This window comes from Streptomyces sp. DSM 116793 (assembly GCF_057320905.1).
Genome location: NZ_CM170494.1, coordinates 5356809 through 5412883, shown reverse-complemented (window position 1 = coordinate 5412883; position 56075 = coordinate 5356809). Strand labels below are relative to the sequence as shown.

The 56075-nt window shown below is 73.1% G+C and carries 52 protein-coding genes and 2 pseudogenes (2 of these 54 cut by a window edge); 23 read left to right on the top strand and 31 right to left on the bottom strand.

The window, feature by feature from the left end; all coding sequences use genetic code 11:
- The 4 genes from ACSMXW_RS21155 to ACSMXW_RS21140 form a co-directional block, all read right to left on the bottom strand.
- Window positions 1-1822 carry the 5' portion of a SpoIIE family protein phosphatase gene (locus tag ACSMXW_RS21155; protein ID WP_485798351.1) on the bottom strand. 329 nt of this gene lie to the left of the window's left edge, so 1822 of the gene's 2151 nt are visible here — the first part of the coding sequence; its start codon is at window positions 1820-1822; the stop codon falls past the left edge of the window.
- A gap of 825 nt (window positions 1823-2647) precedes the next feature.
- Entirely contained in the window at window positions 2648-2884 is a 237-nt protein-coding gene (locus ACSMXW_RS21150) for a hypothetical protein (RefSeq protein WP_485798350.1), read from the bottom strand.
- Window positions 2885-3023: 139 nt separating this feature from the next.
- A complete protein-coding gene (locus ACSMXW_RS21145; protein ID WP_485798349.1) occupies window positions 3024-3464 on the bottom strand; it encodes a hypothetical protein in 441 nt (146 codons plus the stop codon).
- Between the two features lie 13 nt (window positions 3465-3477).
- Complete coding sequence (locus tag ACSMXW_RS21140; protein ID WP_485798348.1) at window positions 3478-4266, bottom strand: hypothetical protein; 789 nt, start codon at window positions 4264-4266, stop codon at window positions 3478-3480.
- A 72-nt stretch (window positions 4267-4338) separates the two neighbouring features.
- Here ACSMXW_RS21140 and ACSMXW_RS21135 point away from each other — a divergent pair, with 72 nt between their 5' ends.
- Complete coding sequence (locus ACSMXW_RS21135) at window positions 4339-4956, top strand: hypothetical protein (RefSeq protein ID WP_485798347.1); 618 nt, start codon at window positions 4339-4341, stop codon at window positions 4954-4956.
- Between the two features lie 424 nt (window positions 4957-5380).
- Here ACSMXW_RS21135 and ACSMXW_RS21130 read toward each other — a convergent pair whose 3' ends face one another.
- The 8 genes and pseudogenes from ACSMXW_RS21130 to ACSMXW_RS21095 form a co-directional block, all read right to left on the bottom strand.
- Window positions 5381-5689, bottom strand: coding sequence for a DUF4229 domain-containing protein (locus tag ACSMXW_RS21130; RefSeq protein ID WP_485798345.1), 309 nt, complete (start codon window positions 5687-5689; stop codon window positions 5381-5383).
- Window positions 5690-5959: 270 nt separating this feature from the next.
- Window positions 5960-6619, bottom strand: a complete 660-nt coding sequence (locus tag ACSMXW_RS21125; RefSeq protein ID WP_485798343.1) for a UdgX family uracil-DNA binding protein — start codon at window positions 6617-6619, stop codon at window positions 5960-5962.
- 48 nt (window positions 6620-6667) lie between these two features.
- Window positions 6668-8758 (bottom strand): hypothetical protein, encoded by a 2091-nt coding sequence (locus tag ACSMXW_RS21120; protein WP_485798342.1) that lies wholly within the window; start codon window positions 8756-8758, stop codon window positions 6668-6670.
- A 167-nt stretch (window positions 8759-8925) separates the two neighbouring features.
- Window positions 8926-9492 carry a hypothetical protein gene (locus ACSMXW_RS21115; RefSeq protein WP_485798340.1) on the bottom strand — a complete coding sequence of 189 codons (567 nt, stop codon included), beginning with the start codon at window positions 9490-9492 and terminating at the stop codon, window positions 8926-8928.
- Window positions 9493-9723: 231 nt separating this feature from the next.
- Window positions 9724-9915: a hypothetical protein gene (locus ACSMXW_RS21110; RefSeq protein ID WP_485798339.1), complete on the bottom strand. Its 192-nt coding sequence runs from the start codon at window positions 9913-9915 to the stop codon at window positions 9724-9726.
- A 10-nt stretch (window positions 9916-9925) separates the two neighbouring features.
- Window positions 9926-10276: pseudogene (locus tag ACSMXW_RS21105) on the bottom strand (DUF5753 domain-containing protein); the annotation flags it as partial.
- A gap of 30 nt (window positions 10277-10306) precedes the next feature.
- Window positions 10307-11329 carry an aminofutalosine synthase MqnE gene (locus tag ACSMXW_RS21100; RefSeq protein ID WP_485798337.1) on the bottom strand — a complete coding sequence of 341 codons (1023 nt, stop codon included), beginning with the start codon at window positions 11327-11329 and terminating at the stop codon, window positions 10307-10309.
- Between the two features lie 291 nt (window positions 11330-11620).
- Window positions 11621-12334, bottom strand: a complete 714-nt coding sequence (locus ACSMXW_RS21095) for an LAETG motif-containing sortase-dependent surface protein (protein ID WP_485798335.1) — start codon at window positions 12332-12334, stop codon at window positions 11621-11623.
- Between the two features lie 13 nt (window positions 12335-12347).
- Here ACSMXW_RS21095 and ACSMXW_RS21090 point away from each other — a divergent pair, with 13 nt between their 5' ends.
- Window positions 12348-12656, top strand: coding sequence for a hypothetical protein (locus ACSMXW_RS21090; protein ID WP_485798333.1), 309 nt, complete (start codon window positions 12348-12350; stop codon window positions 12654-12656).
- A gap of 291 nt (window positions 12657-12947) precedes the next feature.
- Entirely contained in the window at window positions 12948-13409 is a 462-nt protein-coding gene (locus ACSMXW_RS21085; RefSeq protein WP_485798331.1) for a nuclear transport factor 2 family protein, read from the top strand.
- Window positions 13410-13513: 104 nt separating this feature from the next.
- On the opposite strand, the gene ACSMXW_RS21080 is transcribed toward ACSMXW_RS21085, so the two are convergent.
- The 11 genes from ACSMXW_RS21080 to hemL all read right to left on the bottom strand — a co-directional run bounded on the left by ACSMXW_RS21080 (window position 13514) and on the right by hemL (window position 25498).
- Entirely contained in the window at window positions 13514-13969 is a 456-nt protein-coding gene (locus tag ACSMXW_RS21080; RefSeq protein ID WP_485798329.1) for an Lrp/AsnC family transcriptional regulator, read from the bottom strand.
- Window positions 13970-14260: 291 nt separating this feature from the next.
- The gene (locus ACSMXW_RS21075) at window positions 14261-14914 is read right to left on the bottom strand and encodes a UbiX family flavin prenyltransferase (RefSeq protein ID WP_485808186.1); all 654 of its coding nucleotides are present in this window, start codon (window positions 14912-14914) and stop codon (window positions 14261-14263) included.
- A 216-nt stretch (window positions 14915-15130) separates the two neighbouring features.
- Window positions 15131-15970 carry a menaquinone biosynthesis prenyltransferase MqnP gene (gene mqnP / locus ACSMXW_RS21070; protein WP_485808185.1) on the bottom strand — a complete coding sequence of 280 codons (840 nt, stop codon included), beginning with the start codon at window positions 15968-15970 and terminating at the stop codon, window positions 15131-15133.
- 77 nt (window positions 15971-16047) lie between these two features.
- Window positions 16048-17505 (bottom strand): menaquinone biosynthesis decarboxylase, encoded by a 1458-nt coding sequence (locus ACSMXW_RS21065; RefSeq protein ID WP_485798327.1) that lies wholly within the window; start codon window positions 17503-17505, stop codon window positions 16048-16050.
- A 627-nt stretch (window positions 17506-18132) separates the two neighbouring features.
- The gene (locus tag ACSMXW_RS21060) at window positions 18133-18390 is read right to left on the bottom strand and encodes a PLD nuclease N-terminal domain-containing protein (protein WP_485798326.1); all 258 of its coding nucleotides are present in this window, start codon (window positions 18388-18390) and stop codon (window positions 18133-18135) included.
- Between the two features lie 118 nt (window positions 18391-18508).
- Window positions 18509-19624, bottom strand: coding sequence for a c-type cytochrome biogenesis protein CcsB (ccsB, locus tag ACSMXW_RS21055; RefSeq protein WP_485798324.1), 1116 nt, complete (start codon window positions 19622-19624; stop codon window positions 18509-18511).
- Window positions 19621-21573 carry a cytochrome c biogenesis protein ResB gene (gene resB / locus ACSMXW_RS21050; protein WP_485798323.1) on the bottom strand — a complete coding sequence of 651 codons (1953 nt, stop codon included), beginning with the start codon at window positions 21571-21573 and terminating at the stop codon, window positions 19621-19623. Before resB ends, ccsB begins: the two co-directional genes overlap by 4 nt.
- 3 nt (window positions 21574-21576) lie before the next feature.
- Window positions 21577-22314: a cytochrome c biogenesis CcdA family protein gene (locus ACSMXW_RS21045; protein ID WP_485798321.1), complete on the bottom strand. Its 738-nt coding sequence runs from the start codon at window positions 22312-22314 to the stop codon at window positions 21577-21579.
- 37 nt (window positions 22315-22351) lie between these two features.
- Window positions 22352-23002: a TlpA family protein disulfide reductase gene (locus ACSMXW_RS21040; protein ID WP_485798319.1), complete on the bottom strand. Its 651-nt coding sequence runs from the start codon at window positions 23000-23002 to the stop codon at window positions 22352-22354.
- Window positions 23003-23339: 337 nt separating this feature from the next.
- Window positions 23340-23993: a histidine phosphatase family protein gene (locus ACSMXW_RS21035; protein ID WP_485808183.1), complete on the bottom strand. Its 654-nt coding sequence runs from the start codon at window positions 23991-23993 to the stop codon at window positions 23340-23342.
- Window positions 23994-24181: 188 nt separating this feature from the next.
- Entirely contained in the window at window positions 24182-25498 is a 1317-nt protein-coding gene (gene hemL / locus ACSMXW_RS21030; protein WP_485798317.1) for a glutamate-1-semialdehyde 2,1-aminomutase, read from the bottom strand.
- A 169-nt stretch (window positions 25499-25667) separates the two neighbouring features.
- On the opposite strand from hemL, the gene ACSMXW_RS21025 reads away from it, so the two are divergent.
- Together ACSMXW_RS21025 and ACSMXW_RS21020 are read left to right on the top strand one after the other, a co-directional pair.
- Complete coding sequence (locus tag ACSMXW_RS21025; protein ID WP_485798316.1) at window positions 25668-26324, top strand: hypothetical protein; 657 nt, start codon at window positions 25668-25670, stop codon at window positions 26322-26324.
- A gap of 439 nt (window positions 26325-26763) precedes the next feature.
- Window positions 26764-27987 (top strand): glycosyltransferase family 4 protein, encoded by a 1224-nt coding sequence (locus tag ACSMXW_RS21020; RefSeq protein ID WP_485798314.1) that lies wholly within the window; start codon window positions 26764-26766, stop codon window positions 27985-27987.
- A 625-nt stretch (window positions 27988-28612) separates the two neighbouring features.
- Here the strand turns inward: ACSMXW_RS21020 and ACSMXW_RS21015 are convergent.
- Window positions 28613-29293, bottom strand: coding sequence for a TIGR03086 family metal-binding protein (locus ACSMXW_RS21015; RefSeq protein WP_485798312.1), 681 nt, complete (start codon window positions 29291-29293; stop codon window positions 28613-28615).
- Between the two features lie 391 nt (window positions 29294-29684).
- Between ACSMXW_RS21015 and ACSMXW_RS21010 the strand changes: the two genes are divergently transcribed.
- The 5 genes and pseudogenes from ACSMXW_RS21010 (at window position 29685) to ACSMXW_RS20990 (ending at window position 31887) form a co-directional block, all read left to right on the top strand.
- Window positions 29685-29810, top strand: a complete 126-nt coding sequence (locus ACSMXW_RS21010) for a hypothetical protein (RefSeq protein ID WP_485798310.1) — start codon at window positions 29685-29687, stop codon at window positions 29808-29810.
- Window positions 29807-30163, top strand: a pseudogene (locus ACSMXW_RS21005) (response regulator); the annotation flags it as partial. The gene ACSMXW_RS21010 and the pseudogene ACSMXW_RS21005, both read left to right, overlap by 4 nt.
- A 181-nt stretch (window positions 30164-30344) precedes the next feature.
- Window positions 30345-30680, top strand: a complete 336-nt coding sequence (locus tag ACSMXW_RS21000; RefSeq protein WP_485808182.1) for a YnfA family protein — start codon at window positions 30345-30347, stop codon at window positions 30678-30680.
- Between the two features lie 230 nt (window positions 30681-30910).
- Window positions 30911-31693 (top strand): SDR family NAD(P)-dependent oxidoreductase, encoded by a 783-nt coding sequence (locus ACSMXW_RS20995; protein ID WP_485808180.1) that lies wholly within the window; start codon window positions 30911-30913, stop codon window positions 31691-31693.
- Window positions 31690-31887, top strand: a complete 198-nt coding sequence (locus ACSMXW_RS20990; protein ID WP_485798309.1) for a hypothetical protein — start codon at window positions 31690-31692, stop codon at window positions 31885-31887. Before ACSMXW_RS20995 ends, ACSMXW_RS20990 begins: the two co-directional genes overlap by 4 nt.
- A gap of 183 nt (window positions 31888-32070) precedes the next feature.
- Here the strand turns inward: ACSMXW_RS20990 and ACSMXW_RS20985 are convergent, their stop codons facing one another.
- On the bottom strand, window positions 32071-33264 hold the full coding sequence (locus tag ACSMXW_RS20985) for an RtcB family protein (RefSeq protein WP_485798308.1): 1194 nt from the start codon (window positions 33262-33264) through the stop codon (window positions 32071-32073).
- 499 nt (window positions 33265-33763) lie between these two features.
- Between ACSMXW_RS20985 and ACSMXW_RS20980 the strand changes: the two genes are divergently transcribed.
- The 3 genes from ACSMXW_RS20980 (at window position 33764) to ACSMXW_RS20970 (ending at window position 37393) form a co-directional block, all read left to right on the top strand.
- A complete protein-coding gene (locus ACSMXW_RS20980) occupies window positions 33764-34666 on the top strand; it encodes a DUF3558 domain-containing protein (RefSeq protein WP_485798306.1) in 903 nt (300 codons plus the stop codon).
- Between the two features lie 154 nt (window positions 34667-34820).
- Window positions 34821-35672, top strand: coding sequence for a DUF3558 domain-containing protein (locus ACSMXW_RS20975; protein WP_485798305.1), 852 nt, complete (start codon window positions 34821-34823; stop codon window positions 35670-35672).
- Between the two features lie 152 nt (window positions 35673-35824).
- Complete coding sequence (locus ACSMXW_RS20970) at window positions 35825-37393, top strand: DUF2637 domain-containing protein (RefSeq protein ID WP_485798304.1); 1569 nt, start codon at window positions 35825-35827, stop codon at window positions 37391-37393.
- A 258-nt stretch (window positions 37394-37651) separates the two neighbouring features.
- Here ACSMXW_RS20970 and lysS read toward each other — a convergent pair whose 3' ends face one another.
- The gene (gene lysS, locus ACSMXW_RS20965; RefSeq protein WP_485798303.1) at window positions 37652-39466 is read right to left on the bottom strand and encodes a lysine--tRNA ligase; all 1815 of its coding nucleotides are present in this window, start codon (window positions 39464-39466) and stop codon (window positions 37652-37654) included.
- A 232-nt stretch (window positions 39467-39698) separates the two neighbouring features.
- Between lysS and argS the strand changes: the two genes are divergently transcribed.
- Window positions 39699-41519: an arginine--tRNA ligase gene (gene argS, locus ACSMXW_RS20960; RefSeq protein ID WP_485798302.1), complete on the top strand. Its 1821-nt coding sequence runs from the start codon at window positions 39699-39701 to the stop codon at window positions 41517-41519.
- A gap of 189 nt (window positions 41520-41708) precedes the next feature.
- Here the strand turns inward: argS and ACSMXW_RS20955 are convergent, their stop codons facing one another.
- Window positions 41709-42722 (bottom strand): cytochrome c oxidase assembly protein, encoded by a 1014-nt coding sequence (locus ACSMXW_RS20955; protein ID WP_485798301.1) that lies wholly within the window; start codon window positions 42720-42722, stop codon window positions 41709-41711.
- A gap of 219 nt (window positions 42723-42941) precedes the next feature.
- Between ACSMXW_RS20955 and ACSMXW_RS20950 the strand changes: the two genes are divergently transcribed.
- The 6 genes from ACSMXW_RS20950 (at window position 42942) to ACSMXW_RS20925 (ending at window position 50469) form a co-directional block, all read left to right on the top strand.
- The gene (locus ACSMXW_RS20950) at window positions 42942-43886 is read left to right on the top strand and encodes a LysR substrate-binding domain-containing protein (protein WP_485798299.1); all 945 of its coding nucleotides are present in this window, start codon (window positions 42942-42944) and stop codon (window positions 43884-43886) included.
- A 153-nt stretch (window positions 43887-44039) separates the two neighbouring features.
- Window positions 44040-45371 (top strand): FAD-dependent oxidoreductase, encoded by a 1332-nt coding sequence (locus tag ACSMXW_RS20945; protein WP_485798297.1) that lies wholly within the window; start codon window positions 44040-44042, stop codon window positions 45369-45371.
- 33 nt (window positions 45372-45404) lie between these two features.
- Window positions 45405-47063 carry a dihydroxy-acid dehydratase gene (ilvD, locus tag ACSMXW_RS20940; protein ID WP_485798296.1) on the top strand — a complete coding sequence of 553 codons (1659 nt, stop codon included), beginning with the start codon at window positions 45405-45407 and terminating at the stop codon, window positions 47061-47063.
- Between the two features lie 261 nt (window positions 47064-47324).
- On the top strand, window positions 47325-48725 hold the full coding sequence (locus ACSMXW_RS20935; protein ID WP_485798294.1) for an MFS transporter: 1401 nt from the start codon (window positions 47325-47327) through the stop codon (window positions 48723-48725).
- Complete coding sequence (locus ACSMXW_RS20930; RefSeq protein ID WP_485798293.1) at window positions 48722-50002, top strand: aconitase X; 1281 nt, start codon at window positions 48722-48724, stop codon at window positions 50000-50002. Before ACSMXW_RS20935 ends, ACSMXW_RS20930 begins: the two co-directional genes overlap by 4 nt.
- On the top strand, window positions 49999-50469 hold the full coding sequence (locus ACSMXW_RS20925) for an aconitase X swivel domain-containing protein (RefSeq protein ID WP_485798291.1): 471 nt from the start codon (window positions 49999-50001) through the stop codon (window positions 50467-50469). Before ACSMXW_RS20930 ends, ACSMXW_RS20925 begins: the two co-directional genes overlap by 4 nt.
- Here the strand turns inward: ACSMXW_RS20925 and ACSMXW_RS20920 are convergent.
- Entirely contained in the window at window positions 50450-51904 is a 1455-nt protein-coding gene (locus tag ACSMXW_RS20920; protein ID WP_485798290.1) for an aldehyde dehydrogenase, read from the bottom strand. The genes ACSMXW_RS20925 and ACSMXW_RS20920 overlap by 20 nt on opposite strands.
- A 109-nt stretch (window positions 51905-52013) precedes the next feature.
- Entirely contained in the window at window positions 52014-52895 is an 882-nt protein-coding gene (locus ACSMXW_RS20915) for an SDR family NAD(P)-dependent oxidoreductase (protein ID WP_485798288.1), read from the bottom strand.
- Between the two features lie 180 nt (window positions 52896-53075).
- On the opposite strand from ACSMXW_RS20915, the gene ACSMXW_RS20910 reads away from it, so the two are divergent.
- Both ACSMXW_RS20910 and ACSMXW_RS20905 read left to right on the top strand, forming a co-directional pair.
- Window positions 53076-53621: a TetR/AcrR family transcriptional regulator gene (locus tag ACSMXW_RS20910; protein ID WP_485798287.1), complete on the top strand. Its 546-nt coding sequence runs from the start codon at window positions 53076-53078 to the stop codon at window positions 53619-53621.
- Between the two features lie 170 nt (window positions 53622-53791).
- On the top strand, window positions 53792-54187 hold the full coding sequence (locus ACSMXW_RS20905) for a carboxymuconolactone decarboxylase family protein (RefSeq protein WP_485798285.1): 396 nt from the start codon (window positions 53792-53794) through the stop codon (window positions 54185-54187).
- A 172-nt stretch (window positions 54188-54359) separates the two neighbouring features.
- On the opposite strand, the gene ACSMXW_RS20900 is transcribed toward ACSMXW_RS20905, so the two are convergent.
- Both ACSMXW_RS20900 and ACSMXW_RS20895 read right to left on the bottom strand, forming a co-directional pair.
- On the bottom strand, window positions 54360-54902 hold the full coding sequence (locus tag ACSMXW_RS20900; protein ID WP_485798283.1) for a hypothetical protein: 543 nt from the start codon (window positions 54900-54902) through the stop codon (window positions 54360-54362).
- Window positions 54903-55207: 305 nt separating this feature from the next.
- Window positions 55208-55894, bottom strand: coding sequence for a GntR family transcriptional regulator (locus tag ACSMXW_RS20895; protein ID WP_485798281.1), 687 nt, complete (start codon window positions 55892-55894; stop codon window positions 55208-55210).
- 171 nt (window positions 55895-56065) lie between these two features.
- Here ACSMXW_RS20895 and ACSMXW_RS20890 point away from each other — a divergent pair, with 171 nt between their 5' ends.
- A protein-coding gene (locus ACSMXW_RS20890) for a mandelate racemase/muconate lactonizing enzyme family protein (RefSeq protein WP_485798280.1) crosses the window boundary here: on the top strand, window positions 56066-56075 show its 5' end (the start). The gene runs 1157 nt beyond the window's last position; 10 of the gene's 1167 nt are visible here — the first part of the coding sequence; its start codon is at window positions 56066-56068; its stop codon lies off the right edge, out of view.

Sequence of the window (56075 nt, the reverse complement as noted above, 5' to 3'; positions counted from 1 at the left end):
CCTCGGTCCGGTGGTCGGCGTGCCGGAGGATCGGCGGTGGATGGCCGGCGGACGCCAGCAGGACCCGCTGCCGGGGCACGTCGATGTGGGCGTACAGGCAGCTGCAGAACATGCTGCCGCTCAGCTCCATGAGCAGCCGGTTGGTACGGGCGAGAATCTCCTCGGGCGGCGCGCCCACCCGCGCGTGGGTGTGCACGGCGGTGCGGATCTGCCCCATCAGGGCGGCCGCCTGGACACTGTGCCCCTGGACGTCGCCGATCACCGCACCGGCCCGGCACCCGCCGAAGTCGATGAGGTCGTAGAAGTCGCCCCCCACCTCCAGGGCGTGCGTGGCGGGACGGTACCGCGCGGTGACCCGCAGGCCCGTCACTTGGGGCAGGCGGCCCGGCAGCAGCCCGTCCTGCAGGCCCCGCGCCACCCGGGCATTGGCGTCGTAGAGCCGGGCGCGCTCCAGCGCCTGAGCGATCATCCCGGCCAGCGAGGTGAGTTCCGCGCGCTCGTCCGGGGTGAATGTCCGCGGTCTGTCGTATGCCAGCACCCAGCAGCCGAAGGTGCCGCTGGAGACCGTCAGCGGCAGGAACGCGGAGGCCGCCACGTCCCGGTAGTGCTGGTGCTGGGGGTAGGCGCGTACCAGCTCGGCGTTGGTGGGGTGGAAGCCGGCGACGCCGGTCTCCATGACCCGTACGGCCTCGCTCCTGTCGGCCATCGGCATGCCCTGGAAGTAGTCCACCATCCCCGGGGGGAAGCCGCGGGAGCCCACCACCCGCTGCCGGCCCTCTTCGGCGACCATCAGGGCCAGCCCCTGGGCGTCGAGGACCGGCATCATCTGCTCGATCAGCGACTCGGTCACCTCGCGCATGCCCGCCGCCTCGGTGAGCGCGGAGGCCAGGTGCAGCAGGTGGAAGAGGGTGCCCGCGCGGGCGGGCGCGGCGGGCAGGCTGTCGTCGGCCGGCTGCTGCTCCCTTTCGGGCGACTCGGCGGGCCTGATGCGCACGCTGACACCGGAGGCGTCGGGGTAGAGCAGGAACGACAGCCAGGCGCCGTCCGGACGCCGCGAGGCGAAGCCGCTGGGCAGGCGGCTGAAGAGCGCGGCGAGGTAGGCGTTCTCGTGGGCCGGGTCGCCCAGCCAGGGCAGCACCTCCCAGGGCTGGGAGCCCAGCAGCTCGGCCCGGTCACGGTCGAGCAGCCGGGCGGCCGCGGTGTTGACGAAGGTCATCCGGCCGCGCAGGTCGAGTGCGACGAAGCCCTCGTCGAAACGCTCCGTGAGGGCCACCGCTGGATCCTCGTCGCGGGCTAGCGCGGGCTCCACGGCGAACGGCACGTCCCTCGCGGACACCGGGTGGCCCTGGGCGGCGGCGTCTCTCAGCATGCCGGCCATCCGGCCGGCGGCCTCGCCGGTCCGCGTCACCTCGGCTGCCGACAGCTGCGCGGAACGGGTGCCGGGCCACAGCAGCAGCATGGCGCCCCAGCAGACGCCGTCCGTCATCAGCGGGACGACGTACATGGCCACCGAGTACGGGAAGGCGAGCGCCGTGCGGGGAAAGCGGCGGGCCAGCTCCTGCTGGTCGGGGATCCACACGGGGGCGCCCGAGCGGGCCGCCTCGGCCACCGGCACGGGCGCCGCCATCGCCACCCGGGACCACGGCCGGGCCAGCCTGGTGGGCACCCCGGTGACCGTCGTCATCTGCAGCACAGACCGTTCCGGAACCTTCAGGTACAGGGCGCCCAGGTGGGCCCCGACGCCGTGCGTGACGCAGTCCAGCGCCCGGTCGAGGCGCGCGGCCGCATCCTGTGCCGCGGCGCTGTCCTCGTTCCCGTGCACGTCCTACCGCCTCACACACGTCCTGCCGTTCCCGCGCAGGGGGTTCCCTGCCCGGCCCACCACGGACCGCACCGTCCGCTTCACCCTCCGGAAGCACGGGCACCGGCCCGCTCCTCCCCGATCCGGAGACTCATCCCGGCAGCACCGCTCCGGCGAACCTCCCAGAACGGAGCGTTCCGGTACGGCGACGCCGCGTGGAGACGGCCAGGACGAGAAACGAACGCTTTGTCCTAGATCTCCCCCAGTCTAGGGGCACCACCATCGGTACCGGCTTCGCCTCCGCCCCACCCTCCGCCCCACCTCCGCCGCCCAACCGACGAGGCATGCCGCCGACCCGCGCGCCACCGACGCCCGAACCGGAGATGCGAACGAGTGGGGCTGTACCCACCCGGCCACGGGGCGTCGCGGGATACCGGGCGATGGCCGGCGTCCACGGCTTCTCCGCTCTCGGCCCGGCGCATCGAGTACCGCCCGGATCGGGAGAGGGAACGAGGATTCTCCTTCTGCCGCGCCGTCTCTCCCCCTCAACGCAGCTGATCACCGGCGCGGTTCTCACGGCCACCGGGCGGCGTGCGCGGGACGCACGGCGAATAGCACTCACGCCACGGTACGGAATGCGTACACACACGCTCCCACCGCGATCTCTCCGCCTTCCGAAATCCGTCCTTCATTGGCCGCCCATCAATGGCGCGAATACTTGGAAAGGGAGTGCTCGTCAATGGTTCACATAAACACGGCCGCAGGGCGGCGGAACAGCGGGAGCCTTCTTTGTCATGCACGAATTGGTGGCGGGCCGAGGCCCGCCACCATTGTGCCCCACCCGGATCAGAGGTAGAGCCACACGGAGATCGTGCCCCCGCCAGCGGAGAAGACGACTTCTCCGGGACCCTGGGCCGGGTTGCGGTTCGCCACCTCGGCGGCGGCGACGCCATTGGCGTACGTGCCGAACCAGCGCCACTGCCGCACCGCCAGGAGACCTGCTTGTCGTTGTTTGAACGCGATTCCCTCCTCGGCAGTCAGGACTCTGTCGACGGGGATCTGCTCACCTTCGTTGACGGACATGGTGGTACTCCTATCGTCGTTGACGTGAGGACGGAACGGCGCCTTCCGCCGGCCGAGCACCGCGCCGGTCGCGGCGGGTCGGCCTTCGGAACGGAGTCGGCGCCTCCCTCTGACCGAGCGAGACGCCGTTCGCCGTGGCTCACCCTCCGGGCTGCGGCTGCACCTTTCCGGCGCGCCACCAGCCCCAGACGGTTATGCGGTTGAGCCCCGTACGCCGCCGGGCACAGCCTCCGCACTCGGGGATGCGTGCCCGGCGCGTGAGCGCCGATATCACGTCGCCAAGACCGACCGCACCTTTCCGCCGGTGGCCCTTGCCGAGCGAAGGGATCTGGCTTTCGAGCCTCTCCCAGGTGACCGGCAATCCCGGAAGGGGCTCCATGAGCCTTCTTTCCTCCGCGCTCAGGATCTCGACGTCCGGGTGCGCGAGGAGCCGTTGGGCGACCTCGTCGTCGGCGAGCCCCACGTACGCGGTGTCAAGGCCCTGGACGACGACCGCGTTGGGTGCGTCGTATTTCAGCGACGGCTGTGTTCCCGCTTGCTGTTCGACCGGCATGGCCAGCCAGTGGATGACGGCATTCACGTCACGTCTCCCGTCACTGGTGGCAGCATCCGACGGCCCAGCGGCAGAAGATGCCGCAGTCGCACAGGGCGCAGGCAGCGCACTTGGCCGCGCAGGCACCACACGCAACCGCGAGGCAGGCCACGGCCCCGACCAGCGTCGGGGCTGCGGCGAGGCAGCCCGGCAGCGCCGCCAGGCAGGGGCCGCTGCAGCCACGGATACACCCCCTGAAAGCGTCCCAGACGCCGTCTACTTCTTCGAGCCCTCTCGTCTCGATTTCGAGCTGGTATTCGGTGGCGTTTTCCCAGGTTCCCCGGCTCTGCATGAGGACCCTCACCGCCCTCGTCGGGGGCCGGGCGGGGGCTCCTATCGCAGCGTAGGTGGTGGTGCTGAGGCCCAGGAGGGCCACACGATCTCCATCGTCACCCCCCACGTCGGTCGCGAGCATGGTCATGTCGAAAGCCGCCACCCTCTCATCGGTGACCGTATCCGTCACCGGGTTTTCGAAGGCGGCGTGGAACTCCATCCCTGTGGCGTCCATCCTGGAGATGTCTTGAGCGGTGATCCCTGCGTGCCCAGCGGCTGCCTCGATCACCTCCGGCAAGCGCACGTCCGAGTCGGCCGCGAACAATCCCCACTGTGCCCCCGCGGCGGCCGAGGTCAGATGCGCCAGCCGCTCTTCCCTGATCAAAGGACGTGCTGTCATCCTCTTCTCCTCTCTTCCCGGTGGATCGGGTGCCGGCCCATGAAGGCCGAGCACCTTCACATCGTGGAACCCACCGCAGAGGACCCGCACGCCGAAACAATTCTGCTTCTCGTACACTTTTTAACCAAGCATTAGTTGCAAGCTAAATTCGCCATAATGAGCGTCGTGCAGACACAGGGAACCGTGCCTGTGACCGTGCGCTTGCCGTACGGCACTCGGGTGAAGCTGCATCAGTTGCTGCGACATGAGAAATTCCGGTGCAAGGAACTGGCAGATGACGAACGGTGGAATCCGGCCGGGCTCGGTCACCGCGAGGCCGCAGCCGTACGCGCCGCACGGCGTCTTGAACTGTCCAGGGTCCGTGAGCGCGGGGAACTCCTGGACTCGATCGACCGGTTGGCGGCTCTCGGTGTCCGGTGCGAACTGCGGGCGCGCGGCTGGGACCGTTCCTGGCCGGATTATCCGGAAGAGGCCAGGGGCCCGGGACGGTGGCCGGGTTCGCAGGAGGGAGGCTTTCCCGAAAAGCTGTCCGTACGGCTTCCGTCCGACCTGGCGCACCAGGTCCGGGCCGCCTGCTGGCACACGTCCGTCGACGCCATCGCGGCCCTCCACGACTGGCGGGACCGGCACCCACAGGTCATGCCACGTCGCGACTGGGCGCCCGCGGGGCAGGAGAGCGCCCTGGAGACGTACCGCCAGCTCACCTCTCGCGTCACCACCACCGGTGAGATCTGGCGGGCGGGCATCCAGCGCGGGATCGACGCCTGTCGTGCCCTGGCGCACGCGTGCCCGCCGGCGGTCCGCTGAGGACCGCTGAAGACCGCTGAAGACCGCTGAAGACCGCTGAAGACCGCTGAAGACCGCTGAAGACCGCTGAGAACCGCTGACGCGGGCGGAGTCGCCTGAAGGCGTTAACGGCCAACGCCGGCCACAGTTGCAAGGAAGACGATCCGGAGGACGTTCACGGGGCACCTCCGACGCCTTCGAGGCAGTGGAGGAAGCTCCGCCGTGTGGGCGCGGGCAACCACCCACCGGCCGGTGGTCCGGCCACGACGGAAACGACGGAAAGAGGCCCCTTGGCCCGATGACGACGGAAAGAGACCTCTTGGCCCGGTGACGACGCGCGGGTCCCGTCGGGGCCGGTCACGCAGTTCCCCACGCCCCCGCGGGTGCCGGGTGCCGAGTGCCAGGTGCCGGGTGCCGGGGCCCGCAACGGGCCCCGAGCCGGGGTTCAGCCCGCCTGGCCCTGCGCGCCCTGCGCGCGGGCCGCGTCGTCGGCGGCGTCCTCCTGGCTGGCGCTGCGTTCGAAATTGGCCTTGGCGCGGTCCACCCGGGCCACGATGTACTCGGAGGCCCGGTCCCGCTCCTTGCGCAGCACCACGAAGCTGACGGGGGCGGAGATCACCAGGGCGAGCAGGGCGACCCACAGGTAGTTGGAACCACCCAGGCCGCGCGGGAGGACACGGGCCGCGACGAGGCCCCAGATGACCAGGAAGCAGCCCGCGAAGATCCCCAGGCGCATCAGCGTGTAGCGGAGCATGTCAATCCGACTTCCGTTCCGGAGTATCCCGTTCCGATCCGTTCCGATCCGGTCCGTCCCGTTCCGAATGGTCCGGATCGGGCCATACCTTTGCATCGGTCCTGCCCGTCCAGTGAAGCACGCGAGTACGACAGGCCCGGCGGCGGGTGCGCGCCGCGTGCCCACGGCACCCGGACACACCCGGCCGCCCACGGCGCCGGTCACGGAATCGTCAGCGCACCGCCCACCGCCCCGCCCCGGGCGTCAGCGCACCGCCCACCGCCCCGGGCGTCACCCCAGCGCCCGCGCCGCCACCTCCAGGTCGGAGACCAGGCCGCCGAAGGCCGCCTCCCGGTCCTCCTTGTCCGCGCGGAGCACGGCGGAGGGGTGGATGGTGGCGACCAGCCGCTCCGTGCGACCGTGGATCTCCTCCTCCAGGAGGGCGCCGCGCTGCTTGGTCACCCGGAACGACGACCCCAGCAGCGCCTTGCCCGCGGTCGCGCCGAGCACGACCAGGACCTCCGGCTCGACGAGGGCCAGCTCGGCGGCGAGCCAGGGCCCGCACGCCCCCATCTCCCGCAGGGTCGGCGGCTTGTGGATGCGGCGCTTGCCGTGCGCGGGGTCGCGGCTGAACTTGAAGTGCTTGACGGCGTTCGTGACGTAGGTGCGGCCCGGGTCGATGCCCGCGGCGTCCAGGGCGCGGTCGAGCACGTGGCCGGCCGGGCCCACGAAGGGCTTGCCCTGCCGGTCCTCCTGGTCCCCGGGCTGCTCGCCGACGAGCATCACGCGGGCGTTCGTGTCGCCCTCGCCGAAGACGGTCTGGATGGCGTCGCGGTGCAGCGGGCAGCCGCGGCAGTCCGCGGCTGCCCTGCGCAGTGCGGCGATCCCGCCGCGCCCGGGTACGAAGGGTTCGGCGTCGTACGCCTCCTCCGGCACGTCCCCATCAGCCATGCACCGGCGGGTACCCCCGGAACGCCCCGTCTCACCTCTCGGGACGCCTCATGGGCGCGCCGCGCCCTCCCGCCCCCTGGCGAGCTCGTCCTGCAGCAGGGCGTGCCGGAACTGGTACCGGGCGCCCTCCGCCCGGAAGATGCGGTGGTCGTAGGCGTCCTTGAGGAAGCGCATGCCCCGCAGCGGGAAGTCGCCGCGCAGCCACAGCTGGATGAAGACCAGGCTGGTCCGCCACTGGTCGGAGACCGTGATCGCCCCGGCGAAGCTCAGCGGCAGGCCGGCACCGAGCACGACGAACGGGACGGTGCCCCAGCCGACGCCCGGTGCGCCGCGCCGCATGTTGTCCAGGGCGACGGCCAGCGCGACGCAGAGACCGAAGACCACGCCCGACACCGCCGTGAACGTGCGGTCCTGCCGCCAGGAGGTGAACGGATCGGTCACCGGGTCCGCGAGGGAGGCGGGCCGCGCGGCCACCACGATCACGATGACGTAGCCCGCCATGCAGGCCGCGACGACCGACCCCCAGTCGTCCTGCTGGGTCAGCCCCGTGCCCAGAGCGCCGAGGCCCGCGGCGGCCAGTACCGGCCAGGAGAGCAGGCCCTTCCACCGTGCCCAGCCGGTCCAGCCCGGCGCCGCCGAGAGGCGGGCCGCGGCGACGGAGGCCATGGTGCCGGTCGCCAGGCCGATGACGATCGCCCTCGCCCAGCTGACGGGATCGTGCGGGGCGCAGTTGAACACGGTCGGCAGCCCGACCAGGGCACCGGCCCCCGGGTGGAGGCGGCCCCGGCGGGAGCCGTTCCCGACGTTCAGCCGCCTGCGCCAGCGCGGCACCGGATCGCGCAGTTCCGCGATGGCCCCGGCCGCCGCCCCGAACACGACGCCGAGGATCGCCCCGGCCAGCGCCCCGCCCCCCACGCCTTCCAGCATGAGCAGCGTGTCCTTGCCGAGCCCGAAGTCCAGCGCGCACCCCGGCACGGACACGAGCAGGCCCAGCAGGACGGTCATCGCGATACGGGGCCAGGGGGACGCCCAGTGGTGCAGTCGCCGCCAGTCGAGACTGTACGTCCGCACGTCGGACGGCCGGCCGTCCTCCTCGTAGGTCTCCTGCCTGGTCATCCGGGCGGCCACGTACCCGAGCCAGCGCTCGGCCTGCCATGGCTCGTACGCCGGCCGGGACCCCGGCGACCGCTGCCGGTAGCGGATCGTCACCAGCCGGCCGAGCAGGTACCTCTCGACGTCGTGCCGGGACGCGAACCGGCGGGCGAGCATGTCGTCCAGGTCGGCGATGTGGCGCGGCGGGAAGGCGTCGCGTATCAGCGTGAGCGTCAGCGGCGTGGTGAGGGCCTGGGAGACCGTGCTGTCCGGCTTCTCCTTCAGGTGCTTGATCAGCCGTTGCCGGGGGGCGAGCGCGGGCAGGGTCCGCAGGAAGGCGACGGCCACGTCCGTCGGCACCGGCGACAGCTCCAGGGCGACGGCGCCGACGAGATGGCCGTCGGCGACGGCCGCCTCGAACTCGCCGGGGCGGGAGAAGATCACCACACGGTAGGCGGCGCGGTCGATCTCGCGGAGCGCGGCCATGCGCAGATCGCCCGCCATCTCGTCGAAGCTGTCGAGGAACAGCGAGATCCAGCCGGCTTCGACCAGGGTCTCGGCCTGCTCACGGCCGAGGCGGTAGTCGTCGTCGAGCCGGGCGGCGAGCCAGTCGGTGAGCCGGTGGCCGTCCCAGCCGACGATGCTCAGCAGGACGGGGACGGGCCAGCGGGCGCGGACGGTGTCGTCGCGCAGCGCGTCGCGGTGGTCCAGGGCGCGCAGCACGGTGAGGAGCGCCGCGTCGGACTTGCCGCTGCCCGGTGCGCCGAGCACGACGAGGCGTCCGGAGGGCACGCCGCTGTAGACGGCGAGGAGTTCGGGGATGCCGCCCCCGCGCACGGCGGCGTCGCCGAGTGCGGCCGCGCCCGGCACCTGCCGGACCAGGCGCGGCCGGCCGGGGTCCCCCGGTGCCACCGTCTCACCGGCGACCGGGCGCCGGGTGCGGGTCCACCGGATGGGGATCTCCTGGAGCAGCTTGCGTTGCCGTGCGGCCTCCTCCCACTGCTCGCGGACCCTGCCCGCCAGTCGGTCGCCCACGTCCAGGGGCATGGCGTCCCCGCCCCGGGCCCCCGGCCTGGGGACGGTGGGGGCGGCGGCCGGTGGCGCCGCGTAGTGATGGTGGTGGGTCTCCTGGTGGAAGTCACGGCCGACGGCCGTCGACGCGGCGCCGCCGGCCGTGATCCGGGGTGAGCTGGACGTGCCGTCCGGGTGACCGCTCAGCTCGCGCGCGGGCCCGGTCCGGGAGGGGATTCGGTGCCCCCGCCCTCGGACTCCGCGGGGGCGGGGGCTTCCGCGGGCGCCGCAGGTGCCGTGGGTTCCGTGGGGGTGTGGCTGGTGATGGGTCCCGTGACGCTGCCGCCCACCGCGATGGCGCCGGCGCCGCTCGCCGTGACCGCGACGTCCGCGCCTGCGGCCACCCCGCCTCCGGAGGCGGTGACCGTGCCGGGGCCGGAGCGCATGGCTGCGGCCCAGCGCGCGTGCGCGGCGGTGAGGGCGGCGGCGAGTTCGGGATCGGCCTCGACGGCTTCCTCGACGGCCAGCGCGACCCGTCGCCGGGTCCGCTCCGACGGCTCCGCACGCTCCGGGTCGGCCGCCTCCCGCTGCAGCCGCTCCCACGCGCTGTCCCCGGCGAGGCGCTGGAGCACCGCGTCGACGACCGCGTCCACGGTCCCTTCGGCGTCCGCCGGCACGGAGAGCGACCCGGTCAGCGTCCGGCCGGCCAGTAGGACGGCGTGGCGGCAGAGCCAGCCCACCACCGCCGTCACGACTCCCGTCTCTAACACGAGACCACGTTCCCTCCCGTCCCCGTCCTGCATGGGCGATCCGCAAGGCTCGCAGGAGGCCGAACGCTACCGGGCCTCCATGCGGAATCCGCGCGTCGCTCCATCCATCCCACACCAACGAGTGAGGGGCCGCCACGGCTTCGTCGGCCATCGTGCCGGGGTCCCCGGCGTACCCGGCGTACCCGGGGCGAGGGGGTTGCGGCCTCGCCCCGGGCCGGCGGCCGGCCGTTCTCACAGCAGATGGTCGGCCTTGCCGGCTTTGATGTCGGCGATCAGGGTGCGCAGGGCTTCGAGGGAGTCGGTGAGGTAGTGGTCTTCTTGGCCGTTCACGGCTATGTAGGCATTGCCTTCGGTATCGGTACCTATGCGGAAGCAGGAGCTTCCCTCGGCACAGAAGGGGGCTTCCCAAGTGATCTCGGGCATCGGGCACTCCTCAGAGTTCGTGTGCGATCTCACGAATGAAGTCGCGGGACCGCTCCGGCGGCAGGGCCATTTCCTCCAACAGGTCGAGTTGTGCCCGGTATTTCGCCAACTGCCCCTCGGAATGGAGGAACTCGGGCCCGTGCGAGCTGTCCACCTGCACCGTATCCAGCTGTGGCACGGCTCCCTCCGCATAGCAGATGGTCTGCCCAGCTCCGGGGAAGCCCCCATGGTCAAAGGGGACCACCAGAATGGTTACGTTGTCCCGCTCTGAAGTCTCGGCCAGATAGGTCAGTTGTCCCCTTACGACGTCGGGGCTGCCGAAGCGCATACGGAGCGCTGCTTCGTGCACGATGGCCGTGTATCGGCACGAAAGGATGATCCCCGGAGGTTGTCAGACCCGCATCGGCTGCGGTGCGTCCCGGCGCCCGGGGTCCGCCCCCTCGTACGTCCGTACGACCCCGTACCGGCCGTCCCGCTCGACCGGGCGGAAGCCGGCGTCCCGGACGAGGTCCAGCAGGTCCTCACGGGTGGGCGCCGCGGCAGCTTCGCCGCCGTCGGGGGCGAACGACACGTCCACCTCGTCCGCCCCGTGCTGGAGCGCGAGCAGCGCCGCGCGCTCGCCGTGCGTCGCCCAGCAGACGGCCACGTGCGGGACGTCGTCGAGCAGCAGGCGGCAGACCGCGAACGTCTTCAGGATCTCGGCGCCGGTGGCCGTGCCGCCCAGCGGGGCGAGGACCCGGAAACCACCGGTCTCGTCCTGGAGCGCGCGCAGCCGCAGAAGGTGCTCGACGAGCTGCCGGGGCTCCTCGCCGTGGCCGTAGGGCAGGGCGCAGGGCGTCGTCAGGCCCTTGGCGTGGGCGAGGCGGTGGATGCGCGACCAGTCCTCCCAGGGGAGGCCGGCGGCGGCCTGCCGCTCCGGGGCCGCCTCGTCGGAGGCCACCGCGCCGGAGGACACCGCGTCGCCCGCGAACGAGTCCACGCCCGCGGCGACCAGCTCGTCCAGCAGCTCCGACGCGGGCCGCCCCGACGTCCGCTCGGCGCCCCGCACGTCCGCGGCCGTGCCCGCCCTCAGGGCCACGCCGGGCAGGCCCGCGCGCAGCGCCCGCAGCGCGGTCACGTACTCGTCCCAGGGGAGGCCGCCCGCGACGCGCAGCTCGGTGACGCCGTCGGCCGCCAGGGCCTGCGCGCGCCGGACCGCGTCCGCGGCGACGTCCGGGGCGCCGCCCGTGAGGGCGAGGCCGCGGCTGACGACGAAGTGGCCCGCGTCGCCGTGCCGTCGCGTGCGGGCCTCGTGGGCGAGGCCGCCGAGCCAGGCCAGGTCGTCCGACGCGTGGAGCGCGAGGCCGTCCTCGCGGGTCAGCCGCTCGCCGCCGCGGACCTTCTTCTCCAGCTCGCGCCTCAGCCCCGCGTCCATGCGCCGACCGCCTTCCATGTGCCTGCCGCCCGTTCCTTGCCGCCTTGGCGCCCTCGCCCCCCTGCTGCGGGGCCCGGGCCCCGTTCACCGTACGCCAGCGAGTGCCGCCGCCCGTCACCGAGGCCCGCGCGCCGCCGCCCCGGCGTGCCGTTCGGCCTCACGCGGACCTCACGCGGGCCTCTGGCGGAGTCTCACTCAGGCCTCGCGCGGGCCTCTGGCGGGGTCTCACGCAGGTCTCGCGCGGGCCTCAGGCGGGGCCTCACGCAGGCGTCCCACAGGCCGCACGCGGCCTCACGCCGCGGGGGCACCGCACCTGCGCCGCCGCACCGCGATCACCGTGCCCGTGCCGGCCAGCACGGCCAGGCCGCCCGCCGCGGCGATCGCGGGCAGTGCGGAGGACGAACCGGTCTCGGCGAGGCTTCCGCCAGCCGAGGAGCCCGATGTGGCGGCACCCGGGCCGCCGGTGGTCGCGCCGCCCGTCGCGCCGGCGGTCGGCGTGGGAGTCGGCGTCCCGTTCCCCGTGCCGGAACCGCCGCTGGTGCCACCGGTGCCGCCGCCCTGCGCGCCGGGGGCCAGCACCTCGAAGTGGGCGGTCACGGTCGTGCCGTCGGTGCACTGCTTCTCCGGGTCCACATAGGTGCCGCCGCCGACGGCTTCGCTGTCGCCGGGCGTTGCCTCCTCGTCGACCCTGATGCGGAACTTCAGGACGGCGGACTCGTGGGCCGCCAGATGGGTCCAGCCGTAGATGATGCCCGTCTCGCGGTACTCGTCCCTGCCCTCGTCCTTCAGGCTCAGCCACGTGCCCTTGCCCGCGTCCCAGTACTCCAGCCAGGCGTGCTCGAACAGGTCCCCGTTCTCGCTCGGGCTGCCGTTGTCGGCGGTGACCGACGCCTCGACGTCGCCGACCGCGGTGCCGGTGGTGTTGGTGACGGTCAGGGTGAAGGCGTGCCAGCCGCCGCCGGCCTCGATCGTGCGGGGCAGCCCCTTGAGGCCGAAGTGGACCATGGAGGAGGGGCCGTTGTTGCAGGGGGGCGGCGTCGCGGTGGGCGAGGCGGTCGGCGAGGCGGACCCCGGCGTGGAGGGGGAGGCGGAGCCCGACGGAGTCGTACCGGGTGCCGAGGCGGACGGCGCGGTGCCGGTCGGCGGCGCGGAAGGCGCGGACGGGGACGCCGGCGCGGAAGGGGCGGACGGGCTCGCCGGTGATCCGCCGTGGGCGTGGGCGGCGGTCGCGGTCAGCAGCGCGGCCGGGACGATCGCGGCGGCCACGGCGGCGGCCGGCAGTGTGCGGCGAATCTGCATGGTGGGGTCCTCTGGCGGGGTCAGGTGAATGGATCGGTGCACCTGTGTGACCCCGGCGGCCCGGTCGGCGTTGTGGGCGGCCGGGAAGTGTTCCCGGTGGGTTCAACCCCTGTTCGCCGGAACCCGCACGACGCACCCTTCGCGGCCCCAGTCCTCCGGCGCCCGGAGGTACAGTGCCGTCAAGAGCGTCGAGAGGGAGTCTCCAAATCCCGCGTCACCACCGGGTCTTGGCCGCCCTCGTCGCGTTCGCACGCCCGAGTCCCCGGCCCGTCGCTCGCAGGAGCGCAGCGGCCCGCCGACCGAACGGAGCCCAGCCGCCATGCCGGACACAGCCTCGGCCACTCCCGGTCCTCACGACGTCCTGGCACGCTACCGGCAGGCGATGCTCGACAGGTCCGCGGACGACCTGGCTGATCTCTACGCGGCCGAGGCCGTTCACGAGTTCCCGTTTCTCTTCCCCGGCATGCCCGGGCGTTACGAGGGACGCGAAGAGGTCCGGGCGGGCTACCGGGCGGCCTGGGGGGCGAGCCCGGCGCGGCCGCAGGAGATCAGGGAAGTCGCCGTGCACGAGAGCACCGACCCGGAGGTGATCATCGTCGAGCAGGTCGTCACCGGGACCGTGACCACCACGGGCCGGTCGTTCAGCTTTCCCGGCCTGCTCGTCATCCGCGTCCGCAACGGCCGGATCGTCCATGTCCGCGACTACATGGACGGGCTCGGCGTGGCCCACGCCATGGGCCGACTGCCGGCCGTGGTCGCTGGCCTCAGCAGCCGGCACTGAGGGCCTGGCACGGACCCGTTCCGGGACGTCCTCCAGGGCTCTCTCCAGACCACTCCAGACCACTCCAGGCCTCTCCAAACCTCTCCAGACCTCTCCAGGCCTCCCTACACCTCCTCGGGCAGCTCCCCCACCCGGTTCTCCCACTTCGTGGAGAGCACGATCGTCGTCCGCGTCCGGGAGACGCCCTTCGTCCCGGAGAGCCGCCTGATCGTCTTCTCCAGGCCGTCGACGTCGTTCGCGCGGACCTTGAGCATGTACGAGTCGTCGCCCGCGATGAACCAGCAGTCCTCGATCTCGCCGAGGTCCCGAAGCCGCCGGGCGACGTCCTCGTGGTCGGTCGCGTCGGAGAGCGAGATGCCGATCAGGGCGGTGACGCCGAGGCCCAGGGACGCGGAGTCGACCGTGGCGCGGTAGCCGGTGATGACGCCGGCCGCCTCCAGGCGGTTGATGCGGTCCGTGACGCTGGGGCCGGAGAGACCGACGAGACGGCCGAGTTCGGCGTAGGAGGCCCTGCCGTTCTCGCGCAGGGCCTGGATGAGCTGCCTGTCCACGGCGTCCATAGCTCCAATGCCTTTCATCGTTGCAGTGCCGCTCACGTTCCGCAGTCCCGCTCGTCGTTCCGCAGTCCCGGTTCCGCAGTTCCGCCGGAATCTCTACGTCTAGAATCTAAGGCACACAGGGGCGGCAGCCTGCGAACCAAGGAGTTCCCCGCGGTGGTGCGGAGGTTCCAGCAGGGTACGGGCGCCCGCCCGGCGCATTCCGCGGGGGGTGCTCGCAAGCCTCCGTGCCGGGCGCGCGCCGGGCGCGGTCCGTCCTCCGGTGCGGGCCCCGGGGCGGCTGCGCACGCCCCGTCAACCGCCGCCCGCGCCGCCGCCCAGCGCCCCCTCCCAGCGGCGGTACAACCCGTGCTCCACCCCTACGGCGTCCAGCACCCGGCCGGCGACGAAGTCCACCAGGTGCTGGATGTGGGTGGCGCCCGCGTAGAACGCCGGTGAGGCGGGCAGTACGGTCGCGCCCGCGTCGTCCAGGGCCACCAGGTGCCGCAGCGTCCGCCCGTCAAGGGGCGCCTCGCGGACGGCGACCACCAGCCGCCGCCGCTCCTTGAGCGTCACGCTCGCCGCGCGTTGCAGCAGGTCCTTCGACAGGCCGAGCGCGACCCCTGCCACGCACGCCGTGGACGCGGGCACGACCAGCATGCCCTTGGTGCGGTACGAGCCTGAGGACGGCCCCGCCGCCAGGTCGCCGGCGGCCCAGTACCGCACCCGCGCGGTGTCCACCCCGGTGAAGGCGTCCGGACTGCCGTCGGCGCCGCGGGCCAGCCACTGCGCCAGGTCGGCCCGCCAGTGCGCGTCACGGAACGCGATGCCGGTCTCGTCCAGCACGGTCAGCCGGGAGGCGCGGGAGACGATCAGGTCGACGCTCTCGCCCGCGGCGAGCAGGGCGCGCAGCACGGCGGCGGCGTACGGCGTACCGGAGGCGCCGGAGACGCCCACGACCCAGGGCACCCGCGACACCCCCGGGGCCTCCTCCGGCCCCGTCCGCCCGCTCGCGCTCTCGTGCTCCACGGCGTCGAGCCTAGCGGCGCCACCGCGAAGACCGTGGCTCAGGTCGCCCTGCCCACCTTGCCATGCCCGAACCGTACGCATCCGCAGGTCCGCACACCGTCGCTCGAACGGGTTGCCGTCCGGGCCGGAACGGGTCGCCCGGCCGGCCGGGCGACCTCAGACGGTCAGCCCCCGAACCAGCAGGTCCAGTAGGGCGCAGACGAAGAGGGCGATGCCGATGAAGCCGTTGACGGTGAAGAACGCCCTGTTCAGGCGGGACAGGTCGTGGGGGCGGACGATCGTGTGCTCGTAGAGGAACGCGACGGCGACCACCAGGAGGCCGAACCAGAAGAACAGGCCCACGTCCGTCGCGATGCCGTACCAGACGAAGAGGGCCATCGTCACGACGTGGCAGGCCCGGGCGCCGTACAGCGCGGCCGGGATGCCGAAGCGCGCCGGCACCGACATCACGCCGTGCGCACGGTCCGCCTGGACGTCCTGGCAGCCGAAGATCAGGTCGAAGCCGCCGATCCACACGCCGACCGCGAGCCCCAGCAGCACCGCCGGCCAGGACCACGCGCCGGTGACCGCGAGCCAGGCGCCGATCGGCCCCATGGCCTGCGCGAGGCCGAGGATGGCGTGTGGGAAGTTCGTGAACCGCTTGCCGTACGGATACACCACCATCGGGACCACGGCGATCGGCGCGAGGGCCAGGCAGAGCGGGTTGAGCAGGGCCGCGGCGCCCAGGAAGACGGCCACCGCGATCAGCGCGCCGGTCCACGCGGAGCGCACGCTCACCGCGCCGGTGACCAGCTCGCGCCCCGCGGTGCGCGGGTTGCGGGCGTCGATCTCCCGGTCGATGATCCGGTTGCAGGCCATCGCGAAGGTGCGCAGCCCCACCATGGCGATCGTCACCAGCAGCAGCCGCCCCCAGTGGATGTTCCCGTCCAGGCGGAACATCGCGGTCAGCGAGGCGATGTACGCGAACGGCAGCGCGAAGACCGAGTGCTCGATCATCACCAGGCGCAGAAAGGCCCGGACCCTGCCGTGCGGCTGGGCGGGACCCTGCCCGCCGATGACTCCTTCGACGGCACTCACAAGCCGTACTCCCTCCACCGGCGGTCGACGGTCGCCGCCGTCCCGGGGTCGGACAGCACCATGTCCGGCCAGCCCCCGTCGCGCGTGTAGCCCTCCTCGGGCAGCTTCCTGGTCGCGTCGATGCCCGCCTTGCCGCCCCAGAACTGCTGGTACGAGGCGTGGTCCAGGTGGTCGACGGGGCCCTCGACGACGGTCAGGTCGCGGGCGTAGTCGGTGTTGCCGAGCGCGCGCCAGGCGACCTCGTGCAGATCGTGCACGTCGCAGTCGGCGTCCACGACCACGATCAGCTTCGTCAACGACATCATGTGCGCGCCCCACACCGCGTGCATGACCTTCTGGGCGTGTTTCGGATACTTCTTGTCGATCGAGACGATGGCGCAGTTGTGGAAGCCGCCCGCCTCCGGGAGGTGGTAGTCCACGATGTCCGGCACGATGATCTTCAGCAGCGGCAGGAAGAACCGTTCCGTGGCGCGGCCCAGCGGGCCGTCCTCCATGGGCGGGCGGCCCACCACGGTGGACTGGAGCAGCGGCCTCTCCCTCATGGTGACGCAGTCGATGGTGAGCGCGGGGAACGGCTCCTGCGGTGTGTAGAAGCCGGTGTGGTCCCCGAACGGGCCCTCCGGGAGCATCGTGCCGGGCTCCAGCCAGCCCTCCAGGACGACCTCGGCCTGCGCGGGCACCTGGAGCGGCACCGTGCGGCAGTCCACCATCTCGACCCGTCTGCCCTGCACGAAGCCGGCGAACAGGTACTCGTCGATGTCGCCGGGCAGCGGTGCCGTCGCCGCGTAGGTCACGGCGGGCGGGCAGCCGAAGGCGATCGCCACGGGCAGCTTCTCGCCGCGCCGGGCGGCCGTCTGGTAGTGGTTGCGGCTGTCCTTGTGGATCTGCCAGTGCATCCCGATGGTGCGCCGGTCGTGCCGCTGGAGCCGGTACAGGCCGAGGTTGCGGATGCCGGTCTCGGGGTCCTTGGTGTGCGTCAGGCCCAGGTTGAAGAAGGAGCCGCCGTCCTTCGGCCAGGTGAACAGCGCGGGAAGCCGGTTCAGGTCGACGTCGTCGCCGTGCAGCTCCACCTCCTGGACGGGGGCGGCGCCCTGCTTCACCTTCTTCGGCGGGACGTGCGCCATCGCGCCGAGCTTGCCGAAGGCCTCGCGCACGCCCGTGAAGCCGTGCGGCAGTTCGGGCTTGAGCAGGCCGCCGATCCGGTCGCTGATCTCGTCGTACGACGTCAGGCCGAGGGCCTTCAGGAGGCGGCGGTCGGTGCCGTAGACGTTCATGGCCAGGGGCATGGCCGAGCCCTTGACGTTCTCGAAGAGGAGGGCCGGGCCCTTGGCCTTCTGGACGCGGTCGACGATCTCCCCGACCTCCAGGTGGGGGTCGACCTCGGCCTTGATGCGTTTGAGGTCGCCTTCGCGCTCCAGGGCTCTCAGGAGCGAGCGGAGATCGTCGTAAGCCATGGGGTCCAGTATCGCTGAGGGGGCGGCGCCCCCTGAGGTCGCCCCGCGGTCCCCCGCGAACGGCTCCGTCCGGACCGGGGCTCCGCCCCTGTGCCCCCCGGGGGCGCGGGGAACTGCGCGAGCAACCACCCACCCGCCGGTGGCCCGACCGCGACTGAGACTGCCCCCTTGGGACGGTGACGAACCGACCGTCTCGTCGGGGCTGAGCGCGCAGTTCCCCGCGCCCCTTGTCGGGCGCTACGCGCCCCTGCCCGGGCCGGGGCGAAGCCCCGAGGGGAAGGGGCGCCGGGAACTGCGCGAGCAACCACCCACCGGCCGGTGGCCCGACCGCGACAGGAACCGCCCCCTGGGACGGTGACGAACCGACCGTCTCGTCGGAGCTGAGCGCGCAGTTCCCCGCGCCCCTTGTCGGGCGCTACGCGCCCCTGCCCGGGCCGGGGCGAAGCCCCGAGGGGAAGGGGCGCCGGGAACTGCGCGAGCAACCACCCACCCGCCGGTGGCCCGACCGCGACTGAAGCTGCCCCCTTGGGACGGTGACGAACCGACCGTCTCGTTGCGGCTGGGCGCGCCGTTCCCCGCGCCCCTGCCTGGGCCGGGGCGGAGCCCCGGGGGGGAAGGGGCGTGCGTTCAGGGGCGGTCGGGGTCGTTGAGGGACGCCAGGAACTCGGGGTTGTCGTCCGGCGCCAGCCACCGCGCCGGACGGCGCCGCTTGCCGGCGATCAGCCAGGCGACCGGCCCCACCAGCACCTCGCCGAAGAACAGCACGATGAGCACCCAGAGCACCTTCGGAAGGTGCCTGACCTGGTCCTCGGGGGTGGTCAGGCAGTCGATGAAGGCGTAGATCCACAGTGCGAGCACCAGCAGGTAAGGCACATACCTGAGCATCTCGGTCCGGTCCCCCAGAAGACGTCGGGCCCCCCGGGCCCGGGTGAACGGCCCACAGGGTAGCGGTCCCCCGGGCCCCGACGGGCCCGACACAGCGGCCGGCGGCCGCCGCGTGCCGTCAGACGCCGGCGTACGAGTGCTTGCCGGAGACGAAGATGTTGACGCCGTAGTAGTTGAAGAGCCAGCAGCCGAAGGCGATCAGGGCGAGGATGGCGGCCTTGCGGCCCTTCCAGCCCGCGGTGGCCCGGGCGTGCAGGTAACAGGCGTAGGCGACCCAGGTGATGAACGACCAGGTCTCCTTGGGGTCCCACTCCCAGTAGTGGCCCCACGCGTCGCCGGCCCAGATGGCGCCCGCGATGATCGTGAACGTCCACAGCGGGAAGACCGCCGCGTTCACCCGGTAGGCGAGCTTGTCGAGCGAGGCGGCCGCGGGCAGCCGCTCCAGCACGGACGTGGCGAACGTGCCGGGCCGCCCGCCCGCCGCGAGCTTGGCCTCGTAGCCGTCCCGGAACAGGTACAGCAGCGTGGCGACCGCGCCGACGTAGAAGCAGGCGCCGCAGAAGATGGCGGTGGACACGTGGATCCACAGCCAGTACGAGTGCAGGGCGGGCACCAGCTGGTCGCTGGCGGTGTAGAGGACGGTGACGGCGAGGCCGAGGTCGAGCAGGACCGTGAGGACCAGCGGCAGGCCGATCCAGCGGACGTTCTTCTTCAGCGCCAGCAGCCCGAGGTAGACGGCGACGGCGACCGTGGAGAACGTGATGTTGAACTCGTACATGTTGCCCCACGGCGCCCGCTGCACGGACAGCGCGCGGGTGAGCACGCCGCCCGCCTCCACCAGGAACGCGAGCACCGTGAAGGAGATGGCCATCCGGCCGTACATGTCGCCCTGCGCGTCGCCGCCGTGCGCTCCGGGGCCGTCCGGCACGTCCCGGCGGCCGGCCGAGGAGCGGGTCACCACCTCGGGGCGGTCCAGCACGGCGGTGCCGCCGCCCTGCTGCCTGACCTGCACCTGTGGGCCCCCGGCGGCCCGGCCCGCGCCGCCGCCCGCCGCGCCCGCCGCGCCGGACGCGGTGAGCGCGGCGGCCGTGCGGCCGACCTTGCTGCGGCTGCCGAGCAGCCACTCGCCCATATGGGCGAAGAAGGCCAGCAGGTAGACGGCGATCGCGGAGTAGATCAGCACATTGCTGGTGTGCGCCAGGTTCTCGTTGGTGGTGGCGGCGAGCTGGTTCACTTCGTGGCCCCTTCGGCGGATGCGACGTGGGGATTCGGTTCGGAGGTGGCTGTCCCCGCGGCGTCGGCGGCGCTCGGGGTGGGGTCGGAGTCGGCGGCGTTCCGCGCACGCTCCGGATCCGGGCCCGGGTCCGGGTCGGAGGCGGAGCCGGAGTCGGAGGCGGAGGTGCCGGTCGCGGGGGCGTCGTCACGAGCGGTGGGGACGCGGTCGTGGACGAGGGCGGCCAGATCGCCGAGTTCCTGCGGGAGCCGGGCGGACTCACTGCGTCCGAGGCCCGCCATCTCCACGACCGTCCGGCCGTCGGGACCGGCGGTGGCCCGCACCCAGACGCGGCGCCGCTGGATGAAGAGCGACCCGGCGAGGCCCGCGATGGCGGCGATGGCACCGCCGAGCGCCCAGCCGCTGCCGGGCTCGTGGGTGATCTGGAAGCTGGCCCACTGCCTCAGGTTCCTGTCGAAGGTGATCGACCCGGCGCCGTTCGGCAGCTTCATGGTCTGCCCCGGCTTGAGCCGCCGCTTCAGCAGCGCGCCCTTGGCGTCCTTGAACTTCGTCAGGTGGGTGGTGTCGAGCTGGTAGACGTTCTGCGGCACCCCGGAGTCCACGCCGAGGTCGCCGTGGTACGCGGAGAGCGCCAGCACCGGGTTGTCCGCGGCGGGGAACGTCGAGAACATCTGGCCCTTGCCGGCGCCCGCGAAGGACGGCACGAAGAACGCGTTGAAGCCGAGCTGCTCCCGCTTGCCCTGGGCGTTGCGGTAGCCGTCGAACACCTTGATCGCGCCGGACGAGGTCTCGTTGGAGTCGATCGGCAGCAGCGGCACGGCCTGGTGGAAGACCACCTTGCCGCGCCCGTCGCGGATGGTGACCACGGGGGCGAAGCCGTGGTTGACGAGGTAGACGTTGGAGCCTTCGATCTTCAGCGGTTCGTTGACCTGGATCGTGGTCTTCTTCGGCTTGCCGTCCACGCCCTCGTCGTAGGTGACGAACGCCTTGTAGGTGCGGGGCGTGCCGCGGTTGGGCCCCGAGCGCTCGTAGGTGCCGACGAACCTGTCCAGGGTGAAGCTGAACGGGGGCAGGTCGCCGGGGTCGAAGAGGTTGCCGGAGCTGAAGTCGTCGTACTGGGTGAGCGTGTTGGCGAAGCCGTCGCCCTCCACGACCAGCTTGCTGCCCTCGGACTTGAAGAGCTGCCCGGACGCGAAGGCGACCAGCAGCACGATCAGGGCGATGTGGAAGATCAGGTTGCCGGTCTCGCGGAGGTAGCCCTTCTCCGCGGCGACCGCGCCCCGCACGGTGTGCACCCGGAAGCGGCGCCGCCGCAGCACGTCGAGCGCCGCCCGCCGCACCTCGTCGGGGCCGGCCGCGGTGCGCCACGTGCTGTACGCGGGCAGCCGGTCGAGCCGTTTGGGCGCGCCCGGCGGACGGCCGCGGAGCTGGCCCACGAACTGCCAGGTGCGCGGCACGATGCAGCCGATCAGCGAGATGAACAGCAGGATGTAGATCGCCGAGAACCACACCGAGCTGTAGACGTGGAAGAGCCCGAGCTTGTCGTAGACCGGCGCGAGCGTGGTGTGCGCGGTCTTGAACTCCGAGACCTTCAGGTCGTTGCTGTCCTGCGGGATCAGCGAGCCGGGGATGGCGGCGAGGGAGAGCAGCAGGAGGAGCAGGAGCGCGACGCGCATCGAGGTGAGCTGCCGCCAGAACCACCGGGCCCACCCGATCACACCCAGCGCGGGCAGGTTCACCAGCAGCTCCTCGCGGGGGGCGGTGGAGAGCTGGGAGCCCGCGGCGCCGAGATCCTTGTCGTCGGCGCCGGTGCCGGTGCCGGTGCCGCTGCCGTCGGGCCGGGGCGTGTCCTGACCGCTGCCGTCCGGCCGGGGCGCGTCCTGACCGCTGCCCTCCGGCCGGGGCGTGCCCTTCGCCGTCCCGGTCGCGTCCGTCGTGGACTTGCTCATGGTTCAGATCCCCACCGTGAAGCCGTCGGACCAGACCTGCATCTGCTGCACGATGCCGTCCCACGCACCGGTCAGCAGCAGCAGGCCGGTTGCGATCATCATTCCGCCGCCGATGCGCATCACCCACGCATAGTGGCGCTTGACCCAGCCGAAGGCGCCGAGCGCCTTGCGGAAGGCGACCGCCGCCACGACGAACGGCACGCCGAGGCCCAGGCAGTACGCGATCGTCAGTATGGCCCCCCGTCCCGCGCTCGCCTGCTGCACGGCGAGCATGTTGACGGAGGTGAGGGTCGGGCCGAGGCAGGGCGTCCAGCCGATGGCGAAGAGCGCGCCGAGCACCGGCGCGCCCGCGAGCCCGGTCACCGGACGGGTGTGGAAGCGGTACTCGCGCTGGGTGAGCCAGGGCATCAGCCCCATGAAGAAGGTCCCCATGACGATCATCAGCACCCCGAGCACCTTGGACGAGACGCCCTGGTAGCCGCGGAGCGTACTGCCGAAGTACCCGAAGAGGGCACCGCCCGAGACGAAGACGGCGGTGAAGCCGACCACGAAGAGCGCCGCGCCCGCGGCCATCCGCCCGCGCCTGGCCTGCGCCAGGTCGGTGCCGCTGACGCCGGTGACGTACGAGAGGTAGCCGGGCACCAGCGGCAGCACGCAGGGGGAGAAGAACGACACCAGGCCGCCGAGCACGGCGACGGGCACGGCGAGCAGCAGGGCCCCGCTGTAGACGGTCTGGTTCATGGGCGCGCCCCGGGAGTCGTCTGCGTGCGCACGGGGATCAGTGCTCCGCGATCAACGGGTCGAGCATCTTGCGCAGATCGGTCACGGTCATCGGCTTCAGCGAGCGGGCGGCGACCCGGCCCTGCCGGTCGAGGACGATCGTGGACGGGATGGACTGCGGGTTGAGCGTGCCCTTGGGGAAGCGCAGCACCAGCTTGCCCGTGGGGTCGTACAGGCTCGGGTACGGGATGCCCTTGTCCTTCTCGAAGGCCAGGGCGGGGCCCCTGCTGGTGTCCCGGGTGTTGATGCCGACGAACTGCACGCCCTTGGCCTCGGTCTCCTTGGCGACCTTGGCGAAGTTGGGCGCCTCGGCGCGGCACGGCGGGCACCAGGAGCCCCAGACGTTGAGGACGACGATCTTTCCCCGGAACGAGGAGACGTCCAGCTGCTTGCCGTCGACGGTCTCCCCGGCGAGCTTGGGGCCCGCCTGGCGGCTGGCGGGCTTGACCATGGCGATCCCGTCGGCCTTGGTGACGAAGCCGGTGTTGCCGGAACCACCGCTGACGCCGCCGGAGCCGCAGGCCGTCAGCGTCAGCGCGGCGGCTGCGGCACCGGTCGTGAGCAGGGCGGCGCGGCGGCGGGCGCGGCTGCCGCGGGATGTGCGGGGCACCGCTGTGGGGCGGTGCGGGAGGCTGCGGGCGGCACTCATGTGAAAAGTTTCGCATGCCACGTTTGCGGATCTTCCGCACCCCCCTCCTCGGGGGCTCCGCCCCCGGTCCCCGTCCGTGAGGGGTGGTTCTGTCGCGTCCGGACCACCGGCCGGTGGGGGCCGGTCGCGCAGTTCCCCGCGCCCCTTTTCGCGGCACGGCCTGACGACCGGGGCACCCGCGGCCTGCCCAGGGGCGCGGGGCTGTGTCCTGGGGCACCTCCCACGCCCTCGGAGCAGTGCGGGAGGGACGGCCGCGTGGGCGCGGCCAGCTACGGCGAAACTGCCAAGTCCCCACCGGAGCACCGGGGCCAAGGGGCCAAGGGGCCAAAGGGGGCCGTCAGGCCCCGAAGGCCTTGTCCTTGTCCTTGCCCTTGGACGGGCGCGCGCCCGCGCGCAAGTGGGAGGGCACCAGGTCGATCGCCGGCTCCGTGTAGCCGACCGTCACGAGCCGGTCGCCGTGGAACGTGAACGTCGTCAAGGACGCCAGCGTGCACTGCCGCCTGCGCGGATCGTGCCAGAGCCTGCGCCGCTCGACGAAGCTGCGCACCACCCAGATCGGCAGCTGGTGGCTGACGCACACCGCCTCGTGCCCGCGCGCCGCGTCCCGCGCGGCTTCGAGAGCCTGCATCATCCGCGCGGCCTGCGCCGCGTAGGGCTCGCCCCAGGACGGTCTGAACGGATTGACCAGATACTTCCAGTTCGACGGCCTGCGCAGCGCACCGTCGCCGACGCCGAAGGCCTTGCCCTGGAAGACGTTCTCCGCCTCGATCAGCCGCTCGTCGGTGGCGATGTCCAGGCCGTGCGCCTTGGCGATGGGCGCCGCCGTCTCCTGTGCGCGCTCCAGCGGCGAGGCCACCACGTGGATCACGTCACGGGACGCGAGGTGGGCGGCGACCCGGTCGGCCATCTGCCGGCCCAGCTCGGAGAGGTGGTAGCCGGGCAGCCGGCCGTAGAGCAGCCCGTCGGGGTTGTGCACCTCGCCGTGGCGCATCAGGTGGACGACGGTGCGCTCCCCGGTGCCGTCGGCCTCGTCGGCGACGGCGTGCTCCGCGGACAGGAGGTGCGCGCCGGCGGCCGGGGGCGCACCGGCAGCGGCGGGGTGCTCCCCGTCAGCGGGCTGCTCCCCGGCCGGGGGGACACCGGCGCCGGTCGCGCCGGGCTCGGGAGGGATGGCGCCGCTCATGCCGTCGCCTCCGCGGCCGCACGCGCGGCGGCGGGCAGCGCCGCGGCGATCCGCTCGACGGCGCGCTCGTCGTGGGCGGTCGAGACGAACCACAGCTCGAACGCGGACGGCGGCAGGTAGACGCCCTGCGACAGCATCGAGTGGAAAAACGCCGCGTACCGGAACGACTCCTGCGCCCTGGCGTCGTCGTAGTCCCGCACCTCGTCCGCGGTGAAGAAGACCGAGAACATGTTGCCGGCGTTCTGCACGCGGTGCGCGACGCCCTCCTTGGCGAGCGCCTCGCTCACCAGGCCGCGGAGCCGGCCGGCCACCCGGTCGAGGGTGGCGTACGCGGCGTCGTCGAGCAGCCTGAGCTGCGCGAGGCCCGCCGCGGTGGCGACCGGGTTCCCGGAGAGGGTGCCGGCCTGGTAGACGGGCCCGGCGGGCGCGAGGTGCGCCATCACGTCGGCGCGGCCGCCGAACGCCGCGGCCGGGAAGCCGCCGCCCATCACCTTGCCGAAGGTCATCAGGTCGGGCAGCACCCCGTCCAGGCCGTACCAGCCGGCCTTCGACGTGCGGAACCCGGTCATCACCTCGTCCGAGATGTACAGCGCGCCGTGCTCGGCGCAGAGCTGCTTCAGGGCGGCGTTGAAGCCGTCCCGCGGCGGCACGCAGCCCATGTTGCCCGGCGAGGCCTCGGTGATCACACAGGCGATCTCGCCGGGGTGGGCGGCGAACGCGGCGCGAACCGAGTCCAGATCGTTGTACGGCAGCACAAGGGTCTCGGCGGCCTGGGCTCCGGTGACGCCCGGGGTGTCCGGCAGGGCGAACGTCGCGACGCCTGAACCGGCCGCGGCGAGCAGCGCGTCGACGTGTCCGTGGTAGCACCCGGCGAACTTGATCACCTTGCCGCGCCCGGTGAAGCCGCGCGCCAGCCGGATCGCCGACATCGTCGCCTCGGTGCCGGACGAGACCAGGCGCACCTGCTCGACGGGCTCGACCCGGGCCACGATCTCCTCCGCGAGCGCCACCTCCCCCTCGCTGGGCGTGCCGAAGGACGTGCCGCGCCGCGCGGCCTCCAGGACGGCGGCCAGCACCTCGGGGTGGGAGTGGCCGAGGATCATCGGTCCCCACGAGCACACGAGATCCACATACTCGCGGCCGTCGGCGTCGGTCAGGTACGGTCCCGTACCTGACACCATGAACCGGGGCGTTCCCCCCACGGCGCCGAACGCGCGCACGGGGGAGTTCACACCGCCGGGTGTCACAAGGGCCGCGCGGTCGAAGAGGTTCTGCGAAACTGGGGCGCTGTACGGATACGTCACACAGACCATGGTGTCAGAGCCCTCCCCCCTCCCGTGGACAGGTGCCTGGGGGCACGTTTCACGGGGCGGGCGGTGGGGAGGTCACTGTCACGATGATCGGTGGGGGTACCTCCCGGGTTCGTGAGCACGGGGGGCGCGGCGGCCCCGCGCCTTGAGAACACATCAGTCGGGTGGAGATATGCATCGCGGTGGCGGACTGGGCGAGGGGACCGATGACCTGGGTCCCCGGCGCAGGCTCCCCCCTGCCGCCGGCCAGGGCCGGGGCAGGCACCGGCGGGAGCACCAGCGCTCCGAGGGCGAGACGGCGGATAATGCCCGGGCGGCCTCCCGGGACGGGGTGCGCGGCGAGGCACGCGGTGGTTCGGAGTGGGCGCAGGCAGGGAGCGGGAGTGGCCGGGTGGGGGTGACCTACAAGTACTTCGGCGCCCCGGACGGCGCGACGGCCGCGCGTGTGCCCATCTCCATGCGCCCCGAGGAGCTGGGCGGTGACGAGCTCGGCATGGGCGGCATGTTCACCAAGATCAAGCCGGAGACGATGGCCGCGATGGTCCTCACCGGCATCGAGGGCATACCCCTGCACAAGGTCCCGCCGCTGGAGCTGGTCGTGCTGCACCCCGACTACGCGGTGGTCAAGCTCCCCATGACGGTGGTCGACCCGCTGCGCGGCGTCGGCGAGGAGGCGGTCGGCGCCGCCGCGTTCATCTGGTCCACGGTCCCCGACCGCGGCGGCCCCCGCGACGCGTTCAACGTCTACCAACTCCTCCATGAATGGCAGGATTTCAGCCACCGCCTGCACGAGGCCGGGCACCAGCCGTACTGCCTGGTGTGGCCCTGAGGCCGCGCGGCCCGGTGCGGCCGCCCGGGTGCGGCACTGAAGCCGTACTGCCCGGTGCGGCACCGAAGTGGTACCGCCCGATGGGGCACTGAAGCCGTACTGCCGCGGTGTGAACCGAAGCCGTGCTGCCCGATGGGGCTCCGACGGACCGTCCGGCGAACCGTCCGGCGAGTCCCTGGGAGGTTCTGACGTGGCCCTGACGAGCCGCCCGCAGAGCCGCCGAGGGGTGTGGCCCGGCGGTGCTGACGGCGGGTCGGCCCGCGCGGGTCCCGGGTCAACCCTCGTGGCCCCGGGCGAGCCTGACGAGTGGTCTTCTCGCCCGCATTTCACCCGGGACGGGGTGTCCGGCACCGCCCTGCCCGTTCTCTGTGCCCCTATGCCGTAGGGCCTAAGTCGTCCCCGGCCCGGCAGAAGGCACCGAGAAGCACTGAGGCATCCGATGAAGATCGTGTTCCTGCTGCACAACGCCTATGCGATCGGCGGCACCGTGCGCACCACGCTCAACCTCGCCGCCGCGCTCGCCGAGCGGCACGACGTGGAGATCGTGTCGATGATGCGGCACCGCGAGCGGCCGCGCTTCGCCGTCGACCCGCGCATCACACTGGTACCGCTGGTGGACACGCGGGAGCGGAGCCCGGACCGGGCGCTGCCGGCCTTCGCCGAGCCGGCCCGGGACTTCCCCGCCGAGGACAAGCGGCACCGCCAGTACAGCAGGCTCGTGGACGTCCGCGTCCGGGAGTACCTGACCGGGCCCGGGCGCGCCGCCGACGTGGTCATCGGCACCCGGCCCGGCATCAATGTGTACCTGGCGCGGTTCGGGCCGCGCCGGGCGCTGCGCATCGCGCAGGAGCACCTGCGGCACGACGCGCACGGCGCGGCGCTGCGGCGGGTGCTCGGCCGGTACTACCGGCGCCTCGACGCCCTGGTCACCACGACCCGCGCGGACGCCGCCGTGTACCGGGCCCGGATGCCGCTGCCCGGGGTGCGGGTGCTCGCCGTGCCGAACATCGTCCCCGCGCCGCCCGTCGCGCCCTCCGACCACACCTCACCGGTGATCGCGGCGGCGGGGCGGCTGGCTCGCGGCAAGCGGTTCGACCTGCTGCTGGAGGCGTTCGCCGCGGTCGCGGCGAAGGAACCCGACTGGTCGCTGCGGATCTACGGCGGCGGGGCGCAGCAGGAGCGGCTGGAGGAGATGATCGAGCGGCTGGGGCTGACCGGGCGGGCGGTGCTGATGGGGCCGCGCTCGCCGATCGAGCCGGAGTTCGCGCAGGCGTCCCTGGTGGTCAGCGCCTCGGACGCGGAGTCGTTCGGGATGACGCTGGTGGAGGCGATGCGGTGCGGGGTGCCGGTGGTCAGCACGGACTGTCCGCTGGGGCCCGCGGAGATCGTGCGTGACGGCGTGGACGGGCGGTTGGTGCCGGTCGGGGACGCGGGGGCGCTGGCGGATGCGCTGCTTGAGCTGATCCGGGATGCGGTGGGACGGCGGGCGATGGGGCGCGCGGCGCTGGAAGGGGCGCGGCGCTTCGATCCGGGGCCGGTTGTGGCCCGGTACGAGCTGCTGTTCGCCGAGCTCGGGGCGGATCGGCGGGGGCGGGCTTGGCGGCGGTTGCAGGGCCGGCTGGTCGCGGCGGCCCGCCACCGCCTCCGCCCCACCCGCACCTGACCCCACCGGTGAGCACGAGCGGCCCCGGCGGCCCCGCGTTTTGCGCAGTTCCCCGCGCCCTGAGGGGTTGCCCCATTCGGCCGGTGACCCACTGCGGGCCCGTCGCGTCTTCTCGCGCAGTTCCCCGCGCCCCTGATCAACTGCCCCCCGAGGCCGGTGACCCACCGCGGGCCCACCATGGTTCCTCGCGCAGTTCCCCGCGCCCCCGATCAACTGCCCCCCAAGGCCGGTGACCCACCGCGGGCCCGCCGTGGTTGCTCGCGCAGTTCCCCGCGCCCCTGATCAACTGCCCCCTGAGGCCGGGGGCCTGCTACGGGCGCGTTGTGGTTGCGCGCGCAGTTCCCCGCGCCCCTTCCGGGGCGCGCCTGACAGCCGGGCGCCCCATAGGGGCGCGGGGAACTGCGCGACAAGCCCCCACCAACCGCAAGCCGGGAAAGACGCCGCAAAGGGGCTCGGCGAGACCGAACAGGGGCGCGGGGAACCGCGCAAAAAAACCCACCGGCCACAAGCCGGAAACGAAACCGCAAGCACCACGGCGAGACCGAACAGGGGCGCGGGGAACCGCGCAGAAAACCGGATGAGCGCGCGGCTCCCCGCGCGGGGCGCCCCCCACGGCCGGTGGCCGTTACTCCGCGGCCGGGGCGGAACCGGGGCGGACCCAAGCCGGATCGCGCCCCGTCTCCGCGAGGAGGCGGGTGAAATCGTCCGCGTCGGCGCCACCGCCCGGCAGCGGAACGGGCTCCGCGAAGAGGCCCATACGCCGGGCCACCGGCGCCACCTCCGCAACGGAGTCCTTCAGCACCCCCAGCACGGGCAGCGCCGCCCCATCAGGACGGAAGTCCTGACCGGTGGCCCGCGCCAGATCCCACCCGTGCACGGTGAGATCGAGCAGCGCCATGCATCCGACCGTCCTCGCCGGCATGTCCATCGTGCCGGTGGCCCCCTCCTCCGCCCCCGGCTCGCGCCACGCCGCCACCAGCCGCTCCACCGCCGCGGCGAACCGCTCGCGCCAGTCGTCGCCCTCGGCGACGTAGTCCGGGACGAGGTCGAAGTCGGCGTGCTTCTTCTCGGCGAGGCCCCGGAACTGCTCGACCACGTGGAAGAGGTGGTTGACCAGGGCCCGTACGTCGTAGTCGCCGCACGGCGTCGGCGCCGTGAGCAGGTCGCCGGGGATCGCCCGGACCACCGGGACGGCCCGCCGCGCGGCCAGGTCGAGCAGCTCACCGACCGGCCGCGCCGCCCCGGCCCCGCCCTCCCCCTCGCCGGAGGGCACAGGACCGCTTGCGTGAGGGTGCATCTCGTTCATCCCACGACGGTAGGACGGCGACCGCCCGGAGGCCTGAACAAACGCGACGGGGTCGGCCCACGATCCCGGGATGGCAGCGCCACGCCGGGCCCCCGGGCGCATGGTGGACGTCCCAGGGCGCGTGATGGACGTCCCGGGGCGCCTCTCCCCGGGCGGGTGCGTCGCCCGTGCGCACGCTCGGCCCGGTCAGCACCTCGAGGACAGAGGGATGGTCACCGGGGAGAGCAGAGGAGACGTTCGTCGTACGGCTCGACGGCGTGCGCAAGGAGTACGGCGGGACGACGGCGCTGAACGGCGTGTCGCTGGAGATACGGGCCGGTGAGGCGGTCGCGGTCCGGCCGGTCCCTCGTCCGCGCGGCAGCGCGGCGGCGCCGGCCGGGGACTGCTGGGCATGCGGGAGCGCGTCGCGGTGTACGGAGGGGACCTCGACGCCCGGCGCAGGCTCGGCGGCGGCTTCCGGGTCCGGGCACGCATCCCCCTGGACCGGCCGCCCGCCCCCCGCTGGGACCTGCCATGACGGCGCCGGCGGACGGGCGGGCGCCCCGGGTGCTGATCGCCGACGACCAGACCGTGACCAGGACGGGTTTCCGGCTGATCCTGACGGCCCGCGGCATCGAGGTGGCGGGCGAGGCCGCGGACGGCGCGGAGGCGGTCGCGGCGGCCCGCGAACTGCGGCCCGACGTCGTCCTGATGGACATCCGCATGCCGAACGTGGACGGCCTGGAGGCCACCCGCCGCATACTCGCACGCGATCCGGCCTGCCGGGTGCTCATGCTGACCACCTTCGACCTGGACCGCTATGTGTACGCGGCGCTGTCGACCGGAGCCAGCGGCTTCCTGCTGAAGGACGTCACCCCGGAGCACCTGGCAGCGGCCGTTCGACTCGTCGGCACCGGCGATGCGCTGCTGGCGCCGTCCATCACACGGCGGCTGGTGGAGCGCTTCGCCTCGGACGCCGGGCGGGGTGCTCGGGTCGGGCGGGCGAAGGCGGTGGGGCGGTTCGGGTACTCCCCGTGGGACGGGCGGGTGGGCGCCGTGTCAGGCTGCGGGCATGTCCGTCGCCCGCTCCCTCGCCCTGTTCGTGGTCGCCGCCGTCTTCGAGATCGGCGGCGCGTGGCTCGTCTGGCAGGGCGTGCGCGAGCACCGGGGGCCGCTGTGGGCCGGGGCGGGCGTGCTGGCACTCGGCGCCTACGGTTTCGTCGCCACGCTCCAGCCCGACGCCCACTTCGGGCGGATCCTCGCGGCCTACGGCGGGGTGTTCGTGGCGGGCTCGCTCGCGTGGGGCGCGGTCGCCGACGGGTACCGGCCCGACCGGTGGGACGTCGTCGGCGCGCTGGTCTGCCTCGCGGGGATGGCGGTCATCGCCTACGCGCCGCGGGGCCGCTGACCGCGCACACCGCCCGCCGCCGCGGACTTCGCCCCGTTTATCCTGGGTCCGGGCCGAGGAGGGGCAGGCGCCCACACCCCGGCCCGCGATGCAGGGCACCCTGGCGGTCCGGCCCCGCACACGCCCGTACCGCACACACCCGCACCGCACACGCCCCGTACCGCATACGCACCACGTACCGCACACACCCGTACCGCACAGGCACCCGCACGACGCTAGGAGCACCCCGCATGACCGCCGCGCACGACGCGTCAGCCCCCGACGTACGTACCGCCGTCGTCACCGGCGCGAGCAGCGGCATCGGCGCCGCCACCGCGCGCCGGCTGGCCGGGGCGGGGTTCCACGTGGTCCTCACCGCGCGCCGCAAGGACCGTATCGAGGCGCTGGCGGACGAGCTGACCGCCGTCGGCCACCGGGCCACCGCCCACGTACTCGACGTCACCGACCGGGCCGCCGTGGACGCCTTCGCGAGCGAGCTGGGCGGCTGCGCGGTGCTCGTCAACAACGCGGGCGGCGCGCTGGGCGCCGACCCGGTCGCCACGGGCGACCCGGAGGACTGGCGCCGGATGTACGAGACCAACGTCCTCGGCACCCTGCACGTCACCCAGGCCCTGCTGCCCGCGCTGACCGCGAGCGGCGACGGCACGGTCGTGGTGCTGTCGTCCACCGCGGGGCACGCCACCTACGAGGGCGGCGCGGGCTACGTCGCCGCCAAGCACGGCCAGCACGTGCTCGCCGAGACGCTCCGCCTGGAGATCGTCGGCACACCGGTCCGGGTCATCGAGGTGGCGCCCGGCATGGTCAAGACGGAGGAGTTCGCCACCACGCGGTTCCGCGGCGACACCGAGAAGGCGGCGAAGGTCTACGCGGGCGTGGCGGAGCCGCTCACCGCCGAGGACGTCGCCGACACCATCGCCTGGGCGGTCACCCGTCCCAGCCATGTGAACGTCGACCTGCTGGTGCTGCGCCCCCGTGCGCAGGCCTCGAACACCAAGGTGCACCGGGAGCCGTGAACACGTCCGACGGGCCGGACCCGGCCCCCGATCCCGATCCCGGCCCGTCCGTCGTGCCGCCGTCCCCGGAGGTCCGCCGCCACGACGAGGAGAAGCGCACGGAGCGCCAGATGTGGTGGTATCTGGCGTACTTCCTCTTCGGCATCCACATAGTGGCCCTCGTCATGATCTTCGCCGTACGCCACGGCGGCTAGCCCCCTGCGGGACCAGCCCCCACCGGCCGGCGGCCGAGCCGAAGACCGCAAGGGGCTGGGCCCGGCGACCCGCCACAGGCACATCGTGGCCGGTCGCGCGGTTCCCCGCGCGCCCAGGTGGGCCGGGGCACAGCCGCACGGGCAGGTGCCCGGAGGCGGGGAGCGTGGAGGGGTGCGGCCGGGTCACCCCTTCACGCACACGACCTGCTTGAGCTGCGCCACCACCTCGACAAGATCCCGCTGCTGGTCGATGACCTGCTCGATCGGCTTGTACGCCCCGGGGATCTCATCCACGACCCCCGCGTCCTTGCGGCACTCGACGCCCCGCGTCTGGTCCTCCAGGTCCCGCGCCGTGTACCGCCGCTTCGCGGCGTTCCTGCTCATCCGGCGGCCCGCGCCGTGCGACGCGGAGTTGAACGCCTTCTCGTTCCCGAGGCCCCGCACGATGTACGAGCCGGTGCCCATCGAACCGGGGATGATGCCGTGGTCCCCGGCGCCCGCGCGGATCGCGCCCTTGCGGGTGACCAGCAGGTCCACGTCGTCGTACCGCTCCTCGGAGACGTAGTTGTGGTGGCAGCTGATCTCCGGCTCGAACGTCACCCCGGCCTTCTTGAACTCCTTGCCGACGGCGTCCTTGAGCAGCGCCATCATCAGGGCGCGGTTGTAGCGGGCGTACTCCTGGGCCCAGAAGAGGTCGTTGCGGTACGCCGCCATCTGCGGGGTGCCCGCGACGAAGACCGCGAGGTCGCGGTCGACCAGGCCCTGGTTGTGCGGGAGCCGCTGGGCGACCCCGATGTGGTGCTCGGCGAGCTCCTTGCCGATGTTCCGCGAGCCGGAGTGCAGCATCAGCCAGACCGCGCCGGTGGTGTCCGTGCAGACCTCGATGAAGTGGTTGCCGGAGCCGAGCGTGCCGAGCTGCTTGGCGGCCCGCTCCTCGCGGTACCGCACGGCCTGCGCCACCGTGCCGAAGCGCGCCCAGAAGTCCGTCCAGCCCGCGGTCGGGAACCCGTGCAGCCGGTGCGGGTCCACCGGGGTGTCGTGCATGCCCCGGCCGACCGGGATGGCCCGCTCGATCCTGCCGCGCAGCCGGGACAGGTCGCCCGGGAGGTCGTTCGCGGTCAGGGACGTGCGCACCGCGGACATGCCGCAGCCGATGTCCACGCCGACCGCCGCGGGGCAGACGGCGTCCCGCATCGCGATCACCGAGCCGACCGTGGCGCCCTTGCCGTAGTGCACGTCCGGCATCACGGCCAGGCCCTCGACCCAGGGCAGCGTGGTGACGTTCCTGAGCTGCTGGAGAGCGGCGCCCTCCACCGTGGCCGGGTCGGTCCACATCCGGATGGGCACGTTCTCGCCCGGTACCTCTACGTACGACATCCTCGCTCCATTCCCCCGTGGTTCCCCCACACCGTGCTGTGATGCACGGCCGCACCGTGCGCCGATGCCTCGATCGCAGCCGGCTACGAGCCCGCCGGCCCGCCACCGCCGACGCTCCCCGGCGGCCCACCGGCACCCGGTCCGCCAGCACCCGGCCCGCCAGCACCCGGCCCACCGGCTCCCGGCCCGCCTGCCCCCGCCAACCGCAACGCGCCCACGGGAGTGCGCATGCCGTAACGCGCACGCCGGAACGCGCGAATATCCCAGCCCGAACGCGGGTCCGGAACGTAAATACCGGAACAAGCCCCACGAAAGGCCCTCCGGACCGGCGGGTCCGGGCGGGTGTGCGGTAGACATTGTCTCCAGCGGGCCACCGCCCGCGGCAACCGCATTTCGCCGCCGGACACCCCGTCGGACACCCGCCGGACCCCGGTTCCGCCCCGTACCACCCGTCCCCACCCGTCGAACCCGTCGAACCCTGCCGAGAGGAGCCAGCACCGTGCAGCGGAAGGCGTCGGTGACAGGAAGCGCAGCGCTGCTCGCGGCCCTCGCGGCCCTGCTCGCCGGCTGCACCACCGACTCCGGCTCCGGCGACGCCCCGGACGACGCCAAGCCCGCGGGGCCCGGCGCGTCGGCGCCGCCCGCGCCCCCGGGCAAGTACCGCACCCTGCCCGAGCCGTGCAGCCAGGTCGAGCGGGGCACGCTGGACGCGATGCTGCCCGGCATCAAGACCATCACCGACGAGCAGCAGCGCGAGCGCGCCTACCAGGGCAGCGCCACGTTGACGTACGACACCGACCGCAGGGTCGGCTGCCGCTGGACCGGCGAGTCGCCGACCGCCACGGACCACCTGCTGATCGACTTCGAGCGGGTCGTGTCCTACGACACCACGGTCAGTGACGACACACGTGCGAAGCAGGTCTTCGCCTCGAAGGAGCGGAACGCCGGCCTCCAGCCGCCCGCGGACCCTGCCGAGGGCGCCCGGAAGGGCTCCGGCGGCGCGGGCATGAGCCCGGACTCCGTCGCCGCGGGCGGCGGCTCCGGCGCGCCCGGTGACCCCTGCACCACGGCGGGCACCGGCACCCCGGCGGGCCGCCCGGCGGGCACGGGCGCCCCCGGCTCGGGTTCCGGTTCCGGCACCGGCTCGTCGGGCGCCGGCGCCCTGCCGTCCCGGACGCTGGACGGCCTCGGTGACGCCGCGTTCCTGGACGACACCTGCTCAAACCCGTCCGCGGCGGCCCGGCACCGCACGGTCACTGTGGTCTTCCGCACGTCCAATGTGATCGTCACGGTCCAGTACGACGAGCAGCCGGGCAGCCCCGCGATGCCTCCGGACAGCAAGAAAATGCAGGACAGCGCCCAGGAGCTGGCCCACACGCTGGCCGGCCGGCTCGGTGAGTGACCGCCGCCCGCGCGGCCGCGCCCGCCGCACCCGCGCCGGGTGGGACACGGCCGGGCGGGCGCCCACGGCGTAGCGTGGCCCCCCGGACCCGGCCCCGGGCCGCCGGTGCGCGGCCCGGGACCACCACCGTACGAGCGTCACGAGTGAAGGAACCATGCACCGACCAGCACAGCGACTCACCCGCATACTCGCCTGCGCGGCCGCCGTCCCGGTGATCCTCGTCGCGTCCGGATGCTCGTCGGGCTCGGGCGACGACGACCCCAAGGCCGGCAGCGGCTCCCCCTCGGCCCCGGCGAGCTCGGCCGGCTCCGGCGGTGCCGCGAGCGCGCAGCCGGCGTACGGCGCCCTCCCCCAGGCCTGCAAGACGCTGTCGAAGAAGACGCTGGCCAAGCTGGCGCCGGAGGCGGACACGGCGGGCACCGTGGGCAAGTCCGCGGACACCTCGCTGCGCGGCTCCTGCTCCTGGAGCAGCCTCGACAACAACGGCGTCAAGGGCTCGCAGTTCCGCTGGCTGAACGTGTCCCTGGTGCGTTTCGCGAACGACCCGGCCCGCGGCAGCGGCGCCAAGCTGGCCGGCCAGTACTACGCCAAGCAGGTGGCGGCCGCCAAGGCCACCGAGGGTGCCACCGCGGTGCGCACGGACCCGGTGCCGGGCACGGGCGACGCGGCGACGGCCGTGCACTACGACCTGAAGAAGAAGGAGGGTTCCTTCAAGCAGCAGACGGTCGTGGCCCGCACCCAGAACGTGGTGGTGACCGTCGACTACAACGGCGCCGGGCTCGCCGGTGAGAAGTCCCCGGACGCGGCCGGCCTGCTGAAGGACGCCGAGGCGGCGGCGCAGGAGGTCGTGGCCGCGGTCGCCGCTGCGAACAGCGGCTCCCAGTCCCCGTCCCCCTCGTCCTCCTCCCACTCGGCCTCGTCGGGCTCCTCGTCCTCCTCCCACTCCTCGTCCTCGCACTCCTCCGCGTCGCCGCACGAGTCGTCGAGCCACAAGGTCAAGCACTGACGGAGCGGCAAGTCGCCCGTACATGACGGCACTTGTCGGGAGAACGGGCGCCCGGGCGGCCGCTCCCGCCGGTACGCCGACCCGGCGCGGCCCGCACACATGTGCCAGGCTGTGGGCGGCAACCCGCAGGGGGCGACAGGGAGGGAGCAACGGTGGCCGCGCCACTCGCGCTGACACGGACACACCGGATACTCATCGGGCTGGTCGTCACCGGCGCCGTCATCATCGCCGGGATCGGCTTCGCGGGGTCGTACGCGGCCGTGCGGGCGCTTGCCGAGAAGAAGGGGTTCGGCCAGTTCTCCCTGGTCTTCCCCATCGGCATCGACGCGGGCATCTGTGTCCTGCTCGCCCTGGACCTGCTGCTGACCTGGATCCGGATCCCGTTCCCGCTGCTGCGCCAGACGGCCTGGCTGCTGACCGCGGCCACCATCGCGTTCAACGGCGCCGCGGCCTGGCCCGATCCGCTGGGCGTGGGGATGCACGCGGTGATCCCGGTGCTCTTCGTGGTCGCCGTGGAGGCGGCACGGCACGCGGTGGGCCGGATCGCGGACATCACGGCCGACAAGCACATGGAGGGCGTCCGGCTCACCCGCTGGCTGCTCTCGCCGATCCCGACGTTCCTGCTGTGGCGCCGGATGAAGCTGTGGGAGCTGCGCTCCTACGAGGCGACCATCAAGCTGGAGCAGGAGCGGCTGGTGTACCAGGCCCGGCTGCGTTCCCGGTTCGGCCGCGCGTGGCGCCGCAAGGCGCCGGTCGAGTCCCTGATGCCGCTCAGGCTGGCCCGCTACGGCGTCCCGCTCGCCGACACCGCGCCCGCGGGCCTGGCCGCCGCCGGTATCGAGCCGGCGCTGCTGCCGCCGGCGCCGCGGGCCGCGGAGCTGGAGCCGGCGTCCGGTGCGGCCCGCGGCGTGACGCAGGAGAACCGGCCCCCGGCCGCCGGCGGCCCCGACGGGCCTCCCGCAGCGCACGAGGCCGCCGCACCGCCCCAGGCCGACGACCTGAGCCCCTGGTTCGCCGCCCAGCCCGACCGGCCCTACGACGGCGGCTACGACCCCTCGTACGGTCCGGACGAGGAGTACGAGCAGTGGTACGCGGAGCAGGGCTACGCCGGGTCTCCGGGTGTGCCCGGCCAGGAGTTCCCGCACCCCGGTCTCCCCGAAGCCCCGCGGTACGCGGGCGGGGACCAGCAGGTCTTCGGGCCCCGGCAGTACGCGGGCCCGCAGGCCGGGCCGCCCGCGCCGGCGGAGCGGGCGGCGGACGGCGCCCCCGGCCCCGGCACCGGTGCCGGGGACAAGGACGACCCGGACGCGGCCTCCGGCAACCCCTTCCGGGTCCCCGCGGGCCCGGGCCGCACCCGTCCGCTGGGCGGCAGCCCCATCCCGGCGCCGCGCGCCGAGCAGGCACCGATGCCGCAGCCGGGCGCCGAGGACTTCCAGGAACTCCCGGCAGCCGAGGACGCGGCCGGCGAGGAGTCGTCCGCGTCCCTGCTGCCCGACGGCCTCTCCCGTGACGAGGCGTACTTCAACGCCTTCCAGAGGTACGTGAGGGAGCACATGGACTTCCCGAACGCCAGGCAGTTCGGCCTCTACCTCCAGGACCTGTACGGCATAGTCGGCCAGGCCGGCGGCCCCCTGACGGAGAGCACCCTCCGCCCCTACCTCCGCACCTTCCGCGAGCGCTACCAGCAGAACCTGGACGCCGACGAGGAACAGATCGCCTGACGGTCCTTCCCGTCCGGGATGCCGCCCCAAAGGGGCGACCCCGTCGCATCCGGACCACCGGCCGGTGGGGGTCGCTCGCGCAGTTCCCCGCGCCCCCAATCGAGGCGCGAAGCGCCGGCATCAGGGGCGCGGGGAACTGCGCGACCAGCCACGACGAAACCGCCAGGTCGTCACCGGCCCGAAGGGGCAGTTCTGTCGGAGCCGGACCACCGGCCGGTGGGGGGCGCCGGGGTGCCGGGGGCCGGAGGGAGCCCCCGGTCAGGCCTCCAGCAGCTTGCGCACCCTGTCCGCCCCCACCGCCAGCAGCAGCGTGGGCAGCCGGGGCCCGGTGTCCCGTCCGACCAGCAACCGGTAGAGCAGGGCGAAGAACGCCCGCTGGGCCGCCTTCAGCTCGGGCGTGGGCGGGGCATCGGGCGTGAGCCCGGCCATCCGCTTCGGCACCCCGTACACCAGCGCCGTCAGCCCGTCCAGCGACCAGTGCTGGTCGAGCCCCTCGACGAGCAGCCGCAGCGACTCCCGGTCCGACTCGCCCAGTGAGGCGAGCAGTTCGGTGTCCGGCTCCCGGCGCACCACGGTGCGCTGCTCCGCGGGAACGTAGGTGTTGATCCACGCCTCGGCCTTGTCGAACCGGGGCCGCGCCTCGTCCAGCGAGGTGAGCGGGTGCTCGGGGTCGAGGTCGCTGAGGATGCGCAGCGCCTGGTCGCGGTGGCCCGCGGTGATGTCGGCCACCGAGGCGAGCGTGCGGTACGGCAGCGGGCGCGGGGTGCGCGGCAGCTCCCCGGCGGCCGTGCCGACCGCGCGGGCGTACGCCGCGGCGTCCGCGGGCAGCACCACGGGCGCGTCCCCGGCCCCCGGGGCGCCGGCCGCGCTCTGCGCGACCTTCGCGGCGAGCCTGTCCCACTCGTCGTACAGCCGCTGGATCTCCTGGTCGAAGGCGATCTTGAAGGACTGGTTGGGCCGCCGCCGCGCGTACAGCCAGCGCAGCAGCTGCGGCTCCATGATCCGCAGCGCGTCCGCGGGCGTCGGCACCCCGCCCCTGCTGGACGACATCTTCGCCATGCCGGTGATGCCGACGAAGGCGTACATCGGCCCGATGGGCTGTTCACCGCCGAACACGGCCCGCACGATCTGGCCGCCGACCTGGAACGACGAGCCCGGCGAGCTGTGGTCCACACCACTGGGCTCGAAGATCACGCCCTCGTACGCCCAGCGCATCGGCCAGTCGACCTTCCACACCAGCTTGCCGCGGTCGAACTCGGCGAGCCGCACCGTCTCGGTGTGCCCGCAGGCCTCGCAGGCGTACGTCAGCTCGGTGGTGTCGTCGTCGTACGCGGTGACCGTGGTGAGGTCCTTGCCGCACGCGCCGCAGTACGGCTTGTACGGGAAGTAGCCGACCGTGCCGCCGCTGCTGTCGTCCTCCGCCGCCGCGCCGGACCCCTCGGCCGCGGCCAGCTCGGCCTCGTCGACCGGCTTCTGCTGCTGCCTGCCCTTGCCGGCCTGCTGAGCGCCGCCTTGCTGAGCGCCGCCCGCGCCCTTGCCCGGCTTCTTCGTGCGGTACTGCCCGAGGATCGCGTCGATCTCCGCGCGGTGCCGCACCGCGTGCAGGATCTGCTCGCGGTAGGCGCCGGAGGTGTACTGGGCGGTCTGGCTGATGCCGTCGTACTCGACGCCCAGCTCGGCGAGCGAGGCCTCCATGGCGGACCTGAAGTGGTCGGCCCAGTTCGCGTGCGGGGAGCCCTTCGGGGCGGGCACGGACGTCAGCGGCTTGCCGATGTGCTCGGCCCAGGACTCGTCCACCCCGCTGACGCCGGCCGGGACCTTGCGGAAGCGGTCGAAGTCGTCCCAGGAGATCAGGTGCCGGACGGGCAGGCCACGGCGGCGCAGCTCGTCGGCGACGAGGTGCGGGGTCATGACCTCGCGGAGGTTGCCGAGGTGGATCGGGCCCGACGGGGAGAGCCCGGACGCGACGACGACTGGTTTGTTCGGGGCGCGGCGCTCCGACTCGGCGCTGACCTCGTCCGCGAAACGGGAGACCCAGTCGGTGGTCTCGGTGCTCTGAGCCACGATCGGCACGTCCTTCTTTCTTTCCGCTCTACGCCCGGGCGACGGCCACGGTCGCGTCCCCCGCCCCGGACGCCCTCACGCGTACACGCCCGTGCACGCCGCGTCGTATCCCTGTATCTCCCATTCTCCCAGCTCGCGCCCGAAGCGCGAAAACGGCTTGTCAGGGCGTGGGATACTGACAGCGTTCGGATTCCCCCGCATTGTCGCCCCTGCATCGTCCAGGAGAAACGGCATTTCCTTCATGGCCTCGGTCACCTCGCTCAGCGCCTCAGTCCACCAGCGCCTCGCGGACGCCCTCACGGCTGCCCTGCCGGAGGCCACCGCCGCGGACCCTTCCCCAAGCTCTTCGAGCAGGGGAGACCCCATGCTGCGCCGAAGCGACCGGGCCGACTTCCAGGCCAACGGCATCCTGGCGCTGGCGAAGCGGGTGAAGACGCAGCCGAGAGAGCTGGCGGAGCGGGTCGTGGCGGCGGTCGACGCGCCGGACCTGCTCGCGGACGTCGAGGTCTCGGGCCCCGGCTTCCTGAACATCACGGTCACCGACCGGGCGATCACCCGGAACCTCGCGGCGCGCGCCGCGGACCCCGAGGGCCGGCTGGGTGTGCCCTTCGCCGCGCACCCGGGCACCACGGTGATCGACTACGCCCAGCCGAACGTAGCGAAGGAGATGCACGTCGGCCACCTGCGGTCCGCGGTGATCGGGGACGCGCTGGTGCGGCTGCTGGAGTTCGCGGGCGAGTCGGTCGTCCGGCGGCACCACATCGGGGACTGGGGCACGCAGTTCGGCATGCTCATCCAGTACCTGGAGGAGCACCCGCACGAGCTGGACCACAAGACCCCCGGCTCGGCGGGCGAGGAGGCCACCGGCGAGGAGGCCATGTCCAATCTGGACCGCCTCTACAAGGCCGCGCGGCGGCTCTTCGACTCCGACGAGGAGTTCAAGACCCGGGCCCGGCGCAGGGTGGTGGACCTCCAGGCGGGCGACCCCGAGACGCTGGCGCTGTGGCAGCGGTTCGTCGACGAGTCGAAGCTGTACTTCCAGTCCGTCTTCCACAAGCTGGACATGGAGATCCGGGACGCCGACGTGGTCGGCGAGTCCGGGTACAACGCCATGCTGGCGGAGACCTGCCGCCTGCTGGAGGAGTCCGGTGTCGCGGTCCGCTCCGAGGGCGCGCTCTGCGTCTTCTTCGACGACATCAAGGGCCCGGACGGCAAGCCGGTCCCGCTGATCGTGCAGAAGTCCGACGGCGGGTACGGGTACGCGGCGACGGACCTGTCCGCGGTCCGCGACCGGGTCTTCAACCTCAAGGCGGACACCCTCCTGTACGTGGTGGACGCCCGCCAGGCGCTGCACTTCCGGATGGTCTTCGAGACGGCGCGCAGGGCCGGCTGGCTCGGCGACGACGTCGCGGCGCAGCAGCTCGCCTTCGGCACCGTGCTCGGCAAGGACGGCAAGCCGTTCAAGACCCGGGCGGGCGAGACGGTCCGGCTGGAGGACCTGCTGGACGAGGCGATCGAGCGGGCCACGGCGGTGGTGCGCGAGAAGAACAACGAGAAGGTCGGGCTCTCCGAGGACGAGATCGTCACCAATGGCGCGCACATCGGCATCGGCGCGGTGAAGTACGCCGACCTGTCGACGTCCGCCAGCCGGGACTACAAGTTCGACCTGGACCAGATGGTCTCGCTGAACGGCGACACGTCCGTCTACATCCAGTACGCGTACGCCCGGATCCAGTCCATCCTGCGGCTGTCCGGGGACGCGCGGCCCGTCGCGCACCCGGAGCTGGGGCTCGCTCCCGCGGAGCGGGCGCTCGGGCTGCACGTCGACCGGTTCGCGGAGACGGTCGCGGAGGCCGCGGCGGAGTACGCGCCGCACAAGCTGGCGGCGTACCTGTACCAGCTGGCGTCGCTGTTCACGACGTTCTACGCGGAGTGCCAGGTGCTGAGCGACGAGAATCCGGCGGAGGTGGTGGAGAACCGCCTCTTCCTCTGCGACGTCACCGCCCGCACGGTGCGGCAGGGCATGACGCTCCTGGGCATCCGCACTCCCGAGCGACTCTGACGGCCCGCGGCGCCTGTCAGCTCCGAGGGCCCCGGGCCCTGGACGGCGCCGGAGCCGAAACCCCGGCAACGGCGCGGGGGCGCGAGCCCCGATCCCCGGCAACGGCGCCGGCGGCGCGAGCCCCGGGACCGGCGCAGGACACCAGGACAAGGCGCAGGACACCAAGACCGGCGCTGGCGCCGAAGACCGCTAAGACCGGCGCTGGCGCCGGATCGAGGCCGCCACCTCGTTCTGCTCGGTCTCCCACCAGGGACGTACGCGCTCCGGTGCCGGTGTCCCGTCCTGGGCGGGCGCCGGGTCGGCGACGCGGGCCAGCTCCGTGTCGAGACGGCGGTCGAGGGCCGCGGCGTGGACGCGTTCGGCGCGCGCCCACTGCACCAGGAGGGCCAGCAGGAACGGCAGGGCGGTCAGCTCGGCGATGCTGAGCATGGCGCCGCCGCCGATCTGCTGGTCGTGGTGGACGTCCGGTGACCAGGGCGGCGCGTGGTGCAGGTACCAGGCGCCGGCGATCAGCGTGCCGTGCGTCATCACGACGAGCCCCGGGACCGCGTCGACGATGCCGTCCAGGAAGACCAGCGCCGCCCGGATCGGGTGGGTGCACCAGGTGGGCAGCGTCTGTTCGTGGGTGAGGACCGGGATGACGAACAGGGATCCGGCGGCCAGCAGGTGCAGGTACATCAGCTGGTGCAGCCAGCCGACGCGCAGGGCGGTGGCGAAGTACGGGGTGAAGTACACGGTCAACTCGGTGGCGAGGACCAGGGCCGTGCTGACCAGGGGGAAGGTCAGCACCCGCACCAGGCGGCCGGTCATGACCCGCCGGAGGTGTGCCGCGGGCGCCTTTGGCAGCGCCTCGACGGCGAGCCGCAGGGGATCGCCGAGGGCCAGGCCGAGCGGCGCGACCAGGTCGAGGAGGACGTTCTGGACGGCGGCCGGCCAGAACAGCACATGGTCGTAGACGGCCAGCGCGGACATCGTGGCCACCACCAGCGCGCCGAGTCCGAGCAGCACGAACGCCGCGACGCGGCCGGGCGGCCAGGGTGCACCGCGCCGCCGCAGCCGCAGCACGCCCCAGCCGTAGAGCGCGCCCAGGGCGACGACGAGGAGCAGAGCGGGGACGTCCGGTTGCCAGGAGGTCAGCAGGCGCCCCGCGGTCAGCTTCGCCAGCGGCGCGGCGGACAGGTCGGTCACCGCGTGACGAACCATGCCGATCGTCCTCCTTCCGCCCGGCCCGGGACGAGCCGGCTCACCCGGGACGGTATGCCCCGCCGGCCCGGGACGGTGCGGCGGGGTGCCCCCTCGCCCCGGGATCGCCCTGGGATCGCCCCCATCGCCCCGGGATCGCCCCGGTCGCCGCCTGTCACGCCTGGTCACGCCCGGTCGCGGCCCCTTCCGGGGCCGGGCTGGCCGGTTATAGTCACGCCGGTGACCCGGCATCCCTCCGTCCACCTGGCGAACCTGGACCTGAACCTCCTGGTCGCCCTCAGAGAGCTGCTCCGGGAGCGGAACGTCACCCGTGCGGCGGCCCGGATCGGCGTGACGCAGCCCGCGGCCAGCGCCGCGCTCGCGCGGCTGCGCCGGCACTTCGAGGACGACCTGCTGGTGCGCAGCAGGAACGGCTATGTGCTCACCCCGCTCGCCCTCCAGCTCGCCGACCAGGTGGAGACGGTCTGCGCGGCCGCGGAACGCCTCTTCGCGACGGACAGCAGCTTCGATCCGGCGACCTCCCGCCGCCAGTTCACGCTGCTCATGGCCGACTACACGGTGTCCGTGCTGGGCGCCCGCCTCTCGGCGGCGCTCGCGGCCGAGGCCCCGCGTGTGGAGCTGCACATCCGCATGGTCCGGGAGGCGTTCAGCACGGACGCGGCCGAGACGATCCGGTTCATCGACGGCATGATCGCCCCGCCGGTCAGCCGTTTCGAGGTGCCGGGCCTGCGTTCCGCGGACCTCTTCAGCGACCGGTGGGTGTGCGTGCTGGACGCCGCGCACCCCTGCGCCCGGCGGGGCCACCTCACGCTGGAGGACATGGCGCGGCTGAGCTGGGTCGCGCCGTTCCAGCCCGATCCCGGTTATCTGACGGCCGCCCCGACCACCCGCCAGCTCACGCTTTTCGGAATTCAGCCCGATGTCAGGGTGCGCGTCGAAAGCTATGAGGCGGTCCCGCATTTCGTCGTCGGAACGGACCGCATCGCCCTGCTCCAGGAACGCCTCGCCGAGCGCATCGCCCTCCCCATGGGCCTTGCCGTACTGCCCTGCCCCGGAGATCCGGAACCGATCACGGAAATGCTCTGGTGGCATGACGAATACGACGGCGACCCGGCCCACCAATGGCTGCGGAAGATGCTGACCGCGGTGGCCGCCGACGTCTGAACCCCGGCCTCGAAGCCACCCCCCGAAGCCTCTCCCTCTCCTCCGTCACACCGCACCGACCTGCGAAGATAAACCGCATCGATGATCGGCGAGACGTAATGTCTATCTTCCGCCGCCTTCCCACGCACCGTCCGGTTCCTTACGTTGTCCGGCATGCCCCACGCGCTTACCGACCTGCAAGTCCGCACCGTCACCAAGCCCGGAACGCCTGCCGGATCCGCTGGATCCGCCGGGCCCGCCGGCCATGAACTCACCGCCGACGTCTGCGTGGTCGGCGCGGGAATCGCCGGCCTTTCCGCGGCCGTCGAATCGGCACGCCTCGGCAGAAGCGTCGTACTCGTCGACGCGCTTCCGGTGCTCGGCGGGCAGATGGTGAATTCCCTGATCGGCCTCTTCTGCGGGGTGTTCGGAAACGCACCCGAGCACCACCAGCTCACGCACGGCATCTTCGACGACATCTTCCGCGACCTCGGAGCGAGCGGCGACCTCTTCTACAACCGGACGCACACCACGACCGTCGGCTACGACGAGGTCGCCCTCGGCCGCTGGGTGGAGGACACCGTCCTCGCCCTGGGCATCCAGCCGGTCACCGGAGCCGTGCTCACCGGTGTGGAGCGGGACGGCGAGCGGCTGCGCTCCGTGCGCCTCGCCACCCGCTACGGCACCCTCGACATCCGGGCCGGCGGCTTCGTGGACGCCAGCGGCGACGCGGCGCTCGCCTGGGAGGCGGGCCTCGAGTGCCGGCTGCCCGACCGGGAGATCTACGGCTCCCAGCAGCTCGTGGTCGAGCACCTGGCCGAGGCCGGCCGGCCCGAGCCCGCGGAGCTGGCGGCGCGGGTGAAGGAGAAGGCCGCGGAGTACGGGCTGCGCCGCCATGACGGCCTGGCGTTCTTCTTCCCGGGCCGCGGCACCGCCGTGCTCAACATGACGCACATCGAGGCCCCGCTGGAGCCGGTCGCCGCGGCCCGCGCCCAGCTCGACGGCAAGGTGCAGGCGGACCGGGTGGTGGCGTTCCTGCGCGCCGAGTTTCCCGAGGCGTTCGCCAAGGCCCGGGTCCGCTCGTACGGGTTCCCGGGGCGGCGGCAGACGCGCTGGGTGAAGGCGGTGCACCAGCTCACCGTCGACGAGGTGCGCGCCGGCACCCGGTTCCCCGACGCGGTGGCCCGCACCGCCTGGCCGATCGAGCTGCACGACAGCCCGCAGGGCTATGTCTGGGAGACGTTCGGGCCCGACCACCTGCACTATGTGCCGCTGCGCTCGATGACCCCGCCCGGCGTCGGCAACCTGCTGGTCGCCGGCCGGTGCGTGGACGGCGACGCGGCGGCGCTCTCCAGCATCCGGGTGATGGGGCCGTGCGGGGCGATGGGCGCCGCCGCCGCGCACGTCCTGCAGATGGCGGACGAGGCGCCGGGCGGCGGTGGCAGCGTGCACGACGTCGACCACGGCGAGCTGGCCGCCCGTCTCGCCCACAACCTCGACGGCTGACCGGCCCCGGGCCGCACGTCCACAGGAGGACGCATGTACCGCAGCAACTACCAGCCCGGCACCGTCCGCTGGGCCACCCGCCGGGCCCAGTGGCGCGCGCTGGGCCTCACCGACGAGGACATGCGCAAGCCGAAGATCGCGGTGGTGAACACCTCGTCGGAGCTCGCGATCTGCTTCAGCCACCTGGACGCGGTGGCGGCCCGGGTCAAGGACGGCATCAGGGCCGCGGGCGGGCTGCCGTTCGAGGTGCGCACCACCGCGCCCAGCGACTTCATCCACTCCGCGGGCCACGGCGGCGGCTACATCCTCTCCGCCCGCGACCTGATCGTGAACGACATCGAGGTGGGCGTCGAGGGCGCGCAGCTGGACGGCATGATCTGCCTGGCGAGCTGCGACAAGACCGCGCCCGCCCAGCTCATGGCGGCCGGCCGGCTGAACGTGCCCACGCTGCTGCTGGCGTGCGGCTACCAGCCGAGCGGCCGGTTCCGCGGCGAGCAGTGCGACATCGAGGACGTCTTCCTGCACGCCTGTGGGACGCCCGGTCCGAAGCTCACCGAGGAACTGACGGAGATGAGCGAGGACGCGGTGCGCGGCCCCGGCGTCTGCGCGGGCATGGGCACCGCCAACTCCATGCACATCGTCGCCGAGGCGCTGGGCATGGCGCTGCCCGGCACCACCCCCGTCGCCGCGAACTCCCCCGCGATGTGGCGGGCCGCCGACCTCGCCGCGGAGCGGATCGTGGCCATGGTCGAGGAGGACCTGCGGCCCCGGACGGTGCTCACCGAGGCGGCCTTCCGCAACGCCGCCCGGGTCGCGCTCTCCGTCGGCGCGTCGATCAACACCATCAAGCACCTCCAGGCGGTGGCCGCGGAGGCCGGCGTCGACATCGACGTCACCGCCCTCTACGGGGAGCTGGGCGCCACCACCCCGCTGCTGTCGGCGGTGCGGCCGAACGGCCCGCACACCATCGAGCAGTTCGACGCGGCGGGCGGCGCGCGGGCCGTGATGGCGCAGCTCTCCGGGCTGCTGGAGCTGGACGCGGGGACGGTGACCGGCGCGACGCTCGGCGAGAACCTGGCGGACGCGGCGGTGGCCGACGCAGAGGTGATCCGCCCCGGTGACCGGCCCTTCTCGCGGGACCCGCTGATCCTGGTGCTGCGCGGCTCGCTCACCCCGCTCGGCGGGATCGTCAAGCTCTCCGTGGACGAGGAGCGTCCCGCGGAGTTCACCGGGCCCGCGCGGTGCTTCGAGGGCCAGGAGGACGCGCTCGCCGCGCTCGCGGCCGGCACGATCACCGCGGGGGACGTGGTGGTGGTGCGGGGGCTCGGCCCGCGCGGCCGGCCCGGGATGGGCATGGCCTCGCAGATCGTCTTCGCGCTGGACCGCGCCGGGCTCACCGGCCGGGTGGCGGTGGTCACCGACGGCCAGCTCTCCGGTCTCGTCAACCGCGGGGTGGTGGTCGGCGAGGTCCGTCCCGAGGCGGCGGACGGGGGGCCGCTGGCGCGGCTGCGCGACGGTGACGTGGTCCACGTCGACCTGCGCGGGCGGCGCTGCGACGTCCGGGTCCCGGCGGACGAACTCGCGGCACGCACGCCCGCGGCCGGCCGCGATCACGCGGAACGCGGCTGGCTCTCGGTGTACCGCCGCACGGTCCGCCCCCTCTCGGAGGGCGCGACGCTGGGCCCCACCTGATACCGAGCGCATGTCACGGTCCCGGGGACTTCTCCCGGGATCCCCTGTCCGCCGCAACGGCGAGCAACCCCACACAACGAGATCGGCGGTGCAGAACCCACCGCGGGCCGCGACAGGCCCGGCACCGCCGGACAGGTCCATCGGGCTTCTCGCCGTCGCGGCGGAGAACGGGCGCGGAGCGCTCACCAGCGGCGGAAAGGAGAGCGCGGAGCGCTCAAGCCCCGGGGGCCGCCCCCGAAAACCGAACCTCAGGAGTCGGCAATGACGCTGCCCCAACCCCGTCCCACCCCGGACACCGGCGAAGCCGGCGCGCACCCCACCCCCCTCGTCGGCGAAGCCGAGGAGCGGCGCTCGGCGCGCGCCGGCGCGTTCTCGATGTTCGTCGACAGCTTCGACGTGTACCTCCCCGCCCTCGTCCTCCCCGCCGCCATGGCGTACTTCATGCCCTCCGGCGCCCCCGCCGCCACACGGGCCACGATGACGACGCTGATGTTCACCGTCGGCCTCCTCGGCCGCCCCATCGGCAGCGTCGTCTTCGGCAACGTCTCCGACCGGATAGGCCGCAAGCGCACCACGCTGATCAGCGGCTGGGGCTTCACCGTCTGCACCCTGTTCATGGGGCTGCTGCCGGGCCACGCCGCGTGGGGCTCCGGTGCCCTCGTCGTCTTCGCCACCCTCCGGCTGATCAGCGGCGTCTTCCTCGCCGGCGGCTATGCCGCCCCGATGCCGCTCGCCCTAGAGCAGGCGCGGCCCGAGCGGCGCGGTCTGGTCGGCGGGCTGATCGGCGCCGGCGCCCCCGCGTCGTTCCTGGTGATCAACGCGCTGCTGCTGGTGCTGCTGAACGTGCTGCCCCACGGCGGCTTCCTCTCCTGGGGCTGGCGGGTGCCGTTCCTGCTGGGCTTCGTGATGGGCCTGGTCTACCTCTGGCAGTACCGGGGCGTGACGGAGGACGCGGCCGTGTTCGCGGCGCGCCGCGCCGAGGGCCGCAAGCAGCCCGTCGTCGAGCTGTTCACGACCCACCGGGCGCTGATCGGCAGCGTGTTCCTGTTCACGTGCGGGTACTGGTTCGCCGCGCAGATGTCCGTCTCGTTCCTGCCGACGCTGCTGGTACAGGTGCTTGAGTCCAGCCCGAACCTCAGTACCACCTCCGAGCTGATCGCCGCCGTGCTGACGATCGTGCTGATCCTGGTGCTGGCCCGGCTCGGGCAGCGGATCGGGCGGCGGCGGCTGCTGATGACCTGCTCGCTGGTGATGGCTTCCGTGGTCGCCGGGGCGTTCGCGCTGCTGGCGGTGGCGCGGGACCTGGGGATGCCGGCCTGGCTGGTCGTGGTGGTCTACCTGGTGGCGAAGGTCACCCCGTCGGCGCCGCTCGGGGTGATCCTCACCTACCTCAACGAGCGCTTCCCGGCCTCCGTGCGGGCCAGCGGCTATGGCATCGGCTATATGTTCGGGCTGATCCTGCCGGGCCTGTACTCGTTCGAGCTGCTCTGGCTGAGCAAGCTGATGCCGTACGCGTACACGCCGATCGTGCTGATCGTCTTCGGCGGTCTGCTGATGCACGTCGCGGTGCGGCGCGGCCCCGAGACCAACACCGTCCCGGTCGCCGCGGGTGCCAAGGCCGTGCCCGGCGCGGCCGCCGTCACCGTGGAGGGCGCCCGATGAGGCTCACCGACGACGAGAAGGCGATGCTCGACGGCGCCGAGGGGCCCGCGGTCGCCGCGGCGATGGACCTGCTGGTCCGGTACGGCGAGGCCCTGGACGCCGAGCGGCTCTGCGACACCCGCAACGTCGCGGGCACCACCACGCAGCCGTCCCCGGCGAAGGCCAGGCTGGTCGCCGAGGGCGGCTGGAACCGGGCGTTCTCGGTGATCAGCCTCGACAGCGACGAGACGCTGGACATCCCGGACATGAAGGTGCCCACCTGCCAGCTCCAGCAGGGCTTCGGCCCGGACTCGGTGGGCATCGCGCCCTACCCGCGCGAGTTCGTGGAGCTCCAGAGCGAGGCGGAGGCGTTCGCGGGGCGGCGCGGGGTGAACATCCTCGCCACCTGCACGCCGTACCAGGTCGGCAATCTGCCGGTGCGCGGCGAGCACTGCGCGTGGATGGAGTCGTCCGCGGTGGTGTACGCCAACTCGGTGCTCGGCGCCCGCACCAACTGCGAGGGCGGCGCGTCCACCGGTGCGGCGAGCCTCACCGGGAAGATCCCCTGCTGGGGCAACCACCTCACGGAGAACCGCTACGGCACCCACCACGTCCGGGTCGAGGCGCCGGTCAGCAGCTTCCTGGACTGGGGGCTGCTGGGTTACTTCACCGGCGACGTGGTCCAGGAGGGCCGCCCGGTCGTCACCGGCGACCTGGCCCGGCCCGACCTGGTCGACCTCAAGCACTTCGGCGCGGCGAGCGCGTCGTCCGGCGGTGTGGAGCTGTACCACATCCCGGGCGTCACGCCCGAGGCGCCGACCCTGGCGGAGGCCTTCGGCGGGCGGCGCGCCCCGGAGCCGGTGGTGTACGGCGCGGCCGAGCGGCGCGCGGTGTACGAGACGCTGAACGACCAGGGCAGCAGCACCGACGTGGACTTCGTGCTGCTGGGCTGCCCGCACGCGTCCGTCGACCAGATACGGGACGCGGCCCGCGCCCTGGAGGGCCGGAAGCTGCACTCCGGCACCCAGCTGTGGATCATGGCGCCGCGGGCCCTGAAGGACGCGGCGGACCGGAGCGGGTACACCGCCGTGATCGAGGCGGCGGGCGGCCGGGTCCTCGTCGACTCCTGCCCCGCCATGTCCCGCTCGGCCCCGCCCGGCACCCGGGTCTTCGCCACGGACTCCGCGAAACAGGCCCACTACCTGCCGGCGATCCTCGGCATCGAGGCCTGGTTCGGCACGCTTCAGGAGTGCGTCGACGCGGCGGTCACGGGCCGCTGGCGAGGGGAGCTGCGATGATCACCGGAGACGAGCGGGAGGCCCGGGACACCCGCGGCCCCGACCGCCCCGCCCCCTTCACCCTGCACGGCCGCAAGGTCGTCGGCGGTGTGGTCGAGGGCGAGGCGCTGGTGTCGCACGAGACGATCTCGGGGTGGGGCGGCATCGACCCGGCCACCGGCACCGTCATCGAGCGCCGCCACGAGCTGTTCGGCGTCTGCTTCACCGGGAAGATCCTGGTCTTCCCCGGTGCGAAGGGCTCCTCGGGCTGGTCCGGCTTCTTCCAGACGACCCGCCTGATGGGCACCGCGCCGCTCGGCATGATCTTCACGGTCACCACCACGAAGTCCGCCCTGGGCGCGGTCGTCACCCGCGTCCCCACCCTCACGGACCTGGACCGGGACCCGGTCGCCGCCATCCGCACCGGGGACTGGCTCCGGCTGGACGCCGACCACGGCGTCGTCGAGGTCACACCCGGGGGCGGGTGATGGACTTGTGCTCGACGTAGCCGGTGAGGCCGACCGTGCCGTACTCGCGGCCCAGGCCGCTGGCCTTGTAGCCGCCGAACGGACCGTCGAAGCTGATCGGCGAGCCGTTCAGGGTGACCGTGCCGGTGCGCAGCCGCCGGGCGAGGTCCAGGCCGCGCCGGGGGTCGGTGGTCCAGATGCCGCCCGACAGGCCGTACTCGGAGTCGTTGGCGATGTGGACGGCGTCGTCCTCGTCGTCGTAGGCGATCACGACCAGGACGGGGCCGAAGATCTCCTCCTGGGCGATGCGCATGCTGTTGTCGACGTCGGCGAAGAGGGTGGGGGTGACGTAGTTGCCCTGCTCCAGGCCCTCCGGAACATGCGGGCCGCCGGTGACCAGTCGCGCGCCCTCCTTGATGCCGAGGGTGATGTAGTCGATGACGCGCTGCTGCTGGTCGGGGCGGATCATCGGGCCGATGAAGGTGTCGGCGGCGGCGGGGTCGCCGACCTTCAGCGACTCGACCATGTCCTTCAGCGCGGCGACGACCTCGTCGTAGCGGCTGCGCGGGGCGAGGATGCGGGTCTGGAGGATGCAGGCCTCGCCGTTGTTGCCGAGGGAGCCGAAGCGCAGCCCCTGGACGGCGGCGGAGAGGTCGGCGTCCTCCAGGATCAGGGCGGCGGACTTGCCGCCCAGCTCCAGGCTGACCCGCTTCAGCTGCTCGCCCGCGAGGGCGGCGATACGGCGGCCGGCCCGGGTCGAGCCGGTGAAGGCGACCTTGTCGACCTCCGGGTGCGAGATCAGGTACTCACTGGTCTCCCGGTCCGCGGGCAGGACGCTGAGGACGCCCGCGGGCAGCCCGGCCTCGTGCCAGAGGTCGGCGAGCAGCATCATGCTCAGCGAGTTCTCCGGGGAGACCTTCAGCACGACGGTGTTGCCGGCCAGCAGGGCCGGGACCAGCTTCGCGGTGGCCGCGGAGAACGGCGAGTTCCACGGGATGACGGCCGCGACCACGCCGATGGCCTCGCGCCGGACGATGGTGTCGAAGGCCACCGACGGATCCGAAGGTTCGACGACCTCCTCCCAGCCGAACTCCTCGGCGGCCTTGAGGTAGGCCTCGACCTGCCGGGTCAGGAAGGGCTGGCCCGCCTTGGTGAACCAGCCGGCCGAGCCGTTCTCCGCGGAGATGGCCGCGGCGATCTCGTCGGCGCGCGCGGCGCGCAGCGCCTCGTAACGCCGGACGACCTCCTGCCGCTCTTCGGGGGTGGTGTGCGGCCAGGGGCCGTGGTCGAACGCCTCCCGCGCCGCGGCGACGGCGGCGTCCACGTCGGCGGTGCCGGCCTGGGCCACCCGGCCGAGGACGGACTGGTCGTGCGGGGAGAGGATGTCGAGCAGCGGGTCCGGGCCGCTGGGGGCCACCCAGGAACCGCCGATGTAGAGCCTGTCGCGGACGATCATGTCTGTTGCTTCCTTTGCGTGAGAGATGTCGGCTGCGTACGCGAAGGACGTCGGGTACGCGGATGCCGGGTCGGAGGACCGGGGCGGCGCGGGATGGGACGGCGCGCGCTCAGTCCCGCGTGGGGCGGACCATCCGCGCGACCGGGGTGTCGGCGAAGTCGCCGAGTCCGTCCAGGTCCGTGGAGACGCTCACCGCACGCCACGCGGCGTCCTCCGCGGCGCGGGCCGCGGTGATCTGCGGTGCGAGCCAGGCCGCGTCGGACCCCAGCAGCAGGCGGACCGGGGGCTTCGGCTCCTCGGTGATCCGCAGGATCACCCGCGCCATCCTGGCCGGGTCGCCGCGCCGCACGTCCGGGTTGTCGTGGTAGGTGCGGGCGAAGACGCCGACCGTCTCGTCGTACTCGTCGTGGATGGCCGGCACGGGCATCGGGGCGGCCGCCCACGGCGTCCGGATGCCGCCGGGCTCGACCAGCGTGGCCCGGATCCCGATCGGCGCCACCTCACGGGCGAGGATCTCCGTGAAGCCGCCCAGCGCCCACTTCGACGCCTGGTAGGCGGCCAGACCCGGCTGGGCGCGCCGGCCGCCGATGGTCGAGACGTTCACGATGCTGCCCGCACGCCGCGGACGCATCACCGGCAGGACGGCCCGCACCATGGTGACCGCGCCGAAGAAGTTGACCTCCACGTTCCGGCGGAACTCGGCTTCCGGCATGTCCTCGATCGACCCGACACCGCGGTGTCCCGCGCTGTTCACCAGCACGTCCACGCCGCCGAACTCGCCGACCGCGTACTCGACCGCCTCCCGTGCCTCGGCGGCGGACGTCACGTCCACGGCCCGTACCCGCACCCGGTCACGGTGCTCCTCGGGCACGGCCACGGCATCGGCCGTCAGGTCCGTCGCCAGGACGTTGTGCCCGGCTTCGAGGGCCGCCTCGACCACCCGGCCGCCCAGCCCGCCGGCCGCACCGGCCACCAGGAAAGTCTTCGTCATCCGCACCATGGCGCACTCCTACGGTCTCGTCTCATGCCCGCGGTACCAGGACCGGAGCACCACTTCACTGTAGAGCATTTTCAGAGAAATACAACATGGATGTTGCAGAAGATACCGTTGCTGCATCTCATGGTGGGAGGATGGTGGTGTAACTACGACTGAGGGATAGAATCGCCAGCTATGAGAGCCGATGCCGCCCGCAACCTGACCACGGTGCTGCGCACCGGTGCCCGGCTGCTCGCCGAGGACCCGGGCACCTCGATGTCCGCCATCGCGAGCGCGGCGGGCGTGGACCGCACCACGGTCCACCGCCGCTTCGCCACCCGCGAAGCCCTGCTCTCCGCGGTCTTCCGGGCGAAGCTGGACTCCGCCGAACGGGTGCTGGACGACGCCCGGCTCATGGAGGCGCCGGTGCCGGTCGCGCTCCACCGCTACGTGGAGGGGATCATCCCCGTCAGCCGTGAGTGGCCGGTCGACACCCGCCGCATGATGCAGAAGGACCCCGAGGCGCGCGCCCGCCGCGAGGCGCAGAGCGCGCGGCTGGACGCCTTCCTCCGGCGCGCGGCCGACGAGGGCCACCTGCGTGCCGACGCCCCCGCGCCCTGGGTGCGGTCCGTCCTCGACGGGCTCGTGGACGGCGTCGCCCACCAGTTCCCCGACGTGGCCGCCCCGCGGGCCGCCGACCTGGTCGTGGACACGTTCCTGCGCGGCCTCGGCACGGCCTGACACCCCGCACGCGAGCATCGGCCGGAAGCCGGCGCCGCCCGGCGCCACCCGGCGGGGCCACGGCGGCACGGTTTCCCGGATGAGGACTGCCGTCCGTCGCGAGGTGGTATCGAACTCACGGAGGACGTCACGGGCGGGGAAGGCCGTCCCAGCGCACCGAGGAGCAGCCGATGGGCATCGACGAATCCTACGAGCGGGGGCTCGACGCCACCGAGGAGCTGCTCGGTCAGCGGCTGGAAATGCCCCGGAGCCCCGGTGAACCGCCCAGCGGGGACGACTTCCGCAAGATCGCGCTCGCCCACACCTTCGGCGACTCGTGGACGCGCACCGCCCTCTCGCGGCACGACCGCTCCCTGGTCTCCGTCGCCATCGCCGCCACGCTGGGCGCCTTCGAGCCGCTGCGCGGACAGTTGCGCATGGCACTCAACAGCGGCGTGACCAAGGACGAACTGGTCGACCTCTTCATCCACCTGTCCGTGTACGCGGGGGCGGCCCGCGCCTTCGAGACCTACCAGATCGCCGTGGAGGTCTTCGCGGAGACCACCGCTCCGCAGGACGGGGCCTGACCCCGCGGGGCGGGAATCCGGCCCCGCCCGGTCGGGACGCGACCCTGCCCGGCGGGGGTGACCCTGCCTGGCGGGGCGTGGCCCTACCTGACCGGGGTGTGGCTCTACCTGACCGGGCCGTGGCCCTACCTGACCGGGGCGTGCCTGGCCGGGGTGCCCCGGCCCTCGGCCCTCAGCTCTCCCGGAAGGCCGTGCCGGCCTGCCGGTGGCGCTCCTCCTCCAGCGTGCTCCGCTGCCGCCGGGCCCGTTCGAGAAGGTCGTCGAGGAGCTGCGGGTCGAGACGTTCCCCGCCGTCGGGGAGCCGGCGGAGCGCCTCCCACATGGCGGCCTTGCCCTCCACCCCCATCTGAAGGGCCTCCAGCTCCAGCAGCGTGCTGAGCGGGGAACGGCGCACGACGCGGCCGTTGCTCTTCAGCCGTCCCAGCCGCTCGCCCACCAGGCCGGCGTAGACCTTGTGGCGGCGCACCGGGACGTCGAGCCGCCGCATGATCTCCAGCAGGCTCCTGCGGTCCTCGGCCAGCTCGGCGCTGATCGGGCCCATGGTCTGGGCGAGCGCCGGCCCGCTCGGCGTCCGCGCCATGTGCCAGGCGCGCTCGACGGCGGCCGTGGCACCCGCCAGGTGGTCGTTGAGGTAGATGCCGAGCAGGTCCGAGGCGGTGGGCGGAAACTGCCGCCCGCTGACGTGGACCCTGCCGGGACGCCGGGTGTCGTTCATCGCATGCCCTCCTGCGGTGCCGTGCCAGAAAGACAGGCCGGACGGCGAGGCCGGGAGCGCCCCGATCGCCGGTCCGCCCCCGAGTACCCCCGGGCCCCCGGATCACCCCCGACACCCTGGTGACCGGTCCGGCCGCGTTCGCACGCAAACGATGGGACGACTGACCGAGAGGCCGGCAGCGGCCCTGCTGGGTTCGGCCGTTCCCGCGCCCCGCTCGGGGCGGCCCCCGACGTGCGGGTGGTCGCGCAGTTCCCCGCGCCCTCGGGTGGGCCGGGGCGGAGCCCGGACGGAGGGCGCCGGGGACGTCACCGGGCCTCCTGGGACTCCCGCTCCTCCAGGGCGCCGATCGCCGACGCCGTGAGGCTCATGGTGATGTGCTCCCGCATCAGCCGCCCCGCACCCTCCGCCGCACCGTCCACGACGAGCGCGGCAATACGGTGGTGTTCGTCGAGGTCACGGGTGCGCGGCTCGTCACCGGGCGGAAGTTCGAGACCGAGCCGGCGGTAGCGGTCGGACTTGTCCCACAGGTCGTCCAGGAGCCGGATCAGGACGTCGTTGTGGGAGGCCACGTACAGCGCTCGGTGGAAGGCGCGGTGGGCCGTGAGGGCCTCCTCGCCCCACTGGCGGGTGACCGGCAGCAGGTTCCCGAGCGCGGCCCGGATGGCCGCGACGTCCGCGTCGGTGCGGCGCCGCGCGGCCAGCTCCACCGCCGTCGGGTCCAGGGAGAGGCGGACCTCGAAGAGCTGGCGGGCCTCGGCGGAGTTCATGGCCGCCACCCGCACGTCGCGGTGCGTCTCCACGTCCACCAGGCCCTCGCTGCTGAGCCGCCGGATGGCCTCGCGCAGCGGGGTGATGCTCATGTTCAGCGACTCGGCCAGCTCGTACTGGGCCAGCCGGGAGCCGGGCGCCAGGCCACCGGAGAGGATGCGGCGGCGCAGCTCGGCGTAGGCGAGGTCGCTTTTGCTCAGGAAGAGGTTCGTCGTCCCGGCCATACGCTTCCGGCGTCCCCTTTCCGGCGTCTCAGGCGTGTCCCCGGTGTCTGGGACGCCTCCCCGTCAGCGCCCGCGAATTCACGGCGTCCCCACTCTTGACACCGTCCGGGCGAGCCCCGAGTCTAGCAGCCGTCGCAACTTATAAGATATGAGCCAGGGAAGCAAGGCACCATGAAGATCA

Excerpts from the sequence above, each read along its gene's own strand:
- ACSMXW_RS21150 (WP_485798350.1), bottom strand. The coding sequence starts at position 2,884 with ATGTCCGTCAACGAAGGTGAGCAGATCCCCGTCGACAGAGTCCTGACT.
- ACSMXW_RS21130 (WP_485798345.1), bottom strand. The coding sequence starts at position 5,689 with ATGCTCCGCTACACGCTGATGCGCCTGGGGATCTTCGCGGGCTGCTTC.
- ACSMXW_RS21125 (WP_485798343.1), bottom strand. The coding sequence starts at position 6,619 with ATGGCTGATGGGGACGTGCCGGAGGAGGCGTACGACGCCGAACCCTTC.
- ACSMXW_RS21120 (WP_485798342.1), bottom strand. The coding sequence starts at position 8,758 with ATGCCCCTGGACGTGGGCGACCGACTGGCGGGCAGGGTCCGCGAGCAG.
- ACSMXW_RS21110 (WP_485798339.1), bottom strand. The coding sequence starts at position 9,915 with ATGCCCGAGATCACTTGGGAAGCCCCCTTCTGTGCCGAGGGAAGCTCC.
- ACSMXW_RS21100 (WP_485798337.1), bottom strand. The coding sequence starts at position 11,329 with ATGGACGCGGGGCTGAGGCGCGAGCTGGAGAAGAAGGTCCGCGGCGGC.
- ACSMXW_RS21095 (WP_485798335.1), bottom strand. The coding sequence starts at position 12,334 with ATGGTCCACTTCGGCCTCAAGGGGCTGCCCCGCACGATCGAGGCCGGC.
- ACSMXW_RS21085 (WP_485798331.1), top strand. The coding sequence starts at position 12,948 with ATGCCGGACACAGCCTCGGCCACTCCCGGTCCTCACGACGTCCTGGCA.
- ACSMXW_RS21080 (WP_485798329.1), bottom strand. The coding sequence starts at position 13,969 with ATGGACGCCGTGGACAGGCAGCTCATCCAGGCCCTGCGCGAGAACGGC.
- mqnP (WP_485808185.1), bottom strand. The coding sequence starts at position 15,970 with ATGATCGAGCACTCGGTCTTCGCGCTGCCGTTCGCGTACATCGCCTCG.
- ACSMXW_RS21065 (WP_485798327.1), bottom strand. The coding sequence starts at position 17,505 with ATGGCTTACGACGATCTCCGCTCGCTCCTGAGAGCCCTGGAGCGCGAA.
- ACSMXW_RS21060 (WP_485798326.1), bottom strand. The coding sequence starts at position 18,390 with ATGCTCAGGTATGTGCCTTACCTGCTGGTGCTCGCACTGTGGATCTAC.
- resB (WP_485798323.1), bottom strand. The coding sequence starts at position 21,573 with ATGAGCAAGTCCACGACGGACGCGACCGGGACGGCGAAGGGCACGCCC.
- ACSMXW_RS21045 (WP_485798321.1), bottom strand. The coding sequence starts at position 22,314 with ATGAACCAGACCGTCTACAGCGGGGCCCTGCTGCTCGCCGTGCCCGTC.
- ACSMXW_RS21040 (WP_485798319.1), bottom strand. The coding sequence starts at position 23,002 with ATGAGTGCCGCCCGCAGCCTCCCGCACCGCCCCACAGCGGTGCCCCGC.
- ACSMXW_RS21035 (WP_485808183.1), bottom strand. The coding sequence starts at position 23,993 with ATGCGCCACGGCGAGGTGCACAACCCCGACGGGCTGCTCTACGGCCGG.
- hemL (WP_485798317.1), bottom strand. The coding sequence starts at position 25,498 with ATGGTCTGTGTGACGTATCCGTACAGCGCCCCAGTTTCGCAGAACCTC.
- ACSMXW_RS21025 (WP_485798316.1), top strand. The coding sequence starts at position 25,668 with ATGCATCGCGGTGGCGGACTGGGCGAGGGGACCGATGACCTGGGTCCC.
- ACSMXW_RS21020 (WP_485798314.1), top strand. The coding sequence starts at position 26,764 with ATGAAGATCGTGTTCCTGCTGCACAACGCCTATGCGATCGGCGGCACC.
- ACSMXW_RS21015 (WP_485798312.1), bottom strand. The coding sequence starts at position 29,293 with ATGAACGAGATGCACCCTCACGCAAGCGGTCCTGTGCCCTCCGGCGAG.
- ACSMXW_RS21010 (WP_485798310.1), top strand. The coding sequence starts at position 29,685 with ATGCGGGAGCGCGTCGCGGTGTACGGAGGGGACCTCGACGCCCGGCGC.
- ACSMXW_RS21000 (WP_485808182.1), top strand. The coding sequence starts at position 30,345 with ATGTCCGTCGCCCGCTCCCTCGCCCTGTTCGTGGTCGCCGCCGTCTTC.
- ACSMXW_RS20995 (WP_485808180.1), top strand. The coding sequence starts at position 30,911 with ATGACCGCCGCGCACGACGCGTCAGCCCCCGACGTACGTACCGCCGTC.
- ACSMXW_RS20985 (WP_485798308.1), bottom strand. The coding sequence starts at position 33,264 with ATGTCGTACGTAGAGGTACCGGGCGAGAACGTGCCCATCCGGATGTGG.
- ACSMXW_RS20975 (WP_485798305.1), top strand. The coding sequence starts at position 34,821 with ATGCACCGACCAGCACAGCGACTCACCCGCATACTCGCCTGCGCGGCC.
- argS (WP_485798302.1), top strand. The coding sequence starts at position 39,699 with ATGGCCTCGGTCACCTCGCTCAGCGCCTCAGTCCACCAGCGCCTCGCG.
- ACSMXW_RS20955 (WP_485798301.1), bottom strand. The coding sequence starts at position 42,722 with ATGGTTCGTCACGCGGTGACCGACCTGTCCGCCGCGCCGCTGGCGAAG.
- ACSMXW_RS20945 (WP_485798297.1), top strand. The coding sequence starts at position 44,040 with ATGCCCCACGCGCTTACCGACCTGCAAGTCCGCACCGTCACCAAGCCC.
- ilvD (WP_485798296.1), top strand. The coding sequence starts at position 45,405 with ATGTACCGCAGCAACTACCAGCCCGGCACCGTCCGCTGGGCCACCCGC.
- ACSMXW_RS20935 (WP_485798294.1), top strand. The coding sequence starts at position 47,325 with ATGACGCTGCCCCAACCCCGTCCCACCCCGGACACCGGCGAAGCCGGC.
- ACSMXW_RS20930 (WP_485798293.1), top strand. The coding sequence starts at position 48,722 with ATGAGGCTCACCGACGACGAGAAGGCGATGCTCGACGGCGCCGAGGGG.
- ACSMXW_RS20925 (WP_485798291.1), top strand. The coding sequence starts at position 49,999 with ATGATCACCGGAGACGAGCGGGAGGCCCGGGACACCCGCGGCCCCGAC.
- ACSMXW_RS20920 (WP_485798290.1), bottom strand. The coding sequence starts at position 51,904 with ATGATCGTCCGCGACAGGCTCTACATCGGCGGTTCCTGGGTGGCCCCC.
- ACSMXW_RS20915 (WP_485798288.1), bottom strand. The coding sequence starts at position 52,895 with ATGACGAAGACTTTCCTGGTGGCCGGTGCGGCCGGCGGGCTGGGCGGC.
- ACSMXW_RS20910 (WP_485798287.1), top strand. The coding sequence starts at position 53,076 with ATGAGAGCCGATGCCGCCCGCAACCTGACCACGGTGCTGCGCACCGGT.
- ACSMXW_RS20905 (WP_485798285.1), top strand. The coding sequence starts at position 53,792 with ATGGGCATCGACGAATCCTACGAGCGGGGGCTCGACGCCACCGAGGAG.
- ACSMXW_RS20900 (WP_485798283.1), bottom strand. The coding sequence starts at position 54,902 with ATGAACGACACCCGGCGTCCCGGCAGGGTCCACGTCAGCGGGCGGCAG.
- ACSMXW_RS20895 (WP_485798281.1), bottom strand. The coding sequence starts at position 55,894 with ATGGCCGGGACGACGAACCTCTTCCTGAGCAAAAGCGACCTCGCCTAC.